39 protein-coding genes (1 of these 39 only partly in view) are annotated in these 44,027 nt (G+C 28.8%); 13 read left to right on the plus strand and 26 right to left on the minus strand.

The features are described from left to right. A protein-coding gene (locus tag ACO409_RS00315; protein WP_485553845.1) for a tetratricopeptide repeat protein crosses the window boundary here: on the minus strand, positions 1-350 show its beginning. Its footprint begins 445 nt before the window's first position; 350 of the gene's 795 nt are visible here — the first part of the coding sequence; its start codon is at positions 348-350; its stop codon lies beyond the left edge, outside the window. 339 nt (positions 351-689) lie between these two features. Between ACO409_RS00315 and argS the strand changes: the two genes are divergently transcribed. The 7 genes from argS to ACO409_RS00350 all read left to right on the plus strand — a co-directional run bounded on the left by argS (position 690) and on the right by ACO409_RS00350 (position 6,550). After that, complete coding sequence (gene argS / locus ACO409_RS00320) at positions 690-2,414, plus strand: arginine--tRNA ligase (RefSeq protein WP_485553846.1); 1,725 nt, start codon at positions 690-692, stop codon at positions 2,412-2,414. Positions 2,415-2,854: 440 nt separating this feature from the next. Further along, positions 2,855-3,142 (plus strand): serine/threonine protein phosphatase, encoded by a 288-nt coding sequence (locus tag ACO409_RS00325; RefSeq protein WP_485553847.1) that lies wholly within the window; start codon positions 2,855-2,857, stop codon positions 3,140-3,142. Positions 3,143-3,162: 20 nt separating this feature from the next. Further along, a complete protein-coding gene (locus ACO409_RS00330; RefSeq protein WP_485553848.1) occupies positions 3,163-4,017 on the plus strand; it encodes a polysaccharide deacetylase family protein in 855 nt (284 codons plus the stop codon). A gap of 142 nt (positions 4,018-4,159) precedes the next feature. Beyond that, on the plus strand, positions 4,160-4,654 hold the full coding sequence (locus ACO409_RS00335; RefSeq protein WP_485553849.1) for a septal ring lytic transglycosylase RlpA family protein: 495 nt from the start codon (positions 4,160-4,162) through the stop codon (positions 4,652-4,654). 41 nt (positions 4,655-4,695) lie between these two features. Then, positions 4,696-5,406 carry a 3-oxoacyl-ACP reductase FabG gene (gene fabG, locus ACO409_RS00340; protein WP_485553850.1) on the plus strand — a complete coding sequence of 237 codons (711 nt, stop codon included), beginning with the start codon at positions 4,696-4,698 and terminating at the stop codon, positions 5,404-5,406. Between the two features lie 6 nt (positions 5,407-5,412). After that, positions 5,413-6,045: a ribonuclease H family protein gene (locus ACO409_RS00345; RefSeq protein WP_485553851.1), complete on the plus strand. Its 633-nt coding sequence runs from the start codon at positions 5,413-5,415 to the stop codon at positions 6,043-6,045. 22 nt (positions 6,046-6,067) lie between these two features. After that, positions 6,068-6,550: a hypothetical protein gene (locus tag ACO409_RS00350; protein WP_485553852.1), complete on the plus strand. Its 483-nt coding sequence runs from the start codon at positions 6,068-6,070 to the stop codon at positions 6,548-6,550. Positions 6,551-6,617: 67 nt separating this feature from the next. On the opposite strand, the gene ACO409_RS00355 is transcribed toward ACO409_RS00350, so the two are convergent. The 6 genes from ACO409_RS00355 to ACO409_RS00380 form a co-directional block, all read right to left on the minus strand. Next, complete coding sequence (locus ACO409_RS00355) at positions 6,618-7,559, minus strand: M23 family metallopeptidase (RefSeq protein ID WP_485553853.1); 942 nt, start codon at positions 7,557-7,559, stop codon at positions 6,618-6,620. 38 nt (positions 7,560-7,597) lie between these two features. Next, positions 7,598-8,806: a bifunctional phosphopantothenoylcysteine decarboxylase/phosphopantothenate--cysteine ligase CoaBC gene (coaBC, locus tag ACO409_RS00360; protein WP_485553854.1), complete on the minus strand. Its 1,209-nt coding sequence runs from the start codon at positions 8,804-8,806 to the stop codon at positions 7,598-7,600. 149 nt (positions 8,807-8,955) lie between these two features. After that, positions 8,956-10,410 carry a cysteine--tRNA ligase gene (gene cysS, locus ACO409_RS00365; protein WP_485553855.1) on the minus strand — a complete coding sequence of 485 codons (1,455 nt, stop codon included), beginning with the start codon at positions 10,408-10,410 and terminating at the stop codon, positions 8,956-8,958. Positions 10,411-10,445: 35 nt separating this feature from the next. Continuing rightward, on the minus strand, positions 10,446-11,063 hold the full coding sequence (locus ACO409_RS00370) for a retron system putative HNH endonuclease (RefSeq protein WP_485553856.1): 618 nt from the start codon (positions 11,061-11,063) through the stop codon (positions 10,446-10,448). After that, positions 11,047-12,180 carry an AAA family ATPase gene (locus tag ACO409_RS00375; protein WP_485553857.1) on the minus strand — a complete coding sequence of 378 codons (1,134 nt, stop codon included), beginning with the start codon at positions 12,178-12,180 and terminating at the stop codon, positions 11,047-11,049. The genes ACO409_RS00370 and ACO409_RS00375 overlap by 17 nt, the downstream gene beginning before the upstream one ends. 30 nt (positions 12,181-12,210) lie before the next feature. Continuing rightward, on the minus strand, positions 12,211-14,550 hold the full coding sequence (locus tag ACO409_RS00380) for an endonuclease MutS2 (RefSeq protein ID WP_485553858.1): 2,340 nt from the start codon (positions 14,548-14,550) through the stop codon (positions 12,211-12,213). A gap of 272 nt (positions 14,551-14,822) precedes the next feature. On the opposite strand from ACO409_RS00380, the gene ppc reads away from it, so the two are divergent. Continuing rightward, a complete protein-coding gene (ppc, locus tag ACO409_RS00385; protein WP_485553859.1) occupies positions 14,823-17,624 on the plus strand; it encodes a phosphoenolpyruvate carboxylase in 2,802 nt (933 codons plus the stop codon). Positions 17,625-17,908: 284 nt separating this feature from the next. Further along, a complete protein-coding gene (gene adhE / locus ACO409_RS00390; protein ID WP_485553860.1) occupies positions 17,909-20,536 on the plus strand; it encodes a bifunctional acetaldehyde-CoA/alcohol dehydrogenase in 2,628 nt (875 codons plus the stop codon). A 178-nt stretch (positions 20,537-20,714) separates the two neighbouring features. On the opposite strand, the gene cobJ is transcribed toward adhE, so the two are convergent. From cobJ to ACO409_RS00440, 10 genes are all read right to left on the minus strand, one after another. After that, entirely contained in the window at positions 20,715-21,464 is a 750-nt protein-coding gene (gene cobJ / locus ACO409_RS00395; RefSeq protein ID WP_485553861.1) for a precorrin-3B C(17)-methyltransferase, read from the minus strand. Positions 21,465-21,514: 50 nt separating this feature from the next. Beyond that, positions 21,515-21,775 (minus strand): hypothetical protein, encoded by a 261-nt coding sequence (locus tag ACO409_RS00400; RefSeq protein ID WP_485553862.1) that lies wholly within the window; start codon positions 21,773-21,775, stop codon positions 21,515-21,517. 202 nt (positions 21,776-21,977) lie between these two features. Next, on the minus strand, positions 21,978-22,940 hold the full coding sequence (locus ACO409_RS00405) for a hypothetical protein (RefSeq protein ID WP_485553863.1): 963 nt from the start codon (positions 22,938-22,940) through the stop codon (positions 21,978-21,980). Between the two features lie 115 nt (positions 22,941-23,055). Beyond that, positions 23,056-23,568: an HXXEE domain-containing protein gene (locus tag ACO409_RS00410; protein ID WP_485553864.1), complete on the minus strand. Its 513-nt coding sequence runs from the start codon at positions 23,566-23,568 to the stop codon at positions 23,056-23,058. Positions 23,569-23,570: 2 nt separating this feature from the next. After that, on the minus strand, positions 23,571-24,584 hold the full coding sequence (gene cbiG, locus ACO409_RS00415; protein ID WP_485553865.1) for a cobalt-precorrin 5A hydrolase: 1,014 nt from the start codon (positions 24,582-24,584) through the stop codon (positions 23,571-23,573). Next, on the minus strand, positions 24,581-25,063 hold the full coding sequence (locus tag ACO409_RS00420) for a hypothetical protein (protein ID WP_485553866.1): 483 nt from the start codon (positions 25,061-25,063) through the stop codon (positions 24,581-24,583). The genes cbiG and ACO409_RS00420 overlap by 4 nt, the downstream gene beginning before the upstream one ends. A 193-nt stretch (positions 25,064-25,256) precedes the next feature. After that, positions 25,257-26,624, minus strand: a complete 1,368-nt coding sequence (locus ACO409_RS00425; protein WP_485553867.1) for a hypothetical protein — start codon at positions 26,622-26,624, stop codon at positions 25,257-25,259. A 23-nt stretch (positions 26,625-26,647) separates the two neighbouring features. Then, positions 26,648-27,415: an NUDIX domain-containing protein gene (locus ACO409_RS00430; RefSeq protein ID WP_485553868.1), complete on the minus strand. Its 768-nt coding sequence runs from the start codon at positions 27,413-27,415 to the stop codon at positions 26,648-26,650. A gap of 81 nt (positions 27,416-27,496) precedes the next feature. Beyond that, positions 27,497-28,861: a DUF711 family protein gene (locus tag ACO409_RS00435; RefSeq protein ID WP_485553869.1), complete on the minus strand. Its 1,365-nt coding sequence runs from the start codon at positions 28,859-28,861 to the stop codon at positions 27,497-27,499. Positions 28,862-28,887: 26 nt separating this feature from the next. Further along, positions 28,888-29,163, minus strand: coding sequence for an ACT domain-containing protein (locus ACO409_RS00440; protein WP_485553870.1), 276 nt, complete (start codon positions 29,161-29,163; stop codon positions 28,888-28,890). Between the two features lie 334 nt (positions 29,164-29,497). Here ACO409_RS00440 and sppA point away from each other — a divergent pair, with 334 nt between their 5' ends. The 4 genes from sppA to ACO409_RS00460 all read left to right on the plus strand — a co-directional run bounded on the left by sppA (position 29,498) and on the right by ACO409_RS00460 (position 33,740). Next, the gene (gene sppA, locus ACO409_RS00445; RefSeq protein ID WP_485553871.1) at positions 29,498-31,285 is read left to right on the plus strand and encodes a signal peptide peptidase SppA; all 1,788 of its coding nucleotides are present in this window, start codon (positions 29,498-29,500) and stop codon (positions 31,283-31,285) included. 232 nt (positions 31,286-31,517) lie between these two features. After that, complete coding sequence (locus tag ACO409_RS00450) at positions 31,518-32,375, plus strand: YitT family protein (RefSeq protein WP_485553872.1); 858 nt, start codon at positions 31,518-31,520, stop codon at positions 32,373-32,375. A gap of 123 nt (positions 32,376-32,498) precedes the next feature. Further along, a complete protein-coding gene (gene ahpC, locus ACO409_RS00455) occupies positions 32,499-33,065 on the plus strand; it encodes an alkyl hydroperoxide reductase subunit C (RefSeq protein WP_485553873.1) in 567 nt (188 codons plus the stop codon). Between the two features lie 42 nt (positions 33,066-33,107). Beyond that, positions 33,108-33,740: a thioredoxin family protein gene (locus ACO409_RS00460; RefSeq protein ID WP_485553874.1), complete on the plus strand. Its 633-nt coding sequence runs from the start codon at positions 33,108-33,110 to the stop codon at positions 33,738-33,740. A gap of 300 nt (positions 33,741-34,040) precedes the next feature. Here the strand turns inward: ACO409_RS00460 and aroC are convergent, their stop codons facing one another. From aroC to ACO409_RS00505, 9 genes are all read right to left on the minus strand, one after another. After that, positions 34,041-35,138, minus strand: coding sequence for a chorismate synthase (aroC, locus tag ACO409_RS00465; RefSeq protein WP_485553875.1), 1,098 nt, complete (start codon positions 35,136-35,138; stop codon positions 34,041-34,043). A gap of 34 nt (positions 35,139-35,172) precedes the next feature. Then, the gene (locus ACO409_RS00470; RefSeq protein ID WP_485553876.1) at positions 35,173-37,125 is read right to left on the minus strand and encodes a peptidase; all 1,953 of its coding nucleotides are present in this window, start codon (positions 37,123-37,125) and stop codon (positions 35,173-35,175) included. A 94-nt stretch (positions 37,126-37,219) separates the two neighbouring features. Further along, positions 37,220-38,515, minus strand: coding sequence for a 3-phosphoshikimate 1-carboxyvinyltransferase (gene aroA / locus ACO409_RS00475; RefSeq protein WP_485553877.1), 1,296 nt, complete (start codon positions 38,513-38,515; stop codon positions 37,220-37,222). A gap of 709 nt (positions 38,516-39,224) precedes the next feature. Beyond that, positions 39,225-39,761: a DUF2262 domain-containing protein gene (locus ACO409_RS00480; protein WP_485553878.1), complete on the minus strand. Its 537-nt coding sequence runs from the start codon at positions 39,759-39,761 to the stop codon at positions 39,225-39,227. A 14-nt stretch (positions 39,762-39,775) separates the two neighbouring features. Beyond that, positions 39,776-40,777: a PDDEXK nuclease domain-containing protein gene (locus tag ACO409_RS00485; RefSeq protein WP_315048852.1), complete on the minus strand. Its 1,002-nt coding sequence runs from the start codon at positions 40,775-40,777 to the stop codon at positions 39,776-39,778. A 354-nt stretch (positions 40,778-41,131) separates the two neighbouring features. Next, positions 41,132-41,707, minus strand: coding sequence for a hypothetical protein (locus ACO409_RS00490; RefSeq protein ID WP_485553879.1), 576 nt, complete (start codon positions 41,705-41,707; stop codon positions 41,132-41,134). An 87-nt stretch (positions 41,708-41,794) separates the two neighbouring features. Then, a complete protein-coding gene (gene aroB, locus ACO409_RS00495; RefSeq protein WP_485553880.1) occupies positions 41,795-42,886 on the minus strand; it encodes a 3-dehydroquinate synthase in 1,092 nt (363 codons plus the stop codon). A gap of 158 nt (positions 42,887-43,044) precedes the next feature. Beyond that, positions 43,045-43,308 (minus strand): prephenate dehydrogenase dimerization domain-containing protein, encoded by a 264-nt coding sequence (locus ACO409_RS00500; protein ID WP_485553883.1) that lies wholly within the window; start codon positions 43,306-43,308, stop codon positions 43,045-43,047. Between the two features lie 37 nt (positions 43,309-43,345). Next, a partial coding sequence (locus ACO409_RS00505) for an RNA-guided endonuclease InsQ/TnpB family protein (protein WP_485553881.1) occupies positions 43,346-44,027 on the minus strand: 682 nt, incomplete at its 5' end.

The raw sequence follows: 44,027 nt of genomic DNA on the forward strand, positions 1-44,027 counted from the left end.
AAACTATAAAACATTCCAATCATAAATCGTATGTCGTATTTTTTACCATCTCCAGCAATAAAAGGATATTTTTCCTGCAATTTTACAGCCTCATCAAACTCCTTTTCAGCTTCATCCTTTCTTCCAGATCCATCATAAATTAATCCTAATATCGCTTTATATATAATTTCTGTAGGATTTTCCGATATTTTCTTTTTTAATATTGACACACTTTTTTGAGTATTTCCTCTATCAATATTTTCAAAAGCTTGATCAATAATCTTGTCAAATTCTTTTGAATTTATAGGTAAATTTTGTGCTGCAAAAGATAAATTAGATAAAATTAAGAGAAAAATTAAGATTTTTTTCATTTAATCACCATCCTATTTTCATAATTTTTATTTTTAGATTTTATTGTAAACATATATTATTTATTTTTTTTATTATAAGGATTTAAGATTCTTTGGTGAACTACTCCCGCTTGTAGAAGCCGGAGACTTCTTGCTATATTTTGTTAAATATAAAATTTACAATTATGATAACATTTTTAAATTTAACTGTCAATTTTCAGTCTTACATTTAGTTCTAAAAAATTTGAAAAAAACTTGCACATATAGTATAATAAAATATATTAAGTTTTTAAAAAAAGGATTATGCGTTATCCTAAAATTAACGTAAATTTTGAAAGAAAGGAAAAAAATTTTTAAATAATGGAATTGCTGACAATAAAATTAAAAAAGTTATTTTCAGAAAATGTAAGCAATATTTTTGGTGCTGATTATGCAGAAAAAATTGATATTCAAAATTCTACAAAAAAAGAATTTGGAGATTTTCAGACAAATTTTGCAATGGTTAGCTCAAAATTAATTAAAAAAAATCCACGTGAAATTGCAAATATTCTTGTGGAAAATTTTTCAGAAAATGACATTATTCAAAAGCTGGAAATTGCAGGACCAGGATTTATCAATATTTATCTAAAGAATAGCTTTTTAAATGAAGAGATAAAAAAAATAGAAAACGAAAAATATGATTTTTCATTTTTAAATACTGATAAAACCGTGATTATCGACTACTCATCTCCGAATATTGCTAAAAGAATGCATATTGGACATTTGAGAAGTACAATTATTGGGGATTCTATAAAAAGAATTTTAAAATTTCTAGGATTTCACACGCTTGCCGATAATCATATTGGTGACTGGGGAACACAATTTGGAAAACTTATTGTGGCTTACAAGAACTGGCTGGACAAGGAGGCTTATGATAAAGATCCAATTGGAGAACTGGAAAAAATCTATGTAAGATTTTCAGATGAAGCTAAAATAAATCCTGCTTTGGAAGATGAAGCACGAGAAGAATTAAAAAAATTACAGCTTGGAGATGAAAATAATCAAAAATTATGGAAAGAATTTATTGATATTTCACTAAAAGAATATAATAAAATTTATAATAGACTTGGCGTAAACTTCGATTACTATTTTGGTGAATCATTTTACAATAATATGATGCCATCAGTTCTTGAAGAATTAAAGCAAAAAGGTATCGCAAGGGAAGATCAAGGAGCATTAGTTGTATTTTTTGAAGATGATAAATTGCCACCTGCGATTGTTCAAAAAAAAGATGGAAGTTTTTTGTATACGACTTCAGATCTTGCTACAATGAAGTTTAGAAAAGATGAATTAAAAGTCGATGAAGCAGTTTATTTAACTGATGATAGACAGCAAAATCACTTTAAGCAAGTTTTTGAAATTGGAAAAATGCTAGGTGAACCTTACAATTATAAAAAGACTCACATTGTATTTGGAATTATGAGATTTGGTAATGGGATAATTTTCTCTTCTAGAAGTGGAAATATAATAAGACTTGTAGATTTGCTAGATGAAGCAAAAGCTCAAGTGAAAAAAGTAATTGATGAAAAAAATCCAAATATACCAGAAGATGAAAAAGAAAAAATTGCTGAAATTGTAGGAAGCGGAGCTATAAAATATTTTGATTTGAGTCAAAACAGAACTTCTGATATAACATTTACTTGGGATAAAGTGCTTAGTTTTGAGGGAAATACAGGACCTTATCTACAATATACCTATGTTCGGATTATGTCGATTTTTAGAAAACTGAAGGAAGAAAATATCGAAGTTAAAAATAATGATGTCATTTTAGACAATATGAACGGAATTGAACGTGAACTTGCAGTTGAATTATTAAGATTTCCACAAGCTGTAGTAAAATCTTATGAAAATTATCGTCCAAACATAATAGCAGATTATTTATTTGATGCAGCAAAATTATTCAACAATTTCTATAATTCAAGCTCTATTTTAAAGGAAGAAGATAAAAAAGTAATGAATGCAAGAATTTTACTAGCAAAAAAAACTGCATTCATATTAAAAGAAGGGCTTAGTTTACTTGGAATAAACACAGTAGATAGAATGTAAACGAAAACTTAAAAATTGTATTTTTAAAATTTAAAAAAATAAGTTACTAAACGTATCTAACATTATGCAAATTAAAAATTTACAGTTTTTATCTTTTAAAATCAATAATAATATAGTATCGATTAAAAAAGAGAAAAAATTAATCAAAAAACAATTTTGATTTAATGGTTATTTAATGGTTATAGTGTATACTATATTCAGATCGATTAAAAGATCTGAAACCTCAATTAACCCCCCCTTTTATGAGACCTCTTTTTTAAGAGGTCTTTTTTATTCCGTTTTACATCAAATCTGTTGAATAATTTAGGTAATAAAACTACTTTAAATATACATTACTTAGAAATACTAACTTTATATAAATTTAAAAGCAGTTCAATATTACAAAAGTTTGATTTAAAATTTATAAACTATAAAAAATAAAAATAGAAATGAGGAGAAAAATGGCAAAGCAAAAACAATTTATTTATGACTATAGAAATGATCATGATGGTGAAAGTGGCAAAAAATTAGCAAAAAATGCACTTATTTTGCTTATTATTTCTATACTGCTTTTTCTTTTTTCACATTTTGTCCTAATCAAACAAGGTGAAAAATTTAAAAAAGAAATTCCATCATTGAAAGAAAATAAACAAAAATTAGAAAAAGAAGTTGAAATTCTTGACGGAAATATCAAGCACGGTAACGACAGTTACAAAAAAGTTGAAGCATTAATTAACAAATACAAATAAGAAATGAGAGGTAATTAAAAATGAAAAAAACATTTTCAGTCATTGGGATAATATTGGCTATAATAGGATTTTTGTATTCAGGAGTACATATTTTTGGTACAACTGCAAAATTTATAGAACATCATAGCTTAGTATCAAATGTAAAAAGATTAACTAAAGAAAAAAATGACAAAACTGCAGAATTAGCTGCTGTTATTAAGAAAAACGCAGATGTAAAAGCACAATATCAAAAGTTAAAAATTGAGAAAAAAATTAAAACAGTTTATTTGACATTTGACGATGGACCTTCGGGACATACAGATCAAATTCTTGAAATTTTGAAAAAGAATAACATAAAAGCTACATTTTTTGTAATTGGAATTGGAAAAAACTTTAAAGACTACAAGAAAATAACTGATCAAGGACATGCTATTGGACTTCACAGTTTTACACACGAATATAAAAAAGTTTATGCAAGTGTAGACGGTTTCTTTAAAGAATTTTATCAAATACATGACGCTGTAAAATCTGCAACTGGACAAGATGTTAAAATTATAAGATTTCCTGGAGGTTCAAGCAACACTATTGCTTCAAAACCTTTAAAAACTGCTATCATTAACAGATTGACAAAAGAAGGATTCGTTTACTTCGACTGGAACTGTGACAGTACAGATGCTTCAGGAAATAACATACCTGTAGCAAAATTAGTAAAATATGGTATTTGTACAACTCATCCTGACATTAATGTCCTAATGCACGATACAAATGCTAAAAAGACTACTGTTCAGGCTTTACAACAAATTATAGATGGATACAAAAAAGCTGGATATACATTTGAAACTCTTAATGTAAACAGCCCTAGAATTCAACATGTTAAACAACCTGAAATGAAATAACTAAGAAAAAAAAAAGTGAATTAACCTAATAATATGATATAATTATTTATATGTTCTCAAAACAAGAAATAAAAGGAGAGACTACTAAAAATATTTCAAATAGAGAATATATATTTTAATAAATTTTTAGTAGCAAATATCAATGAAAAAAATAATTACTATGTTTGCAGGTTTAATGATTTCGTTATCATTAGTTTCAGAAGCAAAAGCAGACGAAACAAATATAATTTACATAAAAAATGACATGATGAAAGCAGCTGATAATGAATCAGATTTAATTGTTGCAAAAACAACTAAAAAATCTTCAGAAGTGAAAAAATCTGAATCAAAAAGTAAACATTCACAAAGCGGAGTTGCTTCATATTACAGTAAAAGATTGCAAGGAAGCAGAACAGCAAGTGGAGAAAGACATAATTCAAATGAAATGGTAGCTGCACATAAAACTCTGCCATTTGGAACAAAAGTTAAAGTTACAAATTTAAGTAACGGTAAAGAAGTCATTGTAAAAATAAATGATAGAGGACCTTTTGCAAAAGGACGTGTAATAGATTTAAGTTATGGAGCTTTTTCCAAAATTGAAAGTCCAGGAAAAGGACTTACAAAAGTAAAACTAGAAGTTCTAAACTCTTTAGAATAACTAAATTATAAAATTTAAAACAAGAAAGGTGGAAAAATATAGTGTTAAATGGTAAAATCGCATTAATTACAGGTGGTTCAAGAGGAATTGGAAAGGAAATCGCATTAAAATTTGCAGAAAATGGTGCTACAGTCATCTCTGGAGATTTAATTGATCCTGATTACAACCACGAAAATGTTTCACACATAAAATTAAACGTTACAGATAGAGAAAATATTAAAGAAGTTGCAAAAGAAATCAAAGAAAAATACGGAAGATTAGACATCCTTGTAAATAATGCAGGAATTACAAGAGATGCCTTGCTTCAAAGAATGAAAGAAGCTGACTGGGATTTAGTAATTGACATTAACTTAAAAGGTGTTTACAATGTAATGCAAGGATTTGTTTCATTATTATTAAAAAGTAAAGCCTCAAGCGTAATTAATATGGCTTCTGTTGTTGGAGTTGACGGAAATGCAGGACAAACTAACTATGCTGCTACAAAAGGCGGTGTAATCGCTATGGCAAAAACTTGGGCAAAAGAATTTGGTAGAAAAAATCTTAGATCAAATGCAATTGCACCAGGATTTATTGAAACAAATATGACTCATGCATTGCCTGAAAAAATTGTGGAAAATGTGCTTGCAAATACACCTCTTAGAAAAATGGGAGATGCTCAAGATGTAGCAAATGCAGCATTATTCCTAGCAAGTGATATGTCAAAATTTGTTACTGGACAAGTTTTAAGAGTTGACGGAGGATTAAATTTATAATTAAAAATGGCACAAAATAAAAAATTCTATGCCTATTTCATTATAGATACAAATGAAACTGGAATACTAGAAAATTGGACAGAATGTCAAAAAAAAGTAAATGGTAAAAAAGCCCGTTATAAATCATTTAAAGATCTTTTTGAAGCACAAGAGTGGTTAAATCTTGGAGCAAATTATGAAAAAAAAGAAAAAAATGACTTAATAAAATTGTACTCCAAACTAGACCGTGATGCAATTTACTTTGATGCAGGAACTGGAAGAGGAAATGGAGTAGAAGTCAGATTAACTGATTTTGACGGCAATTCGCTACTTTACAAAATTATGAATAAAAAAAATATCAATGAATTTGGAAACTATTATGTTGCCAGCAACAGGACAAATAATTTTGGTGAGTTAACTGGTATTTATATAGCTTTTGCCTATGCTCAAAAATATGGAATCAAAATAATTTGTGGAGATAGCTCATTAGTTATAGAATACTGGACTAAAGGTCAATATAATAGTTCCAATCTTGAAAATGATACAGTTGAACTCATAAAAAAAACTATTCAAATGAGAAATGAATTTGAAAAAAAAGGGGGAACTGTAAAAAAAATCTCTGGAGATGCTAATCCAGCTGATTTAGGTTTCCATAAATAAATATCATCAATAAGGAGATTTTATGAAAAAATTACTACTAATAATAATGATGCTTGTAATATCTGTTATTGGAACAGCTGCTAAAAAAAATATAAATAAATCTTATGAAGGAGAATATGTAAGATCAACAAATACTTTTACTTATATAAAAGATAATTTAATATTTCCAAATAAGACAATCAATTATACAGTAAAAGACGATTCTGGATTATTAGATCAAATTTATAATTTTATTAGTCAAAAATATGGAGTTACAGATACTGATGTTATTGTTTTAAACGTTAACGGTACTGTTTCAAATAAAAATAAAACTATAACTATTAAAAAAGTAACTAATTATCAAATACCTGAAGACAGATTACATCCATCAGAATTTGGTTTACCATCACCATCAACTACTGATACCAAAACTAATGAAAATACAGGAGTATCAGATGATAAATCTGAAGTACCTAATACTCCAAATTTAAATAATACTGGTTCATTCTTTGAGCAAAAAAATTAAAATTATAAAAAAAAAGACTTTTTTCAAATGAATTAAGTCTTTTTTATTTTACTTTTTAATGATTATATTATTTATTTTTTGATTTTTTCAAGTTTTTAATTTTATGTATTATTTCTCCATTTTTATTTAGTTCATTTTTCTTTTCTAAAAATATACTTTTATCCCTAAATCCAATATCATACCCTTTTGGTTCAAACCATTCTGTTTTAGCTGCTTTAGTTTGAACCTTTATTTCATGTTTTGACATTTGATTTCCATTTTTTATTTTAAAATACATTTCTGGATCAACTCTATTTGTAAGACCTTTTCCACGCATTTCAAAAGCTATTTCAAAATGTAGATGAGGAGCATGTGTTCCACTCGCATTTCCAGTTGTTCCTGTTTTAGCTATTACTTGCCCAGCTTTTACTGTATCTCCAATTTTTACATTCACTTTACTCAAATGGCAATATCTAATATATTTTATCTGCATTGTATTAGGGTCATAATTTGGACTATATGACCATTCTCTTGCACTTTCTTTAGGCTTATAATTTTTTCTTTTTATTTTTTCCAGTTCTTTTGGATTAACTTCCAAATAAAGATTTAGTCCGTATCCTTTTTTATCCACATACATATCCACAATTTTTCCATCTAACACAGCATAAACATCTGTTCCAGGCAATGCAAAAATATCAATTCCTTGATGCCCTCTTGCTCCATTACTTCGAGTAAGCCCAAATTTAGCCCAGTCAGGATAAACTTCTCCACGAAAATTATAATACGTAACCTGTGGATCTTTTACTGGATTAATTCTAAAAATTTTATCATCTTCATCTTCAGTCGCAATATTTCCAAAATTAATATTTTTTCTACCAAATATCATTCCTAAAATTATAATTCCTAAAATCAATAAAGCCGTTATTCCCAAAATTATTCCTGTTTTTTTTCTAGATTTTGAATTTTTCTTTTCTAAATTTTCTTTTTTTTCATTCAAAACTCTATTTACATTTTTCTTTTCATTATCCATAACATTAATTCGCTAAATTTGTATAGCTTCTCCTTCTTTTATTTATTTTTTTCCAACTCAAAAATAACTTCATTCAAAATATCATAAGCCAACTCAATCTTACTTTTCTGACTAATTTCCACCGAAGTCCTATCTTTTTTAATAATCTCAATCACATTTTCATTGCTGCCCATTACAGATGCATTATTTGCCACTATAATATCCAAATTTTTCTTTTCCAGCTTTTTTAAGGAATTTTCCTTTATATTGTTAGTTTCTGCCGCAAATCCGACTAATAGCTGCTTTTCCTTCTTCTTGCTCATCTCTAGCAAAATATCAGGATTTCTAACCAATTCTATAACAAAATCCGAATCAGATTTCTTTATTTTTTCATTTTTGTATTCCTTTGGTCTGTAATCAGCAACTGCCGCACAAGCTATGAAAATATCAGTATTTTTAAAATATTCATCCACTTTCTCATACATTTCCAATGCCGATTCTACAAAAATAAATTTTTCAAGTCCATTTGGAACTTTCAAATTCGTAGGCCCACTAATTAAAGTTACTTCTGCTCCCAAATCAGTGGCTGCCTGAGCAAGTGAATACCCCATTTTCCCACTTGAATTATTTGACAAATATCTGACAGGATCAATATTTTCCTTTGTTCGCCCACTTGTTATAAGAATTTTTTTACCTTTCAAGGCTGTATCAAAATTCTCAAATTTTGAAAAAATACTGTATCTTTCTATTTCATCGACAATATCTTCTGGCTCACTCATTCTCCCCTTCGCACTATAATTGCAGGCAAGCAGTCCTTCTTCTGCATCAATAAACCTATATCCAAAAGATTTTAGCTTTTGAATATTTTCTTTTAAAATTGGATTTTCATACATATTCACATTCATCGCCAAAGCAAAAAATACTGGCTTTCTTACTGAAACAGCAGAAAGGATTGTTGTAAGCATATCATCTGCAATCCCATTTACTACCTTTCCAATTATATTATAAGTCGCAGGTGCAATCAAAACAACATCCGCCCAATCCGCAAGTGAAATATGCTCCACCTCATAATGCGGATTACTATCCCACATATCCACATAAATCCTATTTCTTGATAAAGTTTCAAGAGTCAAAGGTCCAATGATTTTCGTAGCATTCTCAGTCATCACAACTTTCACATTATATCCCTTCTTTTTCAAAAGCGACACAATCCCAGCTGACTTATATGCTGCAATTCCACCTGTAACTCCTACTAAAATATTTTTCATAAATTTCCTCATTTTTATAATATACTTTATTCGATAGCTTAAATTTTTTTTATTTCACAAGGAGTCAAGACCCCTTGCTTCAGAATATTTATTTTAAATACATATAGTTTTTGACCAAGTCTAATATCTCAATTTTTCTAGAATTCAAATTAGATAAAATCATAATCTGTACTTCCATCTCGATTATCCTTAATTTCTACTCCAAGTGCCTTCAATTCATCCCTAATTTCATCAGATAACTTGAAATTTTTCTCGCTTCTTGCCTCACTTCGTAATTTTATCAGCAATTCAATTAATTTTTTAGTCAATTCCATATTTTCTCCATCTTCTTCCTTTGCAGAATTTTCCATTTCAATTTCTATTCCAAAAACATTTCCTATTTTTCTTTTTAAAGATTCATAAGATTTTTCTATTTCAGAATAAATTTTAGAAAGTTCATCTTTATTTACAGAAATAAATTTATTCGTTTCCCTAATCTGATCAAAAATAGTCGCTAATGCCTGCGGCGTATTCATATCCTCATCCATCGCATCTTCAAATTTTTTATCAAACTCATCAATTTTTTGAGAAAAATCCAAATTCTTAATTTCTACTGTTTTTTCATTCTTATATTTTTCAACAATACCTTCAAATTTATTCATTGATTTTACAATGTTTTGCAACGCTTTTTTTGTATCTTCCATATTCTCAAATGAAAAATTAATCGGCTTTCTGTAATGTGTACTAAGAATAAAAAGCCGTACTGCATTTCCAGAAAATTTTTCAAGTATTTCTCTTAACAGAAAGAAATTTCCTGTTGACTTTGACATCTTATCCCCATTTATCTGAATAAATCCGTTGTGAAGCCAGTAATTTGCAAAATTTCCGTGATAAGCACACTTGCTTTGGGCAATCTCATTTTCATGATGCGGAAAAACTAAATCCTGTCCACCACCATGAATATCAAACGTATCCCCAAGATATTTTTTTGCCATTGCACTACATTCTATATGCCATCCAGGACGCCCCTGTCCCCAAGGCGATTCCCAAAACGGCTCCCCTTCTTTTTTCTTTTTCTTCCAAAGTGCAAAATCCATCGGATTTTTCTTTATTTCTGACACATCAATCCTAGCCCCAAGTTCCAGCTCCTCAATTTTCTGATTTGACAATTTCCCATAATCTTTATATTTCTTCACCTCAAAATAAACATCTCCATCTTTCTCGTAAGCAAACCCATTGTCAATCAATTTTTGAATAATCTCAATAATTTCTGCCATATTCTCAGTAACCTTAGGTCTTTTCACACTTTCAAGAATATTCAACCTGTTAATATCTTCAAAAAAACACTTTATATATTTTTCTGAAACTTCACTTGCAGAAATTCCTTCTTCAATTGATTTGTTTATAATCTTATCGTCCACATCCGTAAAATTCTGCACATAATCAACTTCCATCCCTTTATATTTAAAATATCGTGCCAACGTATCAAACACTACAATCGGACGTGCATTTCCCAAATGTATATAATTATAGACAGTAGGTCCACAGACATACATTTTTACCTTATTTTCTTCTATTGTCTTAAATTCTTCAATTTTATTTGTCATTGTATTGTAAAGTTTCATTTTTTATTCTCCTAATTTTTTTCAAATCCTTATTTTTATTCTATTTTAAAACTCTCAATTAAAAAATTTCTCAATGTTGGAAAATCTAAATTTTCAGATATTTCTCTCAATATTTCATCATCGTAAGTTTTTTGATAATTCTCAATCATTTTTATTACACTTTTTCTTCCCTTTAACAATCTTTTATCACCATTCAAATTTAATATTTTAATCGTGTATTCAACTTTTTCTGAATCTTTTTCTGAAATATCTTTTCTTGGAATTATCTCTCCTGTCATTCTGTTATATGAAAAATATTTATCTGGATTATCAATTACAGGATTTATAAACAAATCACTCCATTTATTACTTTTCTTTGAGCCACAACTCTCAATATTAAGACATCCTGCAATAAAATTTTTATAATCTGAAAATAATTCTGGAAATTTATCTTTTGGTTTAATATGTTCTATCTGACTTTTTTCATTTTCAATTATCTTTCTTTCACAATAAGGACAATAACTATTATTTCCGATTTTTTGTTCATTTTCCAACATATAATTTTTTAATTCTTTTTTTATGTTAAAATCAAAATCTTTCCAATTTTTTGGTTTTTCTTTTTTCTTAAATTCTTTCAAAAAGTTCGGCTCTGAAGTTTTAATTATTTTTAGCATTTTTCAATCCTTTCTTTTTGATTTGAATTTCCATATCTATAAGCATAATGTCTTCATCCGTTGTTCCCAATATTTCTTTTAGATCCTTATAATCTTTTTTAAAATCATCCGTTTCATATTTATTCTCATTAACCATTTCCCTAATTTTTTCTAATTTATCAAATATTTCCTGATTTCTAGTTGTTTTAAGCCCCATTATATCTTCCAAAATTCTCTCTGTCGGCTGTCCATAAGAATCATGCAACTCATCCCCAGTTTTAACCACAATTTTCCCTTCATCATCCTTATCCAGCAACATAATATTCTCTTTTCTCACACTCCCCAAAATATGTGGCGAATGTGTTGCAATAATAATCTGATTGTTTTTCCCAATTTTTGTATAAACATCGACAATTCTCTGCTGCCATTTTGGATGCAACGAAAGTTCTGGTTCATCAATCAAGATAATTGAATTTTCAGGTTCCATTGTTCTTATTGCTAATGTTCGTAAGAATAATTGTTTTTCTCCTGATGATAAATTATTTATATCGAATGTATCACCTGATGAATTTTTAAAGATAGGAAGTATTTTTTCTAAACTGTTAGCTTTTGACATTCCTACTAATTTAATATCATTATTTTCATCGAGAACTTGAAACATTTCATTTATTTCAGAAACTACTTCTTCCATTATTTGTTGTGAACTTTTATCACTTCCTTCAGTTACTTTATTCATAATTTTGGATCTTATATAATCAGGAATGTTACGAAATTTATATGTTCCAATAGTATACGAAAATTTATCTTTAATTAATTCTAAAAAATATTTTTCATCATTCCATACATTTCTAAATTCTACTGTTGCTGGAACATAAATCACCTTAGTTTCTCCATTTTCAATCAAGTTATTTAAACTTTTTTCATCTGATTCAAATTCTATATCTATTTTATTTTTATTTTTTAAACCTTGTTCAATATTTTTAAAATAATCTGATATAACTTCCAAAACTGTTGTTTTACCTGTTCCATTTACTCCAGCCAAAACCACTACATCTAATATTTTCCCATCATTTTCAAAATTAATATTTAAATTTTTCAATCTTTTTTCATTTTCTATGTATAAGTTTTTTATTTTCATATATAAAAAATCTCCCTTAACATAATTTAATTATTTCAAAGTAACTACTGTACACCCAACTCCCCCTTCATTCTGATTAGCATCCTTAAATTCTGTCACATATTTTGAAGTTCTTAGGTATTCGTGGATTTTTTTTCTTAGAACCATTGTTCCTTTTCCGTGGATTATGTAGATTTCGTGGTAGCCTGTAAGCATTGCTCTATCCATGTATGTTTCAAGTTCTGCGATTGCTTCGTCGGCATTCATTCCACGTAAGTCGATTTCTCCTCGTACTTGGGAAGTTCGTTTTAATGAAGCAAAGTTTTTGAATTTGTTTGTTTTTTTCTTTTGGATTTTTACGATATCGTCAGTTGATACGACCAGCTTTAATATTCCAGTTTGTACTTGGATACGGTTGCCTGGCATTATTTTTAAGATTTTTCCATTTTGGTTCATTGTTTTTACAAGGACTTCTTCCCCAACAGAAAAATCTATATTTTGATTGATAACCTTCTTTTCCTTTACATTTTTTTTCCTATCTGTAATAAATGATTCACGCAGCATATTCAGGCTTCTTTGAGCATTTTTTGCATCTTCTTTTTTTGATTCTTCACTATTAATTTTATCAATCAGATTTCTGGCTTTTGCTTGCATATTTTTTAAATAATTGTCAGCTTCTTCGTAGGCACGTTTTATAATTTCATTTTTTTCATTTTCAAGTTTTATCATTTTTTCTTTATAAATATTTTTTTGCTTATCAAGTTCTGTTCTTGTTGCTTCTAATTGTAAATGCATCATTTCCAGTTTATTATTTTTTTCTTTTATAGATTTTAACATTTCTTCGACACGCTGATTATCTTCACTTATATAGCTTTTTGCATTTTCAATGATTTCTTCACTAATTCCATATTTTCGTGCAATTATAAGGGCATTGCTTTCTCCAGGTATTCCTTCCAGCAGTCTATATGTTGGCGATAATGTTTCCACATTAAATTCCATTGAAGCACTTTTTATTCCTTCTGAATTAAAGGCATAAGCTTTTACTTCGCTGTAATGGGTTGTGATTATTGAAGTTACATGCTTTTTATTTAGATAGTCAATAACTGCCATTGCAAAAGCTGCTCCTTCCATCGGATCAGTTCCACTTCCCAGTTCATCCATTAACACAAGAGATTTACTGCTTGCATTTTCAATTATATCTTTTATTTTGCTCACATGCCCTGAAAATGATGATAGATTCTGCTCCAAACTTTGCTCATCCCCGATGTCAGCTAGTACATTGTGAAAATATCCAATTTCAGTTTTTTCATTTGCAGGAATCGGAATACCTGATAATGCCATAATTGTAATAAGTCCAGCCACTTTCAATGTTACTGTTTTTCCACCAGTATTAGGTCCTGTAATAAGCATTATATTTTCAGGATTCCCAAGCTCAAAATTAATTGGAACAACTGAATTTTCATCAATCAGTGGATGTCTTGCTTCTACTAACTTCAAATATTCTTTATTAATAATTTTCGGAACAACGCATTTTTTATTAATTGAATAAGTCGTTTTCGCATCAATAAAGTCAAGTTTTTCCAAAATTTCTTTAATTTCCAGAATTTCTTCTTTTTTAGTTTTTACAATTTCTGTAATTCTAAGTAGTATTTTTCTAATTTCTTCACGTTCACGAGCTTCATATTCACGCAATTTGTTGTTTAATGAAACAACATTTAAAGGCTCGATGTAAACTGTACTTCCTGTCGCCGACCTATCATGTTCTATCCCCTTTATAAGTCCTTTAAAATCAGTTTTTACAGCAATTACATATCTGTCATTTCTCTGTGTTACTATTCTTTCCTGAATTGCATTTTGTGTATTTTTATTGGAAATCAGCTCATCAAATTTTTCTTTAATATTGGCATTAATATTTTGCTTTTGTCTTCTCACATCTCGAAGCCCAATCGAAGCATCATCTTTTAAGACACCTTCATCATTAATAACTTCTGAAATAAAATTCTCAATATCTTTAACTTCTTCAACATCACTAAACAGATTCCATATTGCTCTATACTTGTCCCTAACATTCTTAGCCCTGCTTTTAGAAATCCTAAAGATAGTCAAATTCTTTTTTAAAACTGCCAAATTCTCAATGCTCAAATATGAACCAATTATATCAATAGAACTCATCATCCCAGTAATATCTGCAAGACCTGCAAGTTCTAGCCCATCATCATACTTATAAAAGTCAATCATCTCCATCATAAGCATAAGTTCCCTGTCTAATACCGATTTTTCTTTTATAATATCAATATCTAAAAATTTCTCTTTTGTCTTTTCCAATCTTGATAAATCAACAAGTTCGTTAATTATTTTATAAAATTCCAATACATCATAATTTTTTTCCATCTTCTTCCCCTCAACATTTTTTATTTCAAATATCTAACTAATTTTAATATTTTTTATTTTATTTATTTTTTATTTTAATGCAATAGGAATGGCAACTATTTCCACTTGCCTTGTTCTGAAATTATAGCATATTTTTCAATAATTTAAAATCGCTATTTAATATAAACCATTTTTATGATATAATTTAGGAGATGAAATATTTAAAAAAATGAGTTATCTAAAAATTGATAAAAATACAAAATTACTACAAAAAGAAAGAGAGTGTGAAATAAATGGATTTAAAAAATTTACCAATAACTCCTTTACCGTCAGTAAAACTGGATAAACATCAGGAAGATCTACTTATTCATAATGAGTTATTTTCCAATTTGCTGGGGGAAACAATTTTTAGATATGCAGGATTGCATATTTATGAAGTTACTGAAAAGTTAAAGGAGGCATCGAGTAAATATTATAAAACAAAAAAACAAGAAGCTAGAAAAAATTTATCATCTTTTTGTTCCGATCTTACTGATGTGGAAATTTTAAGAGTGATAAGAAGTTTTTCAATCTTTTCTGCTCTTGCCAACATTGCTGAAGATGTGTATCAAACTCACCAGCAACGGTATGCAAAGATTTCCAACAAGTTGCAAATAGGATCTCTTGAAAAATCATTAAAAAACTTGAAAAATAAAGGAATCAGCCAAAAAAACATATTAAAAGCGATGGAAAAAGTTTCGATTGTTCCTGTTTTAACAGCACATCCAACTCAAGTACAAAGAAAAAGTATTTTGGACTTGACAAAAAAATTAACGGATATTTTAGATAAATATGAAAATGTAAAATTACATCAAATTGATGAAAATGAATGGCTAAACGATTTAAGCCGTGGTATTCAAATTTGGTGGCAAACTGCAATGTTAAGAGCTACAAAATTACGTGTGACAGATGAAATAAGCAATGCTTTAAGTTATTACAATATTACATTCTTCAATGAAATTCCAAGGTTAATGAATAAATTTCAAGAAATTTCAACAAAATTAGGAAATTCTGAAATGAAATCTCAATCTTTAGTTCCTCTCACAATGGGAATGTGGATTGGTGGAGACAGGGATGGAAATCCTTATGTTACAGTAAATACTTTGGAACAATCAGCACAAGAACAAGCTATAAAACTATTCCAGCACTATTTAGATGTTGTTCGTGAAATTTATAGAGAATTATCAATGTCAATTGCTATGACAAATGTTACAGAGGAATTACAAAAACTGGCTGATGCTTCTGGTGAAGTTTCGCCACACCGTACTCGTGAACCATACCGTCGTGCTTTGACAGCAATAAGGGATAGATTGCTTGCTACTGCATATAATTTATGTGACCGCAATCGTGATTTATTACCTCCAAAAAGAAAAAATGGAATTGATATACCTTATAAATCAGCCCAAGAATTTACAAATGATCTAGTTATTGTGGCAGAATCACTTAAAAAGAACAATAGTGAATTTCTAACACAAGGAAAATTAAATAATCTAATTAGTGCTACAAAAATATTTGGATTCCATCTTGCAACAATTGACTTAAGACAAGATTCTAGCGTTCATGAAGTATGTGTTGCAGAACTTTTAAAAAGTGCAAATATTTTGGGAGATTATTTAAGCCTTTCAGAAGATGCAAGATGTGAAATTTTGTTAAGAGAATTAGAATACGATCCTAGAATTTTAAGTGATCCAACAATTCCACAAAGTGAAACATTAGCTTCAGAACTTGCAATTTACAGAAAAGCAAAATCATTAAGAGATCGTTTTGGAGATAAAATCATTGAAAAAAATCTAATCTCTCATGCTACAAGTGTTTCAGATATGCTTGAAATAGCTATCTTATTAAAAGAAGCTAATCTTGCCAAAGGAAATGAAGGAAATGAATTTTGTGATTTACAAATTGTTCCACTTTTTGAAACAGTTGAAGACTTGATTGCAGCTCCTAATATCTTGAGAAAATGGTTTAATTTGCCATTAGTAAAAAAATGGATGGATAAAAAAGGAAGAAAACAGGAAGTTATGTTAGGATATTCAGACAGTAACAAAGATGGTGGATACCTAAGTTCAAGCTGGTCATTGTATAAAGCACAAAAAGAACTTACTGCAATTGGACGTGAATTTGATGTAGAAATCTCATTCTTCCATGGACGTGGAGGAACAGTCGGACGTGGTGGAGGTCCAAGTTACGAAGCCATTTTAGCACAACCTGAAGGAAGTACAGATGGAACAATCAGACTTACAGAACAAGGAGAAGTAATTGGTGCAAAATATGGAAATCCAGATTTAGGATTGAAAAACTTGGAAGCATTAGTTTCAGCAGCCCTTGAGTCAAGTGCAGTGACAGCAGAAGATGCAAACTGGGAAGAATACGAAAAAATAATAGAAAATGTTTCAGAATTAAGTTATCATGCCTATCGTGATTTAGTTTACAATACAGATGGATTCTCAGATTTCTTTTTTGAAGTTACTCCAATAAACTTTATTGCTGGATTAAACATTGGTTCAAGACCTTCTTCTCGTAAAAAAACACAATCATTGGAAAGTTTAAGAGCAATTCCGTGGGTATTTTCATGGTCACAAGCCAGAATAATGCTTCCGGGATGGTATGGTGTTGGAACAGCATTTACAAAATGGATTAACAATGATAATAAAAATCTGGAAATTTTACAAAGAATGTACAAAGAATGGCCGTTTTTCCGTTCCACAATTTCAAATGTAGATATGGTTTTATCAAAATCTGATTTATCAATATTTTCTGAATACGTAAAACTAGCAAGCGATCAGGAAACTGCTCAAAAAATCTTTAATGAAATTGCAAAAGAATGGATTTTAACAATTGATATTTTGAAAAAAATTACAGGAAATGACGTTTTACTTGCAGATAACCCAGAATTAGTAAGCAGTTTACGAAATCGTCTGCCATATTTTGACTCAATGAACTATTTACAAATTGAGTTAATAAAACGTTCAAGATCTGGTGATGATTCAGATGAACTTAAAAAAGCTATCCATATATCAATAAACGGACTGGCAACAGGACTTCGTAATAGTGGATAATCTAAAAAAAAATATATGATTAAAAATATATAAAAATAAAAGAGCTATTTCTAAATATAACCGAAATAGCCTCTTTTTTCTATTAAAAACCATATAAACTTTGAGGTTAAAATTTTTAAGTTTAGTTTTAAATTAGTTTTACTATGTTTAGATGAGAATAAAAGGTAGAAAATAGTATTAAAATTAAAAAGTGAAAAAAAAAACTTGAGTTTTTTTAGAAAATAGAGTATTATTATAATATAAATTAAAATAAGAAAGTATATTCTTTATTTACAGGAGGAAAAATGGCAATAGTTAAAGATTTGGAAAGTTTGAAAGAACTTATTCAAAGAGTTAGAAAGGCGCAGGAAGAATTTGCGACATTTGATCAAGAAAGAGTCGATAAGATTTTTAGAAAAGTGGCTCAAAAGATGAATGATGAAAGAATTACACTGGCAAATTTGGCAGTGGCAGAAACTGGAATGGGTATTGTAGAAGATAAAGTTATAAAAAATCACTTTGCTTCTGAATATATTTACAATAAATATAAAGATGAAAAAACTTGTGGAGTATTGGAAGACGACAGATCTTATGGAATTAAAAAAATTGCAACTCCAATAGGAATTATTGCAGGGATTGTACCAACAACAAACCCAACTTCAACAGCAATGTTTAAAACATTAATTTCATTAAAAACAAGAAATGCAATAATATTTTCACCACATCCAAGAGCAAAACAAGCAACAATTGAAACAGCTAGAATTGCCTTGGAAACAGCAATAAAATATGGAGCACCAAAAGATATAATTGGATGGATTGATGAACCAAGCGTAGAACTATCAAGAGAACTTATGGCAAGTGCTGACTTAATACTTGCAACAGGTGGTCCTGGAATGGTTAAGGCAGCTTATTCATCTGGAACTCCAGCAATTGGAGTAGGAGCTGGAAATACACCAGTTGTAATTGATAAATCAGCAGATATAAAAATGACTGCAAACTATATTTTAATGTCTAAGACATTTGATAACGGAGTAATTTGTGCAACAGAACAGTCTGTAATCATAGACAAAGAAATTTACGATAAAGTAAAAAACGAATTTTTAAATAGAGGAGCTTACATTTTAAATGACGAAGAATTGGACAAAGTAAGAGAAATATTATTTAAAAATGGTAGTCTAAATGCAGATATAGTTGGTAAAAGTGCCTATGTTATCGCAAATATGGCAGGATTTGAAATTCCAAAACATTCAAAAGTATTAATTGGAGAAGTAACTTCAACTGGATTAGAAGAACCTTTTGCACACGAAAAATTATCTCCAGTGCTTGCAATGTACAAATCTGAAGATTTTGAAGATGGACTTAAAAAAGCTGATGAATTAGTAAGACTTGGAGGATTGGGACACACATCTTCATTATATATTAATTTAGCAGAAAAAGAAAAAATAGATAGATTTGGAAGATTGATGAAAACAGGACGTACATTAATTAATATGCCAGCATCACTTGGAGCAATTGGAGATGTATTTAACTTTAAATTAGAGCCATCATTAACACTTGGATGTGGTTCGTGGGGAGGAAATTCCGTGTCAGAAAATGTAGGAGTAAAACATTTGTTAAATGTAAAAACAATCGCAGAAAGAAGAGAAAATATGTTATGGTTCAAAGTTCCTGAAAAAATTTATTTCAAATACGGATCACTTCCGACAGCTTTAGAAGAATTAAAAGGAAAACACAAAAAAGCATTTATTGTAACAGATAAAGTATTAGCAGAATTAGGATACACAGAACATATTACAAAAGTATTAGACAGCATACATATTGACTACAGAATATTCTCTGAAGTAAAAGAAGATCCAACATTAAGTTCAGCAAAATCTGGTGCAAAAGCTATGCTTGAATACAATCCTGATGTTGTTATCGCACTTGGTGGAGGTTCTGCAATGGATGCCGCTAAAATTATGTGGGTATTATATGAACATCCAACATTAAGATTTAGAGATTTGGCAATGAGATTTATGGATATTAGAAAAAGAATAGTAGAATTTCCTGAAATGGGTAAAAAAGCTAAATTTATTGCAGTTGCAACTTCAGCTGGAACTGGTTCAGAAGTAACACCTTTTTCTGTAATTACAGATGATGAAACAGGAATTAAATATCCACTTGCAGATTACGCATTAACACCAAATGTTGCAATTAATGATCCTGAACTTATGCTTACAATGCCAAAAGGACTTACAATAGCTTCTGGAATAGATGTATTTACACATGCACTTGAATCTTATGTTTCAGTTATGGCAACAGAATACACAAAACCATATTCAAAAGAAGCAGCAAGACTTGTATTTAAATACCTGCCAGAATCAGTAGAGCTAGGTGAAAAAGCAATCAAAGCAAAAGAAAAAATGGCAAATGCTTCTTGCCTTGCTGGGATGGCTTTTGCAAATGCATTCTTAGGAATAAATCACTCACTTGCACACAAACTTGGAGGAAAATTCCACATTCCACATGGTATAGCAAATGCAATAATTCTTGAAGAAGTTATTCGTTACAATTCTGCTGAAGCTCCAACAAAAATGGGATTATTCCCACAATACAGATATCCTGATGCAATGCAAAGATATGCTGAAATGGGAGAACATTTAGGATTTGGAGGAAATACTAAAGAAGAAAAAGTAGAAAATTTAATCAAAGGAATTAATGAATTAAACAAAAAAATTGGTATTCCTGCAACTATTAGAGAATGGGGAATCCCTGAAAAAGATTTCTTGGAAGCAGTAGATGAAATGTCATTAGATGCTTTTGATGATCAATGTACACCAGCTAATCCAAGATATCCATTAATGGAAGAATTAAGAGAAATTTACTTAAAATCTTATTATGGAAAAGACTGGGAAAAAGAAAAAGAAAGAGTTGCAAAATTTCTAAGTTTCTAATTGAAATAAATAAAAATAAAGCAAGGGATTTTCTCAATATTTGAGATTATCCCTTTTTATTATAATAAATCTATAGTAAAACCGATTTATACTAAGCTCAAAAGTTATGACTATTTTACTCAAGCTCCAAGCTTATATAATTTTTAACAATTTAATTTTAAATAGATTCAAGTATATTTTAATATTCATATTTTCTTTGATACCCTCTAGGCGTAATCATTTTCCCATTTTTAACAAATGTATTTGAATTTCCAATTAATACGATTGTTAGCATATTTATCTCAAAATCAAGCATATTTTCAAGTGTTGTAATTTCATATTCTTCATTTTCACGTCCAGCATTTCTTACAATTGCAACTGGAGTATCTTTTGATTTGTATTTTAGCATAATTTGTTGCGCTTTTACAATTTGTTCTGTTCTTCCTCTACTTTTTGGATTGTACAGACTTACTATAAAATCACCTTTTGCTGCTAATTCTAGACGTTTTTTTATTAATTCCCAATCTGTTAAAAGATTGCTTAGACTAATCGTTACATAATCGTGCATAATTGGAGCCCCAACAATTGCAGCCGCAGCATTTGTTGCTGTAATTCCTGCAATTACTTCAATTTCTATATCATCATCTTCGCCAGCGACTTCATACATAATCCCAGCCATTCCATAAACTCCAGCATCTCCACTACTGATAAGAGCCACATTTTTCCCATCTTTTGCCATCTTCAAAACATCAGTACATCTATCAACTTCTTTCATCATCGAAGAACTTACAATTTCTTTATTAGGATAATATTCTTTTACCAAATCCGTATAAGTTTTATACCCAACAATAACATCACTTTTTTCCATCGCTTCATACGCTCTAAATGTCATATCTCCTTTTTTCCCAGGTCCAATTCCTACTACATAAATTTTTCCATTTTTATTCATTTTTATTCCTCCTAAATTACTATATTTTAAAAAATTTTTATTTATTATTTTTAATCTCTTCCACCATATTTCGCTTCAATATTTTTATAATTTTCTCCCAATGTTTCATTTACAAATTTAAAAAAATCTAAATTTTCATTTTGACCTGCAAAAACTGTTAATATTCTATCCTCATTTTCATCATCATACACATAAAATTTATTATCTTTACTGTCAGTTCCTTTTCTTAAAAATACTCCTTCTGAAATTTCTTCATCTTCTTCTCTTTTTCCAAAAATAAGAATTCTAACAATTTTTTCTTTTTCTTTCAAATCTTTTAATTTTATTTTTTTCTCAAAATCTTTATTTTTCCTAAAAAAACAAGTTTACAATTTAATCCATCACATCCAAATGTCCAATCAAAAATCTTTTTCTCCTTATCTATTCTTGTTTCGATATAGTCAAATTTTTTTTGATTAACAATTTGTTATCTAAAAGTGATTAAACTTTTCCCTTTTTTATTGAATTTGAACATCATTTCCCATTATTTTTATCATTTACCGAATTCATATTAATTCTTTTATACATTTCAGTATCTTGAAGTTTTTTTGTCAATTTTTCAAGTTTTGTAATTTCTTTTTCTGACATTTCTCCAAAAAATCCTTTCAAAGCCATTGCCATCTGAATTGTCATAACAGTCATCATTTCCTTATTTTTATTATATTCCGCCACTTCTTTAGAAATCTTTTTATTTGCAATTTTATTTATAAAATCATTGACCATTTCTTCAGTATCACCTGTAAACGCTTTTAGTATACCACCAACCATAAAAAAAGTTAATTGATCAGAATAGGCTTCTTCATCAGAAATTCTGTATTTTTCTAGCAAATTTTTATTATCAAGTATTTTATCAATTTCATCCATTTTTTGCGTTATTTCATCTATTTTCTGTTTTATTAACTTAGGATTTCCATCTTCTTTTATATTTTCTGTTTCTTTTGATAAATATTCAAAAAAATCTATTGTTTTCAAATAATACTGATTGTCGCTAATCTTTTTAACTTTTTCAAAATACTCATTTTTTATATTTTTGTTTTTGGAACAATTCCAGAAGTCCATTCCCAAAACGAAATTTTTTCTATCTTCAGGAATATCCATTTTCAAATATTCTGAAACATATTTTTTCTTCTGAGGATCATTTGGTATCCCAGTCACAAAATATGATTCTATCAATCTTTCCAAGGCAACATAATTTCTTTTATCTTTCAGATAAAGTTTTTCCCATTCATCCTTACTTTCAATTGCCCTTTTCCCATCTCCATCTTCTTCTACAAATCCTTCTCCAAATTTCTTATCCAATTTTACAGTTTCATCAATTATTTCTTGTTTAACACCTGCTTTTGACAAATCTTGCTGGATTTTTTCCTTCATTGTTAAAGCGGCTAAATTTAAGTTTATTATAAAAAATAGTGCTAATGCAAAAAGTATTTTTTTCATGTTATTTTACTTGTATAATATAGTTACATTATACAAGCTCCTTTCTTTAAATTTTTTATATTGATTATATATTTTTTAAATCTATTTTTTATTTTAAATATTTTTATAATTTTTTTTATTTCCATAGATACCTATCAATTTTTTTACTAATTTTATGTAAAAATAGCAAATTTAAAATCATAAGAAATCCAATTATTATGACACATAAAATTAAAATAACTAAATTAATTTCTTTATTTAAAATAACATTCCAGATTATTAAAATTCCTAAAGGGAAAATTATAAAAGAAGTCCGACTTCCTGGTGAAAACTTTCTATATCTAAGCGCATCATACATATGAGGTACTAAATGTACAATATATACAATAAATAATGACAGTACTATTTCATACATACTAATCTCACTTGCTATAAAAAGTAATGTTGATAAAATTATAAATTCTTCGGCGATCATTAATGAAGTTGTTTCTGTAGATGGATAACTTTCCTTTTTCTTCAAAAATAATTCATTTTTCATATCTTTTACAACTTTATTTTTTCCTATAAATTTTTTTATAAAAATTATTTCTTCAAATTCGTGTATCATAAACAACACTATTGCTATAAATGACAATTTGTATATTTCCATTCTCACATTTCCTCCTCAAAAATTGAAATTGTAATTCCTTCCAACTTAATTTTTTTCACCAAAAAACTTCCTTTTCTGCTCGAAGCTAAGTACGCACAAGGCTCGGAAACACCGTACACTCCGATTTGATTTTTTACAAATTCTGAACGCTCTTCAACTAAATCTTCTGCTTCCAAAATTTTTTCTTTTTCAAAAAATTCTATTGGAATATTTAATTCGGTCATTGCTTCTAAAAGTCCAATTTCATCAGATTTTACCCAAGCGGATGCGGCTTTTTTTATCGAGTCCATTTCTAAATTTTGAGTTTCCATTACATAATTTATTTTTTCGATGATTTTTTCTTTTGGTGTATTTCTTTTACAGCCAATTCCAAGAATGATATTTTTGGGAATAATTTTAGAAATTTCGATATTTTTTCTGTTTGAGACAATTATTGCTCCAGCACAATTTTTGTCGTTTTCTACGATATTTTTTGGCAAATGAATGCTCACATTTTCTCCATTTACGATAAGCGAAGTCACTCTTTTGGCATCATCCAAACTTTCCAATTTTGCTTTAATTTTTTGTGACAATGTATCAACTGCAATTTTTCCACCGACATCAGAAGCTGTTGTAATTACTGGGATTGCTCCGATTCCATTTGCAATTTTTTTACATTCTTCATTTGCACCACCAAGATGTCCTGAAAGTAATGAAATCACAAAATTAGCATGGTCATCAACTGTAATAACAGCTGGGTCTGTGTCCTTGCTTTTAAATTTCCCTTCAATAATTCTTACAACTGCTCCAGTTGCTGCAACAAAAATATGTAAATCATATTTATCAAATGTTTTTTCTAATAAAATTGGCACTCGCTCATTTATTACAAACAAATTTTCCACATTTTCACTTTCAAGATTGAGCATATTTGCCACTCTTTGTGACACATAAATATGCAAATTTTTATAAACATTGTTTCTTATTTTTAAACATGTTTCGTATCCGTTTTTGCTTACGCAATATACTGCTGTTCTCATTTTCCTTCCTCCCTAGCCTTTATCGTTATATACTTCTGATTTTTTGCTCTTCTATTAGAATTTGTATATTTAAGTTTTTTATTTTCAATCAAAGGATTAATAATTTTTTTTGCTACGTAATTAATTGATTTCAAACCCAAATATGCCGTAATTTCTTTTCGAGTTTTAGGTTCACTACAATATTCAAGAACTTGTGCACTATACTTTTGAATTTTTTTATTTTGCTTCAAAGTATTATTTTTACTTGTATTCTCAACATTTATTTTTTTAACTTGTGCACTATTTTTCTCTACTTGTTCACTTTGCTCCAAAACATTATTTTTTCTAATATTTATACTATTTTTCCCTATAACTTGTATACTATTTTTCTCTACTTGTTCACTTTTTTGTTTTTCATTGTAAAATATAACTTTAAAAGTTCCTCTTTCGTTAATAAAAACAGGTTCTCTTAAGTTCATTTTAGACATTTCAGCTTTCATAGTAGGGATTCCTGAATGCCTGTTTTCTGATGTTTCATCAATTATACTTTATTTTACTCCTTTTTTAGAAAGCGTTTCCTGAACATATTCCCTAAGCATGTATGCATTTGCTCCTAAACTTGTTGCTAAAAAAATTGTAATTGCACAAATTAATTTTTTCATAAAGTTTTCTCCTTTTTTCTATTTTTTAAATCTATAATTTTAACCTTTTATACAGTAATTTCTTTTCTTTTTTTGGTATTTTACTTTTTTCTATAATTCCTTTAGATTTTAAAATTTCCAAAATTTTCTTTTTATCATCCGATTCAAAATGAATAAAATCTTCAATTAATCCTTCATATTCTGGTGCTTTTCTAAATACATATTTTTTTAATACTAATTTAGAAAGTTTACTTTTTAAAAGTTTTATCCAATTTTCTATCAAATCTGATTTTTTTATTTCTTGTATTTCATTTTCAACTATTAGTTCGTTCGTATAAGTTTTTCCCAAAATACTATCTATAAAATATTTAGATACTTTTTTTACACGAAGATAAACTATTCTCTGCTTTATAATAAAATATATAATAAATATTAAATTTAATCCTAAAAGTTGATAAAAACTCTCATAACTAAAATTCTGACATTTCAAATGATAAATTAAATAAATGATTGGTTCAAAAAATAAATAACAATTTGTCATTCCTGATGAAAAACCTCCCTCTATCTCTTTATAATTTATAAGTGCATCCCAATCTAAAATAAGAAAGATTATTCCTATAATTAATGAAATTATCCAATAATTAATTTGTAAACTTCCCATTAACATAAGCATAATTCCTGTAAATTGTAGACATAAAGGAATTAAAGTTATATAAAAAACATAGCCTGAAATTTCTTCATTACTTATTTTTTTCAATTTATATTTAAACATCATATTTTCTATATTTAAGAAAAATGGTTTTGAAAAAATCCAATTTTTTAAAATATTTTCATTACTATTTATACATAAACCCAAAATTTTATTATATTTTAGAAAAAAATATTTTTTAATAAATTTTTTTATCCCTTTTTCTGAATTGACTTCGTATTCTTTTAATATTTCCTCCAATTCACTTTTATCATTATTCATAAGGTTATATTCAAAAAAATCTTTTTCAAATTTATTTTGATTTAAAATTTTATCTATTTTATTCGCAAATTTCAAGTTATTAGTTTCAACACACTTATCATCTTCAAAAATCAAACTGTAAATTTTATTTATATCTTGTGTCGTACATTCTTTTTTCAATTTATCAAAAAAATTTTTTCTTTCCAAAAAGGAAAATGAAATATTTGATGATTCATAATATTCTTTTAATAATTTTTCTATCTCACTATTTTTAAAATATTGAAATTTTTCTGTTTCTAAGTTTGTTCCCTCAATCTCTTCATCAACATCATCTTCTTCATAATCATTTATTGATAAATAATATTCAGGATAAAATTTTTTCAACGCTTCGTAATATTTATTATATTTTTCTCTATTCCAAAAAACTATATCTTTAAAATATTTAAAAATTTTAAATAATTTTATTTTCATAAATCCCTCTACTCCATAAAATTCTACACTTCCATCTCAAACACATTAATCACAGGCGTTTCATAAGGATGAACCTCCTTAATCAAATAATATGCTAACTCACAAAATTCTTTTTTCACTCTAAATTTCATAATTTTTTCATTGGCAACACTGGATTTTCCAACTTCTCCATCAAAAGGATTCCCTCCTTCCAAAGTTTTCCAATGTCCAATTCCATCAATTGTAGAATAAACATCTGCATAAAATCCTTCTGTCAAAAGATTGTATTTTTGTAAGTTTTCCACAATTTTTTCCACATAATTTTCTGGAACAAAAACTTCAAAGCAACTATATTTTTCTTTAAATTCTAATTTTGAACTCAATAAATTGTCGTTTTCATAATTTAAAGTCAAATAAAAAAATGGTGTATTTTTAAACAATAATTCTAAAAATATTTTGTCGCCTTCCCACAATTTTAAATCAAAAATTTCTTTTTTGGGAATCCATTTTAAGTTGCCTTCGTCACATTCATGCTGATTTCCTGAAAAATCAGAACTTGTGTAAAGATACATAAATAGCGGCTCATCATCATTATAGTTAAAAATCACAAGTCCACGAAATTCATAACTATTCAATTTGTAGCCAGTTTCCTCTTGAACTTCTCTTTTTAAGCACTCTTCAGGTGTTTCCTCAACTTCCAATTTTCCGCCAATTCCTAGCCATTTTCCTTTATTTATATCTTTTTGTTTTTTAGTTCTGTGTAACATTAGATATTTTTTGTTTTTTTCTAGATAACATAATGTTGTAATCACTTTTATCTCCCCTTTTTTTGTAGTTTAAAAAGAAAGTCAAGAATAAATCCTAACTTTCTTATTTTTTTATATTTTTTTTTATTAATTTTTTAAAGCCTGAATTGGAGGTGCCACTTTTCCGCCACGGTTTATCAGAACTGAGCAATCCAAGTTGTTTACATTTACTATATCGGCTTCTCCAAGAAGTCCACCAAACACTACTCTATCTCCAGCTTTTTTACCTGGAACTGGGATTACTCTAACTGCGGTAGTTTTCGTATTTACCATTCCAATTGCCATTTCATCGGCTATTATTCCTGAAATTACAGCTTCTGAAGTATCCCCTGGAATAGCAATCATATCAAGTCCAACAGAGCATACGCAAGTCATTGCTTCTAATTTTTCAAGTGTTAAATAACCTTTACTTGTGGCTTTTATCATTCCTTGATCTTCACTTACTGGAATAAATGCTCCTGTCAACCCTCCGACACGAGTTGCAGCCATTGCTCCACCTTTTTTTACTGCATCATTTAATATTGCAAGTGCAAGCGTTGTTCCATAAGCTCCAACTGATTCCAGACCAAATTCTTCTAAAACGTTTCCAACACTATCTCCCACAGCTGGAGTAGGGGCAAGTGACAAATCAATAATTCCAAATTCAACTCCAAGTCTTTGAGCCACTTCTTTTCCGATTAGCTCTCCCATTCTTGTAATTTTAAAACTTACTTTTTTTATTGCTTCTGTTATTTCATCAATTTTTGCAGTTTTTGAAATCCCTGCAAGTGCATGTCTTACAACTCCTGGTCCACTAATCCCAACATTTAGCACAATATCTGGATTTTCTACTCCATGAAATGCTCCTGCCATAAATGGATTATCAGGAACTGCATTTGTAAATACGACAAATTTTGCAGCTGCTAATCCATCCGCATCTTTTGAAAGTTCAGCTAATTCTTTTACAGTTTTTCCCATCATTTTTACTGCATCCAAATTAATTCCAGATTTTGTGGAACCTATGTTTACAGATGAGCAAACTCTATCAGTTTCTGAAAGAGCTTTTGGAATGCTATTTATTAGATTAATATCACCTTTTGTAAACCCTTTATCAACAAGAGCTGAAAATCCTCCAATAAAGTCAATTCCAATTTCTTTTGCTGCTTTGTCAAGAGCTTTTGCAAAAATTGTATAATCTTTTGCATCTGTTGCATTTCCAATTATTGAAATTGGAGTGACTGAAACTCTTTTGTTTATAATTGGCATATTATATTTGCTTGCCACTTCATTAGCGATCTTTACCAAATCTTTTCCATTTTTTGTAATTTTGTTATAGATATTTTCTGCTGTTTTTTGTGCATCAGTATCAATACAGTCAAGCAAGCTTATTCCCATTGTTACAGTTCTTACATCAAGATGCTGCATTTCAACCATATCTATCGTTTCCAGTATCTCATCAGGTAATAAATTCATTTTTTCCTCCTAAATTTTAATAACGACTATATTCTATGCATAGCCTTAAAAATATTTTCATGCTGTAAATAAACTCTAACACCTATTTTTTCCTCAACACTTTTAAATTTTTCCTGAAGCTCTTTTATATCTGTATTTTTAGGAGCTTCAACAAGCATAATCATTGCAAAAATATTATCTTCAAAAACTTTTTGTGTAATATCAATAATATTTAAGCTCAGTTCACTTAATTTTGTTGAAACATTTGCAACAATTCCTGTTTTATCTGCTCCAATAACCGTAATAACAATTCTATCGTTCATTTTCAGTCCTCCATTTTAAAATCCAAATTATATATGTTAAATTATCGCATAATTTTAAATATTTAGCAAGATAAAAAATTCATATTTATTTTAAAGTTCAAAAAAATACAGTCAAACAAAAATCAATATCCTTCCTGTATTACAATTAATAAAGCAATAATTACTGCTACAGTAAATACTTTAACAAATATAGAAATTATAAAAAGGAAAATAACTATGTCTTACTCGTATAAAAAACTTATTTATTGCTATTTATTACTTAAAGTGCTATAATTTGTCATATTTATAGAAAAAATTTAAAATATATAAAACTACTTAAGGAGGAAAATAAAAAATGAAATTTTGGAATTTTTTTAAAAGATTTTTAATATTTACAGCAAAAGAAATATATTCATTTTTTTTAAAACTTTCATTGTCAATATTTATAATTTTTATAGTTGGAATTTCAATTATTGCCATTGTTAATTCAAAAACTAAAAATGAAAATTCTAAAAAAAGCTATGAATATATACTTTTCAATGTTTCTGATGTCACCGAAGATAAAATTATAGGTTCTGATATTTTTTCGGATAAAGAAAATCTGTCTTATATGGATATTTTAAACAGTTTAGATGATATAAAGAAAAATAAGCAAGTAAAAGGTGTTATTATTGCCTTAGATACAATAAATCTTTCATCTGCAAAAACAGAGGAATTATCAAAGAAATTTGAAGAACTAAAAGAAAATAATAAAAAAATATACGCTTTTGGAGCTTATATTACAAATGCTAATTACAAATTAGCTTCGATTGCAGATGAAATCGTAATGGTGCCATCTGCTTCAGCAAGTCTTGATTTGACAGGTTATCATTATTCAGATATGTATTACAAAGGACTGTTTGACAAATTAGGAGTGAATATGGAAGTTGTCCGTATTGGAAATTACAAGTCTTATGGAGAAAATTATACTGGAAATGAAATGACTCCTGAATTACGTTCTGAACTTACAAGAATATTAGAAAACAGATACGGAAAATTTATTAACGATATTTCTAAAAATCGTAAAATTGATAAAAACACATTAAACAACGATATTGTAAATGGAAATGATACTAATTTGACACCATTTGATGCACGTGATAAAAATTTAGTTGATAAACTGGAACAATTTTCTGATTTTACAAAACGTTTAGATATCCGTGAAGACAACGTCGCAGATATTACTGACTATTATGAAAAAAGAGTAAAAGATGAAAAAATAGGAAATCCTAGAAATGGTACCATTGCTGTAATTTATGCCGAAGGTTCAATTATGTACGATCCAAATGGAGTTACGGAAGGTGTCATAACTCCCGACAATATTTTAGAAAAAGTTGAAAAAGCAATGCAAACTAAAAATTTAAGAGGTATTGTGCTTCGTGTAAATTCAGGCGGAGGTTCAGCTCTTGCTTCTGAAGTAATTTATCAGGAATTAACAAAGCTAAATATTCCAATTTATGTTTCAATGTCAGATACTGCAGCTTCTGGAGGCTACTACATTTCAATGGCAGGAAACAAAGTATTTGCAGATAACGCTACAATTACTGGTTCAATTGGTGTAGTTTCAATGATTCCAAAATTTTACAATGCACAAGGTAAAATTGGAGTTCATTCAAATTCAATATCAAAAGGAAAATACTCAGATATTAACGATAGCTTTGAACCATTATCACAAGAATCACGTGAAAAAATCACTCAGTCAATGCAAGAAACATACAAAGAATTTAAATCACGTGTTTCTAAAAATCGTAAAATTGATGAAAATACTCTTGAAAATTATGCACAAGGTAAAATATGGCTTGGTGACGAAGCCAAAAATATCAATTTGGTTGATGGAATTGCAAGTCTTGATGAAGTCATAAAAATAATGGCAAGAGATTTAAGACTACGTAATAATTATGCTGTAGAAAATGTTTATTTAGAAGAAGATTTTTCTAAAAAATTAAAAGCTCTAACAAATATGATTACTGAAAAATTCAGTTTATCTGCACAACTTCAAAAAAATATTCCACAAGCAAAAAAAGCATTTAATGAATACGATTTTGCAGTACAAAATCAAAACAAACCACTATATTATTTAACCTATAAATTGGACTTATATTAATAATTAATATTAAATCTAAACAAATTCTTCTGTATAAAAAGGGGGCTTTAACCCCCTTATAAAAAATAAATAATCCACTATTTAAATGAGATATAATTATAACAAAACTTATTTAAACTCGAACTTAAAAACTACGATTATTTACCCAAACTCTAAGTTTATATAATCTTTAAATAGCTCTATTTTAAATAGGTTCGGATATAATTACAATAACTTTAGAAAGGAAATATTTATGAATAAAAAAACAATTTTTAAGTTAATCAAAGAATATTTTTTTATTGGAATAGGAACTCTTTTCCTTGCTATGGGATTGCAATTTTTCTTTTTCCCAAATAAAATAGCAAGTGGAGGAGTAACTGGATTAGCTTTGGTTATAAATAGTCTAATTGGCTTTCCAACAGGACTATTTGTCGCCATCAGCAATTTAATTTTATTTACTCTAGCATTTATTGTAATTAGTGGACAATTTGGATTTAAAAGCATTTATGCAACTGTACTTTTATCTTTTTTTCTTTCTTTTTTTGAAAAATTTTATCCCAATTACACTATTACCAAAGATATATTTTTAGCTACAGTTTTTGGAAGTGCACTTTGTGCTTTAGGAGTAACGATTATCTATCTTTATGAAGCTTCCACAGGAGGAACTTCAATAATTGCTAGAATTATTAATAAATACTGCCATATTGGCTATGGAATGTCTTGTTTTATTGTTGATGCACTTGTTACTCTTTCAGCAATTTTTGCCTTTGGTGTTGAGCTAGGGCTTGTTGGATTATTAAGTGTTTATGTAACAGGATTTATTACAGATAAATTTATTGAAGGATTTAACTCACGTAAACAAATTATGATTATCACTTCCAATAAAGATCTTGTATTAAATTATATTTTAAAGGACTTTGACAGAGGATGTACTATTTTAAAAGGAATTGGGGGATATTCTGAAACTGAAAAGGATGTACTGCTTACAATTATCGAAAGAAGGCAATTTATACAATTAAGAAAATTTTTAAAAATGCACGATCCAACAGCTTTTGTTACAGTTACAGATACAACAAAAGTCTTTGGGGAAGGATTTGATCAGCTGCATTAGCAAAAAAAATTAAATGCGAAAAAAAATATTTGACAAATTAATATTTTGTGATATAATGTAACTAAGAAATAATTGTAATCATTTCAAATTAAAAACAATAATACTAATAATTAGGAGGAAATTATGTCACTAATAGGAAAAAAAATTGAAAACTTTACAGCACAAGCTTACCAAAATGAAGAATTTAGAGAAGTAAGTTTTGAAAAGGACTTTTTAGGAAAATGGAATGTTGTGGTTTTTTACCCAGCTGATTTTACTTTCGTATGTCCTACAGAATTGGAAGATCTAGAAGATCACAGAGAAGAATTGGAAAAATTAGGATTTAATGTTTATTCAGTAAGTGCTGATACTCATTTTACTCACAAAGCTTGGCACGATCATTCTGAAGCAATTGGAAAAGTTAAATTTACAATGATCGGAGATCCAACAAAAGCTATCTCAAGAGAATTTGAAGTATTAAATGAAGAAAGCGGACTTGCTTATAGAGGAACATTTATTATAAATCCAGAAGGAAAAATCGTTGCTTATGAAGTAAATGACGAAGGAATTGGAAGAGATGCTTCAGAACTTGTAAGAAGAGCAAAAGCTGCAAAATTCGTAGCTGATAATCCAGGATTAGTTTGTCCAGCAAAATGGAAAGAAGGAGAAGCTACTTTAAAACCAGGATTAGATTTAGTAGGAAAAATCTAAAACTTCTGTCAGATTACTTAATTGGCTAAAGGAGGAGAGAAAATGGCTTTATTAGATAGTAATATTGTAGAACAGTTAAAAGGTTATTTTGATAAAATCAATGCAAATATTGAATTAACTGCATTTTTAGATGATAGTGAAAAATCAAAAGAATTAGATAGTTTCTTGCAAGAAGTTGATGCAATTTCTGGAAAAGTAAACTATGTAAAAAAATCATTTGAAAATGATAAGACTGATTTGAATAAATCAAATATTACTCGTCCAACATCGTTTACAATTTTAAAAGATGGAGAAAATACTGGAATTAATTTTTCAGGAATTCCTGGAGGACACGAGTTTAACAGTTTTATTCTAGCAGTTTTAGGATTAGCTGGACTTGGAAAAAAATTGGAAGGTGATCAACTTTCAAAAGTTGAATCTGTTAACAAACCTTTAAACATTGAAACATTTGTTTCATTATCTTGTACACATTGTCCAGATGTCGTTCAGGCTTTAAATCTTATTTCAACATACAATAAGAATATTACAGTAACAATGGTAGATAGTGCTGTATTCTTTGAAGAATCAAAAGAAAAGGATATTCAAGCTGTACCTGTTGTATTTATAAATGGAGAACAAAAATCAGTTGGTTCTAAAACTATTGAAGAATTAATAAATCTTATTGTTAATGCTTAATAATAACTAGAATTAAAATATATTATTTTTATTTAAATAAAAAAGCGAGAGATATAATGTCTCTTGCTTATTTTTTGTATAAATATTGTTTATACTAAACCCTCATAAAAAATAGAAATTATTTTTTATATTGTAGTAAAATATATTAACTTCTTTCAAAAAAAATTCATATAGTAAAACTAATTTAAAACTAAACTCAAAAATTATGACTATTTTACTCAGATCCTAAGTTTTTATAATTTTTAACAGTTCAATTTTTAAAGGATTCGAGTATATATTTAAATTTAAATAGAAATAATATTACAACGAACGTTTTTTAGCTTCCAAAACTCTATCTAAAATCACAATTGCTGTAGCTGATTCCAATACTGGAACTGCTCTTGGCACAATTATTGGATCATGTCTTCCATGTACTTCTAAAATATCATTTTTCTTAGTTTCAAGATTTACAGTTTTTTGTGCTTTTTCAATTGAAGCTGTCGGCTTTATTGCCACTTTAAATGAAATTGGCATTCCAGTCGTTATTCCGCCTATAATTCCACCGTTATTATTTGTATATGATTTTATATTTCCATTTTCATCAAAATACATTTCATCATTTGCTTCATATCCAGTCATTTGTGCAATTCCAAAACCTGCTCCAAATTCTATTCCTTTTGTGGCTGGAACTGAAAAAATCATTCTCGAAATTTCACTTTCCATTGACTCAAAATATGGATCTCCTATTCCTGCTGGAAGTCCTGTAACCATAATTTCCACAATTCCACCAAGCGAATCCTTTTCTTCCCTAGACTTTTCCACAGCCTTCTCAATTTTTTCTACAATTTCTTCATTCAACACAGGCAAAGTCATATTTCTCAATTCATCAATATTTTCCTGTATAATATCACTCTCCACAAAGTCTCTATCTTCTATATTTTTTATCGATTTAATATGTGCTGCAACTAAAATTCCCTGCTTCTTCAAAATCTGCTTTGCAATCGCCCCAGCAAATACAAGTGAAGCCGTTATCCGTCCTGAGAAATGCCCACTCCCACGAATATCATTAAACCCATTATATCTGTTAAATCCGCTCCAGTCTGCATGCCCTGGTCTAGGTTTTCTCTTCAATTCACTATAGTCTTTTGATCGCTGATTAGAATTTCTAACAATCATCGCAAGTGGCGTCCCAGTCGTTCTTCCATCAAAAAATCCACTCAAAATCTCAAATTCATCTTTTTCCACTCTAGGCGTTGTCAATTTTGATCTCCCAGGCGCTCTTCTTTTCATTTCTTGCGAGATAAATTCTAAATCTAGTTCAGTTCCCGCTGGAATTCCGTCAATATTCACTCCCAATGCCGTTCCATGCGATTCTCCAAACAATGAAATTCTATAATTTTTTCCAAAATTTGCTCCCATTTTCTAGCTCCTTCTCTTTTTTAAATTTAAAATTCTATTTTTCTGCTTTTACCAATTCATCATAATTTTTAACTTTCTTTTTATCCTCTTTTGAAAGTAAATTATACAATTTACGAACCATTTCTAAATATGATTTTTTCGTATATTTTTCGCCAGTTCTATTATTCAATACTATTTTTTCTGCATTTGGAATATCACTTATCAATTTACTTACAATAACATAAGGTTTCCAATCTTCTATATAAGTATCACTTTTTCCATTAGGTGTATATTGAGCCGTGTTCAATCCAGCAGTTCCTGAACCCTTTTTAATATTTCCATTTTTATCACGACCAATCCATTTATTTTTTAGTTGTTCCACTTTTCCACGAGCTTGAGCAGTTTCACGTCTTTGTTCAAATAACCATTCAAATGGATAATCTATTTGATATCCATATTTCCAAGTCGACATATGAGAACCTCTACTAAATTCTCCCCAGTTTATTCCTGTACCTGGTTTTGTATTATCATGAGTTGTCATTTTTTTATCAATTTTATTTTGCTCCTCAACAGAAAGATAAGGATCCCATTCGTCATGTGAAATTTCAACTCCTGCAGCCTTAAAATATTCCTGAATTGTTTTCCACAAACTTGTTGCCATCAAATCATCTGCAGCTGTATGAACAAGGACATTATCATCTGAAATCATATAATACCAGTTCTGATAGTTCTTTTTATCAAGTCCAAATCCATTAAAACTGATTGGATCATTTTCTGGAGAACGTGCCGGTGCACCATTATTCTGAAATTCTTTATTATAGTTATTAGACCATTGAGATCCTAAAATTGCTACTCCTGCAAAAAAATTATCTCTTTGTGCTGCCATATCTAAAAGAAGCATTCCTCCCATAGACTGACCAGTCCCATAAATTCGACTTTCATTAATATATCCTTTATATTCCTTCAAAACAGAATCCAGAAGTTCCCAAATTGCTGTATTTGCTTCACTTGAAGAAACAACATCATTTGTAGAACGACGACTTTCTTCAACTTGTGGAACAACGATTATTGCTGGATTTTTCTCTTGAAGTTCTTTACTTGCCATTTTTGCAGCCGCTTTTGTAGAAGTAAGCGAAGCCATTGGATCAATGTCATTTGCTCCTGCGTGTTCCATATGAAGTACAACCGAGATATTTCCTTTATTCTTTTCTAAAACCTCTTTATTTGGAACATAAATTGCATAAGGTAACTCAAAATTCTCATATTTCCCAGTATATTCACTATATGCCTTAGTTGCTTTAAATCCACCATTTCCAATATAATTTATTTTCCACCCACTATTTTTGTCAAACTCTAGCAAAATAATTTTATTTTTATCTGCTTTAATAACAGTTTGCTTAACTGTTTCACCTGTTGGTCTAGTTTGTGTTTTATCTTCCAAAGTATAATTTGAAATTTCCCTCGTTCCAGCAGCAATTTTTCCATTCTTACCAACAACTTCTCCAATTTGTTTCACACCAGCCATCATTGTACTTGTATAGGATAAATTTTGTCCAGTAAGCATATAATCTGTATTCACTTCAATAATTACATATTTTCCTTCTTTAGTACCACCATTTTTAGAAATTTCTGGCTTATCGTTAACATAAACTTTTGTGATTTGCCCTTCATTCCCTTTTGTATTATCCCTATCAATTTCCACAGTCTTCTCAAAACCATCTTTTTTCTCGCTGTAAATCGCATAATCTGTAATTTCATAATCATTTTTATTTACAGAATCAGCTTTAATATTCTGATTATACTCAACAATAATTGCCGAAGTTTTAGCACCTTCTAAATCAACAAAACCATAAGATTTGACATCAACAATCGCATTATCAGCCGAAACCGATTTTATAATTTTACTTTTATTCACAGTTTTTGCAAAAGAAACTGTACTAAATGCCATTCCTGTCAAAAATAAAGCCATCATTCCAAAATATATTTTCTTTTTACAATCTAATTTCATAAACTTTCCTTTTTCCTATCATTTATTCAACATTATTTATATAAACAAACTTTATATAAAAAATAAAAGATTTTCTTAACTAATTTGTAATTTTTTACTTCTCAACAATTTCAATCTCTCCACCCATTTTCACAAAATCATCCCAAAAATGTGGATAAGATTTTCTTACACTTTCAGCTTCTTCCAAAATAATTTCTTTTTCGCATCGAGATGACGCAACTGCCAAAGACATCGCAATTCTATGGTCATTCCAAGCACTCACCATAACTCCACCAGTAAATCCTTCTACACCTTGAATAATCAAGCTATCCCCTTCCTCAGCCACATTCGCACCAAGTTTATTAAGCTCAGTTTTTATTGAAGTAATTCTATCTGACTCCTTAATTCTAAGTCTTTCTCCATTAATAATCCGAGTCTCCCCTTCACTCAATGCAGCAAGCACAGTCAAAATCGGTGCAATATCAGGACATTGAGAAATATCAATCACAGTTCCTTTTGTTTTAGATGGCTTCACAATCACATAATCATCAAAAATCTCAAGATTTGCCCCTATTCTAGTAACGATCTCAATAATTTCCCTATCTCCTTGCAACGAATTTTTATTCACATGCAAACATTTCACTTCATTATCACGATTTGCCGAAATTATCCCCGCAACAATCCAAAACGCCACTTGCGAATAATCCCCTTCAACAGTATAATCAAAAGGCTTATAACTCTGATTACCTTTTATTTCAAATAATTTATAATCATTATTTTTTATCTCAATCCCAGCTAACTGCAAAATTTCCAGCGTCAAATCAATGTACCCCTTCGACTCCAAATTTTTATTAATAGTCAGCTTAGAATCCCCATCAAGAAGTGGCAAAGCATACAAAAGCCCAGTAATAAACTGCGAACTAATATTTCCGTCAATCTCATAATTCCCAGCCTTCAATTTTCCATTAACTGTAAGTGGCAATTTCCCACCAGTCGTCTCATACTTCAACCCTTGCTCCTCAAAAATCTTATAATACGAATCCAGCGGTCTATCCACCAATTTCCCTTTCCCATCAAAAATCAATTCATTCTCGCTCGTAATCCCAACAGGAATCAAAAATCTAATCGTAGACCCCGACTCATTACATTGCACATACTTATCCTTCGGAACAACTCTCCCATCATTCCCGACAATCTCAAGAGCACTTTCAAATCTTTTAATTTTCGCTCCCCAATTTTCCATAATATCCGTTGTTGTAGTAATATCCACAGAAAACTTTAAATTATCAATCATCGACTTCTTCTCACTTTCGGCTAATGCCGCTGCAATCACCGCTCTATGAGAATAACTTTTTGACGGTGGTATTTCTATTTTTCCATTTAATGTACTTGGTTTTATTTTTATTTTCATTTTTTCCCTTTCTTTTTATAAATTTTTTATAAATTTAAGAATTATCAATAATAAAATATAATTCAAAAGTATTATTATATTAAATAATATAATTCCAATTGAAAAAATTATAAAAAATTTTTTTAATATTTTAAAAATTATTATTGTCCAAACAAATAATTGATTTAATGCTTCAATTCTTAATTGATTTAATCCTTTTCCTGACAATTTAAAAAAGAATTCTATAATCTTATAAATAAAATTAACACATAATAAATTTAAGATAACCAATATAATAATAATTACTATCAAATAACTCAAAAACATTATTACATTTTTTAAAGTTAAATTTGATATACAATCTCGAATATCTTTATCTAAGGCATATATTACTGAAAATACAACTGAATTTAAAACAATAGTCTCTATTATTATTTTCAATATATTTTGTTTTTCAAATTGAAATAAATATGCAGAATAAAAACAATTTATTAATACCGGTATCATCGTAAGTAATAATACAATTATAACGATTTTTCTCTCTTCCGATGTCACATTTTTTCTATTATCCATCATTTCTTTAATTGTTTTTCTTATTTTTTCTATCATATCTTTCCTTTCTTCTTTATATTCTTTTTTATATTTAATCTGTATGAAGATTTCAAACCAAAACCTTTATTCAAAATCTTATCCTTATCAAAATTCTCTTTCAACACTCAAAACTAAAAATTTATCCTACAATATCTGCTTCACTTGTAAATTCCCCGTTAATATTCCCCATTAATTCAATCCCATGCCCTGCAAAAAATACTTCATCATCATAATAGTACACCAAAAAATCTCCATCAGAAGTTATACGCACCCCTTCAAGATAAATCCCATTTTTAAAAACTTCTTTTGAAACTTTCTGTTTTTTTAACTCTTCCTTTTCTTTTTCCGTAAATTTAGAATTTAAATTTTTTTCAAGTACAGTTATCATTTCATCTAAATCTTCTTCATTTATAGATGAAAACCAATCTTCTGCCACTTCCATCAAATCTTCCACAATTCTATCCCTTATTCTCTCATCCCATTCTTTTTGATTAAGATACATAATTTTAAATTGTTCAATTGCCCCTTTAACTTCTTCTACTTTTTTGTCTTCACTCCAATTATGCCCAATTCCATCATCAAAACTCACACCTATTTTTCTCCCAAGCCACTCAACTTCAGTTTCAAAATTTTTTATTTCTCCAAAAATTTCATCTTTAATAATTTTATTATCCATCTTATTCCTCCATTTTATTCTTCCTCAAGAATTTTAATTAATTCCTCTTTACTTGGCAAAACTGTTTTATATGTACTTGCAAAAATCCTCTCATTATCTTCTGGTAGTGTGTATTCCACCAAAGATTGATTTTTTTCCTGACACAGTACTATTCCGATTGTTTTATTTTCATCATCTAATTTCATTTCTCTGTCATAATAATTTACATACATCTGCATTTGTCCTATATCCTGATGTTTTAATTTCCCAATTTTCAAGTCAATTAGGACAAAGCATTTTAAAAATCTGTTATAAAAAACTAAATCAATGTAAAAATGCTGTTCATCAAAAGATATTCGTTTCTGTCTACCTACAAATGTAAAGCCATTCCCTAGTTCCAATAAAAAATTTTCCAATTTGCTTATTAATTTTTCTTCCAGTTCACTTTCTGAATAACTAGACTGTTCTGGCAATCCTATAAATTCAAGTATATAAGGATCCTTTATCAAATCCTGTGGCTTTTCTATAATCTGTCCTTTTTGTGATAATTCCAGAACTTTATCTTTATCTCTACTTAAACTCAATCTCGTATACAACGCACTATCAAACTGTCTTTCTAGTTCTCTTAAACTCCAATTATTTTTAACAGCCTCAATTTCATAAAATTTCCTTTCATCAGGATTTGAAATTCTACTTAATTTCACGTAATGCGACCAGCTTAGTTTGAATTGGTCAGACACTGTCTGACCTTTTTCAGAATAAACTAAATAAAAACTCCTTATTTGCTTCAAATTTGTTAATGAAAATCCTTTTTTGTATTTTTCAGTCAACTTTTTAGATAATATTTTTAAAATTTTCTTTCCATATTCTGCCCTATTTTCACCTTTCTGCTCTTCCTCAACTATCATTCTTCCTATCTCAAAATACGTCAAAACCATTGTCTGATTAACAGTCATTACAACTTTTTTCCTTGCGTTTTCCAACAAACCAATTACATTTTTTACAATTTCCATATTTTCAATTTCTCTCTTTTTCATTATTTCTCCCCCTTTTATAAATCACTTTTTAAATTCATCAGACGTTGTCCTCTTAATTTCCCTTATTCATCTGTTCCTTTTTCTTACCTTTCATGAAAAGAACCGCAAATAAAATTCCGTTTAAATATCTCTTCATATTTATACTCCTTTTCATCTAATTTTTATTCAGTTTTTCTATTAAAAAGACTAGCAGATTTTCACAGAAAATCTCCATTTCATTTCCAAAAGCTAAAATAATATTATTGTTTAAATCCTTTACAAATATCACTCCATCTGTTACACCAATTATATATTCTTCCCAGTTATATATTTCATCATCAAATACAATATTTTATTTTGAAACCTTTATTTTCTTTAAATTATCAAGATTTTCAATTTGCTTCTTGTCTGAAAAAAACTGAACTTTAATTTATGTGATTTTCTAAATGAAAATTCCTCATTTCCTCCATTTTCAATTTTTTCTAATGCATTCAAATAATTTTGCTTCACAAAATCTTCCTGAAATAATGCAAAAGAATCTTTCTTATATCCACCTGCATTAATTTTTTCCCATTTTCCTTCATTAGATTTGAAAAAAATGGCTGTAAATGTATTTCCCACCATATATACTTCCTTTGAAAGAAAATATTGTAAATTTTTATAATAATTTTTTTCATTTTTTCCTACACTAAAACCATCATCATAAAAATAAATATTGGGATACTTCTTTTTATAATACGAAAACACAAAGAAATCTGCTATACCTAATATAATTAATAAAACTATAAAAATCACCACAGTAGAAATATAAAAATTTCTGCTAATTTCAACAGTAAATAATAAAACCACTCCTATATTTAATACTAACAAAGAAATTAAAAATCTTGCTGAATTAAAAATTATTTTTAACCAGTTCGCCTTTTCCACTTTTTTAAAATTTTCCTGTACCATATTTTATCACTCCCTCACTATTTTAAAGCCTAACCTTTTCAATTTTCCAATATAATCACACATTTCTATTACCACACTTTCAAATGCTTACTCAAAAATAGCTTCCGCCCCAATCTTCATAATCTCAACTTGCCCAATCTCTTTCAAAATCACAAAATTAATTCCGTCATTCGTACTTTTCTTATCCCTTTTCATAATCTTAGCAATCTCATCTTTCGGATACTCAATTTCAGTTGGCAAATTCAATGCTTTAAGCAATTTCGCAATTTTCACAGCTTCCCCTTCTTTAGTAAATCCTTTTTTCTCTCCAATTTTTGTAATATCCACCATCCCAGCAGAAATCGCCTCTCCGTGCGAATATTTTTCATAATTTGTAAACTGCTCAATCGCATGACCAATCGTATGCCCAAAATTCAATATCATTCTCAAGTTGCTTTCCTTCTCATCTTTTTCCACAACTTCTTTCTTTATCTCACAAGAACGATAAACAAGTTCACTCACATACTTCATCAAATGCTCACGCAATTTTTGTATATAATTTTCATCATCTTGCGAAACCCCAACTTTTTCCACAATTTCCACAAGTCTATCAAAAAAATTCTTGTCATAAATACATCCATATTTCACAATTTCCCCAAATCCATCGTAAAAATATCTATCTGTTAATGTATTTAAAAAATAATTATCAATTAAAACAAGTTTTGGCTGATGAAATGCCCCAACAAGATTTTTCCCCTCAGGCAAATCAACTCCAACTTTTCCACCAACACTGCTGTCAACTTGTGAAACAATTGTCGTAGGAATTTGAATAAACCCAATCCCACGCATATAACTAGCCGCTGCAAATCCAGCAATATCCCCAACAACTCCGCCACCAAATGCAACAACCATATCCTTTCTCGTAAGCCCTTCATTCACCATAGCCGAATAAATCGAAGGCATTATCCCAATATGCTTATGTTTTTCCCCAGCTTGTAGCACAAATATGCTGTAATTAAATCCTTTAAACATTTCTTTATACTTTTCTTCATAAATCTCATGAACATTTGAGTCTGTAATTACAAACAATTTTTTCCCACTATAAACCTCTCCAATATATTTTGGAAATTCCTCAAAAAAATTTTCCCCAATCATAATATCATAAGAATTTTTTCCCAATCCAACATGTAATTTTTCCATAATTTATCCATCCTTTTAATTATAATTTTTTATTTAATACTAAATTTGCATTTCAAATCAATATTATTTTTCTAAAAATAATTGTATATTAAAATATAGCAAAACCACTAAATTTCGATATTTAAAATGATTTCACTATATATTCTTCTATTCCAAATCTAATCTATTTTCTCCCTACGCTTCGTAGAAATTATAAATTTCTCTTTTAATGTCCCCAAATCATTATTATTCAAGGCATCTTTAATTACATCCAGTTCTTTCTCAAACTGCTGTATCATTTTCAAAAGATTTCTTTTATTTCCCATAAACAGCTCTGCCCACAAATCTTCATTTATTTTTGCAATTCTTGTCAAATCCCGATAAGAATCCCCACTGAACCTCCCACGACTAAAGTCACAGAGTTCTAAAATCTTTAAAAATATTTAAAAATTTAAAAATTTTCTAAGAAGTTTGATAGTCCTATGCTATCCTTATTCTTTTAGGCGTGTTCAGCTCACCTCTATTGTATAGGACGCTTAAGTCCACAACTTTACTTTTTCTTAATATATTTAATGCTCCGTTACAATCTGCATTTAATTGATAGCCTTTTCTTGTTTGATATAGTCCTCTTTTTATCCTTTTTCCACTGAATATATATTCTTGTAGATTTTCTTTATCATATATTGGAATTTCATCTCCATCAAAGAAACTTGCTTTTGATGTATAACTTTCTTCTTGCAGTTTAAATTCTATTCCATATAGTTTACATAGATATATTAATTTATCTCTTAATTTTCCATATGGTATATTTACAAAGTTTTGATTATTTATACTTCCTATATTTGAATTTCTTTGAAAATCTTCATTATATCCTAGAACTATTTTTCCTATATCATTATTAAGACAATAATTTACAATTATTCTTGCCGCTTTTGAAAGATAATCTTCTATACGATTATTTCTCTTTCTAGTTATTCTCTTTTGTCTTAATGTTATATGCTCTATCTTTTGTTTATCTTTAATGCTTTGCAATTTTGCATTTGTCTTATTATAGTATTGATTTATTGATTTTAATTTTCTACCATCTATTATGAATGAAGCTCCAGCATTTGTAACACAAGTACAAAGATTATCTATACCTAAATCAATTCCTAGTACATTT

This window comes from Leptotrichia sp., assembly GCF_057270615.1.

Excerpts from the sequence above, each read along its gene's own strand:
- aroA (WP_485553877.1), bottom strand. The coding sequence starts at position 38,515 with ATGAAAATAAAAATAAAACCAAGTACATTAAATGGAAAAATAGAAATA.
- ACO409_RS00440 (WP_485553870.1), bottom strand. The coding sequence starts at position 29,163 with ATGAACGATAGAATTGTTATTACGGTTATTGGAGCAGATAAAACAGGA.
- sppA (WP_485553871.1), top strand. The coding sequence starts at position 29,498 with ATGAAATTTTGGAATTTTTTTAAAAGATTTTTAATATTTACAGCAAAA.
- ACO409_RS00425 (WP_485553867.1), bottom strand. The coding sequence starts at position 26,624 with ATGAAAATAAAATTATTTAAAATTTTTAAATATTTTAAAGATATAGTT.
- ACO409_RS00480 (WP_485553878.1), bottom strand. The coding sequence starts at position 39,761 with ATGGATAATAAAATTATTAAAGATGAAATTTTTGGAGAAATAAAAAAT.
- coaBC (WP_485553854.1), bottom strand. The coding sequence starts at position 8,806 with ATGAAAAATATTTTAGTAGGAGTTACAGGTGGAATTGCAGCATATAAG.
- ACO409_RS00335 (WP_485553849.1), top strand. The coding sequence starts at position 4,160 with ATGAAAAAAATAATTACTATGTTTGCAGGTTTAATGATTTCGTTATCA.
- ACO409_RS00450 (WP_485553872.1), top strand. The coding sequence starts at position 31,518 with ATGAATAAAAAAACAATTTTTAAGTTAATCAAAGAATATTTTTTTATT.
- ahpC (WP_485553873.1), top strand. The coding sequence starts at position 32,499 with ATGTCACTAATAGGAAAAAAAATTGAAAACTTTACAGCACAAGCTTAC.
- ACO409_RS00380 (WP_485553858.1), bottom strand. The coding sequence starts at position 14,550 with ATGGAAAAAAATTATGATGTATTGGAATTTTATAAAATAATTAACGAA.
- ACO409_RS00470 (WP_485553876.1), bottom strand. The coding sequence starts at position 37,125 with ATGAAATTAGATTGTAAAAAGAAAATATATTTTGGAATGATGGCTTTA.
- ACO409_RS00355 (WP_485553853.1), bottom strand. The coding sequence starts at position 7,559 with ATGGATAATGAAAAGAAAAATGTAAATAGAGTTTTGAATGAAAAAAAA.
- ACO409_RS00410 (WP_485553864.1), bottom strand. The coding sequence starts at position 23,568 with ATGGAAATATACAAATTGTCATTTATAGCAATAGTGTTGTTTATGATA.
- ACO409_RS00325 (WP_485553847.1), top strand. The coding sequence starts at position 2,855 with ATGGCAAAGCAAAAACAATTTATTTATGACTATAGAAATGATCATGAT.
- ACO409_RS00435 (WP_485553869.1), bottom strand. The coding sequence starts at position 28,861 with ATGAATTTATTACCTGATGAGATACTGGAAACGATAGATATGGTTGAA.
- ACO409_RS00460 (WP_485553874.1), top strand. The coding sequence starts at position 33,108 with ATGGCTTTATTAGATAGTAATATTGTAGAACAGTTAAAAGGTTATTTT.
- cysS (WP_485553855.1), bottom strand. The coding sequence starts at position 10,410 with ATGAAACTTTACAATACAATGACAAATAAAATTGAAGAATTTAAGACA.
- ACO409_RS00405 (WP_485553863.1), bottom strand. The coding sequence starts at position 22,940 with ATGAAAAAAATACTTTTTGCATTAGCACTATTTTTTATAATAAACTTA.
- ACO409_RS00375 (WP_485553857.1), bottom strand. The coding sequence starts at position 12,180 with ATGAAAATAAAAAACTTATACATAGAAAATGAAAAAAGATTGAAAAAT.
- ACO409_RS00490 (WP_485553879.1), bottom strand. The coding sequence starts at position 41,707 with ATGGTACAGGAAAATTTTAAAAAAGTGGAAAAGGCGAACTGGTTAAAA.
- ppc (WP_485553859.1), top strand. The coding sequence starts at position 14,823 with ATGGATTTAAAAAATTTACCAATAACTCCTTTACCGTCAGTAAAACTG.
- ACO409_RS00350 (WP_485553852.1), top strand. The coding sequence starts at position 6,068 with ATGAAAAAATTACTACTAATAATAATGATGCTTGTAATATCTGTTATT.
- argS (WP_485553846.1), top strand. The coding sequence starts at position 690 with ATGGAATTGCTGACAATAAAATTAAAAAAGTTATTTTCAGAAAATGTA.
- ACO409_RS00485 (WP_315048852.1), bottom strand. The coding sequence starts at position 40,777 with ATGAAAAAGAGAGAAATTGAAAATATGGAAATTGTAAAAAATGTAATT.
- ACO409_RS00420 (WP_485553866.1), bottom strand. The coding sequence starts at position 25,063 with ATGAAAGCTGAAATGTCTAAAATGAACTTAAGAGAACCTGTTTTTATT.
- aroB (WP_485553880.1), bottom strand. The coding sequence starts at position 42,886 with ATGGAAAAATTACATGTTGGATTGGGAAAAAATTCTTATGATATTATG.
- adhE (WP_485553860.1), top strand. The coding sequence starts at position 17,909 with ATGGCAATAGTTAAAGATTTGGAAAGTTTGAAAGAACTTATTCAAAGA.
- ACO409_RS00370 (WP_485553856.1), bottom strand. The coding sequence starts at position 11,063 with ATGCTAAAAATAATTAAAACTTCAGAGCCGAACTTTTTGAAAGAATTT.
- aroC (WP_485553875.1), bottom strand. The coding sequence starts at position 35,138 with ATGGGAGCAAATTTTGGAAAAAATTATAGAATTTCATTGTTTGGAGAA.
- cobJ (WP_485553861.1), bottom strand. The coding sequence starts at position 21,464 with ATGAATAAAAATGGAAAAATTTATGTAGTAGGAATTGGACCTGGGAAA.
- ACO409_RS00345 (WP_485553851.1), top strand. The coding sequence starts at position 5,413 with ATGGCACAAAATAAAAAATTCTATGCCTATTTCATTATAGATACAAAT.
- cbiG (WP_485553865.1), bottom strand. The coding sequence starts at position 24,584 with ATGAGAACAGCAGTATATTGCGTAAGCAAAAACGGATACGAAACATGT.
- ACO409_RS00330 (WP_485553848.1), top strand. The coding sequence starts at position 3,163 with ATGAAAAAAACATTTTCAGTCATTGGGATAATATTGGCTATAATAGGA.